The organism is Pseudomonas sp. NBRC 111139, assembly GCF_001753955.1.
GTDB classification, from domain to species: Bacteria; Pseudomonadota; Gammaproteobacteria; order Pseudomonadales; family Pseudomonadaceae; genus Aquipseudomonas; species Aquipseudomonas alloputida.
Genome location: NZ_BCBP01000016.1, coordinates 54642 through 111437 on the forward strand (window position 1 = coordinate 54642; position 56796 = coordinate 111437).

The 56796-nt window shown below is 63.2% G+C and carries 52 protein-coding genes, 1 pseudogene and 1 riboswitch (2 of these 54 running past the window's edge); of the genes and pseudogenes, 31 read left to right on the forward strand and 22 right to left on the reverse strand.

Annotation, left to right across the window (positions count from 1 at the left end; all coding sequences use genetic code 11):
* On the forward strand, positions 1-7 hold the 3' portion of the coding sequence (locus BJQ17_RS02100; RefSeq protein WP_004374469.1) for a glycosyltransferase family 2 protein. The gene continues 653 nt to the left of window position 1, outside the view; the window shows 7 of its 660 coding nt (coding positions 654-660); its start codon lies beyond the left edge, outside the window; it ends in the stop codon at positions 5-7.
* Positions 8-28: 21 nt separating this feature from the next.
* Here the strand turns inward: BJQ17_RS02100 and BJQ17_RS02105 are convergent, their stop codons facing one another.
* The 7 genes and pseudogenes from BJQ17_RS02105 to BJQ17_RS02135 form a co-directional block, all read right to left on the reverse strand.
* Entirely contained in the window at positions 29-850 is an 822-nt protein-coding gene (locus BJQ17_RS02105) for a Ku protein (RefSeq protein ID WP_054888308.1), read from the reverse strand.
* 85 nt (positions 851-935) lie between these two features.
* The gene (locus BJQ17_RS02110; RefSeq protein ID WP_070095439.1) at positions 936-1523 is read right to left on the reverse strand and encodes a nucleosidase; all 588 of its coding nucleotides are present in this window, start codon (positions 1521-1523) and stop codon (positions 936-938) included.
* A gap of 250 nt (positions 1524-1773) precedes the next feature.
* Positions 1774-1971: a hypothetical protein gene (locus BJQ17_RS02115; RefSeq protein WP_014756700.1), complete on the reverse strand. Its 198-nt coding sequence runs from the start codon at positions 1969-1971 to the stop codon at positions 1774-1776.
* 58 nt (positions 1972-2029) lie between these two features.
* Positions 2030-2155, reverse strand: a pseudogene (locus tag BJQ17_RS02120) (general stress protein); the annotation flags it as partial.
* Between the two features lie 204 nt (positions 2156-2359).
* A complete protein-coding gene (locus BJQ17_RS02125) occupies positions 2360-3643 on the reverse strand; it encodes an NTP/NDP exchange transporter (protein ID WP_070095487.1) in 1284 nt (427 codons plus the stop codon).
* 4 nt (positions 3644-3647) lie between these two features.
* A complete protein-coding gene (locus tag BJQ17_RS02130; protein ID WP_033726648.1) occupies positions 3648-4559 on the reverse strand; it encodes an aldo/keto reductase in 912 nt (303 codons plus the stop codon).
* An 89-nt stretch (positions 4560-4648) separates the two neighbouring features.
* Positions 4649-5512, reverse strand: coding sequence for a Dyp-type peroxidase (locus tag BJQ17_RS02135; protein WP_060537320.1), 864 nt, complete (start codon positions 5510-5512; stop codon positions 4649-4651).
* Positions 5513-5696: 184 nt separating this feature from the next.
* Between BJQ17_RS02135 and BJQ17_RS02140 the strand changes: the two genes are divergently transcribed.
* The gene (locus BJQ17_RS02140; RefSeq protein WP_014862019.1) at positions 5697-6590 is read left to right on the forward strand and encodes a bile acid:sodium symporter family protein; all 894 of its coding nucleotides are present in this window, start codon (positions 5697-5699) and stop codon (positions 6588-6590) included.
* A 40-nt stretch (positions 6591-6630) separates the two neighbouring features.
* Here the strand turns inward: BJQ17_RS02140 and BJQ17_RS02145 are convergent, their stop codons facing one another.
* A complete protein-coding gene (locus tag BJQ17_RS02145; protein ID WP_014862020.1) occupies positions 6631-7098 on the reverse strand; it encodes a sterol desaturase family protein in 468 nt (155 codons plus the stop codon).
* Positions 7099-7496: 398 nt separating this feature from the next.
* On the opposite strand from BJQ17_RS02145, the gene BJQ17_RS02150 reads away from it, so the two are divergent.
* Both BJQ17_RS02150 and BJQ17_RS02155 read left to right on the forward strand, forming a co-directional pair.
* Positions 7497-8210, forward strand: coding sequence for an MgtC/SapB family protein (locus BJQ17_RS02150; RefSeq protein ID WP_054888314.1), 714 nt, complete (start codon positions 7497-7499; stop codon positions 8208-8210).
* Between the two features lie 17 nt (positions 8211-8227).
* Positions 8228-8731 carry a GNAT family N-acetyltransferase gene (locus BJQ17_RS02155; RefSeq protein WP_070095440.1) on the forward strand — a complete coding sequence of 168 codons (504 nt, stop codon included), beginning with the start codon at positions 8228-8230 and terminating at the stop codon, positions 8729-8731.
* Positions 8732-8783: 52 nt separating this feature from the next.
* Here BJQ17_RS02155 and BJQ17_RS02160 read toward each other — a convergent pair whose 3' ends face one another.
* A complete protein-coding gene (locus BJQ17_RS02160) occupies positions 8784-10343 on the reverse strand; it encodes a sensor domain-containing diguanylate cyclase (protein WP_070095441.1) in 1560 nt (519 codons plus the stop codon).
* 152 nt (positions 10344-10495) lie between these two features.
* Between BJQ17_RS02160 and BJQ17_RS02165 the strand changes: the two genes are divergently transcribed.
* Both BJQ17_RS02165 and BJQ17_RS02170 read left to right on the forward strand, forming a co-directional pair.
* Positions 10496-10996 (forward strand): DUF4142 domain-containing protein, encoded by a 501-nt coding sequence (locus tag BJQ17_RS02165; protein ID WP_014862024.1) that lies wholly within the window; start codon positions 10496-10498, stop codon positions 10994-10996.
* An 8-nt stretch (positions 10997-11004) separates the two neighbouring features.
* Positions 11005-11256, forward strand: coding sequence for a hypothetical protein (locus BJQ17_RS02170; protein ID WP_004374436.1), 252 nt, complete (start codon positions 11005-11007; stop codon positions 11254-11256).
* A 122-nt stretch (positions 11257-11378) separates the two neighbouring features.
* On the opposite strand, the gene BJQ17_RS02175 is transcribed toward BJQ17_RS02170, so the two are convergent.
* The 3 genes from BJQ17_RS02175 to BJQ17_RS02185 form a co-directional block, all read right to left on the reverse strand.
* A complete protein-coding gene (locus BJQ17_RS02175) occupies positions 11379-12365 on the reverse strand; it encodes a DNA-binding protein (protein ID WP_070095442.1) in 987 nt (328 codons plus the stop codon).
* Between the two features lie 345 nt (positions 12366-12710).
* A complete protein-coding gene (locus BJQ17_RS02180) occupies positions 12711-13667 on the reverse strand; it encodes an aliphatic sulfonate ABC transporter substrate-binding protein (protein ID WP_070095443.1) in 957 nt (318 codons plus the stop codon).
* A 16-nt stretch (positions 13668-13683) separates the two neighbouring features.
* Positions 13684-14649 (reverse strand): ABC transporter substrate-binding protein, encoded by a 966-nt coding sequence (locus BJQ17_RS02185; RefSeq protein WP_070095444.1) that lies wholly within the window; start codon positions 14647-14649, stop codon positions 13684-13686.
* Positions 14650-14849: 200 nt separating this feature from the next.
* Here BJQ17_RS02185 and BJQ17_RS02190 point away from each other — a divergent pair, with 200 nt between their 5' ends.
* From BJQ17_RS02190 to BJQ17_RS02230, 9 genes are all read left to right on the forward strand, one after another.
* Complete coding sequence (locus BJQ17_RS02190; protein ID WP_004374429.1) at positions 14850-15740, forward strand: LysR family transcriptional regulator; 891 nt, start codon at positions 14850-14852, stop codon at positions 15738-15740.
* Between the two features lie 194 nt (positions 15741-15934).
* Positions 15935-17068, forward strand: a complete 1134-nt coding sequence (locus BJQ17_RS02195) for an acyl-CoA dehydrogenase family protein (protein ID WP_004576246.1) — start codon at positions 15935-15937, stop codon at positions 17066-17068.
* Entirely contained in the window at positions 17065-18009 is a 945-nt protein-coding gene (locus BJQ17_RS02200; RefSeq protein WP_070095445.1) for a D-isomer specific 2-hydroxyacid dehydrogenase family protein, read from the forward strand. The genes BJQ17_RS02195 and BJQ17_RS02200 overlap by 4 nt, the downstream gene beginning before the upstream one ends.
* Positions 18010-18025: 16 nt before the next feature.
* Positions 18026-18820, forward strand: a complete 795-nt coding sequence (locus BJQ17_RS02205) for a class II aldolase/adducin family protein (RefSeq protein WP_004576248.1) — start codon at positions 18026-18028, stop codon at positions 18818-18820.
* A gap of 73 nt (positions 18821-18893) precedes the next feature.
* Positions 18894-20513 (forward strand): ABC transporter substrate-binding protein, encoded by a 1620-nt coding sequence (locus BJQ17_RS02210; protein ID WP_070095446.1) that lies wholly within the window; start codon positions 18894-18896, stop codon positions 20511-20513.
* Positions 20510-21460, forward strand: coding sequence for an ABC transporter permease (locus BJQ17_RS02215; protein WP_004374422.1), 951 nt, complete (start codon positions 20510-20512; stop codon positions 21458-21460). The genes BJQ17_RS02210 and BJQ17_RS02215 overlap by 4 nt, the downstream gene beginning before the upstream one ends.
* Before the next feature lies 1 nt (position 21461).
* Positions 21462-22370: an ABC transporter permease gene (locus BJQ17_RS02220; protein ID WP_070095447.1), complete on the forward strand. Its 909-nt coding sequence runs from the start codon at positions 21462-21464 to the stop codon at positions 22368-22370.
* Positions 22367-23986, forward strand: a complete 1620-nt coding sequence (locus BJQ17_RS02225) for an ABC transporter ATP-binding protein (protein ID WP_070095448.1) — start codon at positions 22367-22369, stop codon at positions 23984-23986. The genes BJQ17_RS02220 and BJQ17_RS02225 overlap by 4 nt, the downstream gene beginning before the upstream one ends.
* 140 nt (positions 23987-24126) lie before the next feature.
* Positions 24127-25227 carry an LLM class flavin-dependent oxidoreductase gene (locus BJQ17_RS02230; RefSeq protein WP_004374416.1) on the forward strand — a complete coding sequence of 367 codons (1101 nt, stop codon included), beginning with the start codon at positions 24127-24129 and terminating at the stop codon, positions 25225-25227.
* Between the two features lie 97 nt (positions 25228-25324).
* Here the strand turns inward: BJQ17_RS02230 and BJQ17_RS02235 are convergent, their stop codons facing one another.
* Both BJQ17_RS02235 and BJQ17_RS02240 read right to left on the reverse strand, forming a co-directional pair.
* Positions 25325-26644, reverse strand: a complete 1320-nt coding sequence (locus BJQ17_RS02235) for an LLM class flavin-dependent oxidoreductase (protein WP_070095449.1) — start codon at positions 26642-26644, stop codon at positions 25325-25327.
* A 58-nt stretch (positions 26645-26702) separates the two neighbouring features.
* Positions 26703-27641, reverse strand: coding sequence for an ABC transporter substrate-binding protein (locus BJQ17_RS02240; RefSeq protein WP_004374412.1), 939 nt, complete (start codon positions 27639-27641; stop codon positions 26703-26705).
* 296 nt (positions 27642-27937) lie between these two features.
* Here BJQ17_RS02240 and BJQ17_RS02245 point away from each other — a divergent pair, with 296 nt between their 5' ends.
* Positions 27938-28546 carry a cysteine dioxygenase gene (locus tag BJQ17_RS02245; RefSeq protein ID WP_047602840.1) on the forward strand — a complete coding sequence of 203 codons (609 nt, stop codon included), beginning with the start codon at positions 27938-27940 and terminating at the stop codon, positions 28544-28546.
* Entirely contained in the window at positions 28543-30126 is a 1584-nt protein-coding gene (locus tag BJQ17_RS02250) for a rhodanese-related sulfurtransferase (RefSeq protein ID WP_070095450.1), read from the forward strand. Before BJQ17_RS02245 ends, BJQ17_RS02250 begins: the two co-directional genes overlap by 4 nt.
* Before the next feature lie 192 nt (positions 30127-30318).
* Here the strand turns inward: BJQ17_RS02250 and BJQ17_RS02255 are convergent, their stop codons facing one another.
* Positions 30319-31125 carry a membrane protein gene (locus tag BJQ17_RS02255; RefSeq protein WP_019751605.1) on the reverse strand — a complete coding sequence of 269 codons (807 nt, stop codon included), beginning with the start codon at positions 31123-31125 and terminating at the stop codon, positions 30319-30321.
* Positions 31126-31781: 656 nt separating this feature from the next.
* On the opposite strand from BJQ17_RS02255, the gene BJQ17_RS02260 reads away from it, so the two are divergent.
* From BJQ17_RS02260 to BJQ17_RS02300, 9 genes are all read left to right on the forward strand, one after another.
* Positions 31782-32807 carry an ABC transporter substrate-binding protein gene (locus BJQ17_RS02260; RefSeq protein WP_070095451.1) on the forward strand — a complete coding sequence of 342 codons (1026 nt, stop codon included), beginning with the start codon at positions 31782-31784 and terminating at the stop codon, positions 32805-32807.
* A gap of 38 nt (positions 32808-32845) precedes the next feature.
* A complete protein-coding gene (locus tag BJQ17_RS02265; RefSeq protein ID WP_070095452.1) occupies positions 32846-33871 on the forward strand; it encodes an aromatic ring-hydroxylating dioxygenase subunit alpha in 1026 nt (341 codons plus the stop codon).
* 65 nt (positions 33872-33936) lie between these two features.
* On the forward strand, positions 33937-34785 hold the full coding sequence (locus BJQ17_RS02270) for an ABC transporter ATP-binding protein (protein ID WP_083285002.1): 849 nt from the start codon (positions 33937-33939) through the stop codon (positions 34783-34785).
* 85 nt (positions 34786-34870) lie between these two features.
* Positions 34871-35599: an ABC transporter permease gene (locus tag BJQ17_RS02275; RefSeq protein ID WP_029380638.1), complete on the forward strand. Its 729-nt coding sequence runs from the start codon at positions 34871-34873 to the stop codon at positions 35597-35599.
* A 38-nt stretch (positions 35600-35637) separates the two neighbouring features.
* Complete coding sequence (locus tag BJQ17_RS02280; protein ID WP_070095453.1) at positions 35638-37068, forward strand: amidohydrolase family protein; 1431 nt, start codon at positions 35638-35640, stop codon at positions 37066-37068.
* Positions 37065-38009 (forward strand): PDR/VanB family oxidoreductase, encoded by a 945-nt coding sequence (locus tag BJQ17_RS02285; protein WP_070095454.1) that lies wholly within the window; start codon positions 37065-37067, stop codon positions 38007-38009. The genes BJQ17_RS02280 and BJQ17_RS02285 overlap by 4 nt, the downstream gene beginning before the upstream one ends.
* A gap of 181 nt (positions 38010-38190) precedes the next feature.
* A complete protein-coding gene (locus BJQ17_RS02290; protein WP_004374393.1) occupies positions 38191-38796 on the forward strand; it encodes a transcriptional regulator in 606 nt (201 codons plus the stop codon).
* Between the two features lie 93 nt (positions 38797-38889).
* Entirely contained in the window at positions 38890-39879 is a 990-nt protein-coding gene (locus BJQ17_RS02295; RefSeq protein WP_070095455.1) for a threonine/serine dehydratase, read from the forward strand.
* The gene (locus BJQ17_RS02300; RefSeq protein WP_070095456.1) at positions 39876-40823 is read left to right on the forward strand and encodes an ornithine cyclodeaminase family protein; all 948 of its coding nucleotides are present in this window, start codon (positions 39876-39878) and stop codon (positions 40821-40823) included. Before BJQ17_RS02295 ends, BJQ17_RS02300 begins: the two co-directional genes overlap by 4 nt.
* Before the next feature lie 13 nt (positions 40824-40836).
* Here BJQ17_RS02300 and codA read toward each other — a convergent pair whose 3' ends face one another.
* The 5 genes from codA to BJQ17_RS02325 form a co-directional block, all read right to left on the reverse strand.
* Positions 40837-42078 (reverse strand): cytosine deaminase, encoded by a 1242-nt coding sequence (codA, locus tag BJQ17_RS02305; protein WP_070095457.1) that lies wholly within the window; start codon positions 42076-42078, stop codon positions 40837-40839.
* A gap of 4 nt (positions 42079-42082) precedes the next feature.
* Entirely contained in the window at positions 42083-43300 is a 1218-nt protein-coding gene (locus BJQ17_RS02310) for a PucR family transcriptional regulator (RefSeq protein WP_004576260.1), read from the reverse strand.
* Entirely contained in the window at positions 43297-44562 is a 1266-nt protein-coding gene (gene codB / locus BJQ17_RS02315; RefSeq protein ID WP_004576261.1) for a cytosine permease, read from the reverse strand. The genes BJQ17_RS02310 and codB overlap by 4 nt, the downstream gene beginning before the upstream one ends.
* Before the next feature lie 228 nt (positions 44563-44790).
* Positions 44791-45456, reverse strand: a complete 666-nt coding sequence (gene tenA / locus BJQ17_RS02320) for a thiaminase II (protein ID WP_033726651.1) — start codon at positions 45454-45456, stop codon at positions 44791-44793.
* A complete protein-coding gene (locus tag BJQ17_RS02325) occupies positions 45453-46100 on the reverse strand; it encodes a TenA family protein (RefSeq protein ID WP_070095458.1) in 648 nt (215 codons plus the stop codon). The genes tenA and BJQ17_RS02325 overlap by 4 nt, the downstream gene beginning before the upstream one ends.
* 78 nt (positions 46101-46178) lie before the next feature.
* A riboswitch (TPP riboswitch) is annotated at positions 46179-46293 on the reverse strand.
* Positions 46294-46534: 241 nt separating this feature from the next.
* Here BJQ17_RS02325 and BJQ17_RS02330 point away from each other — a divergent pair.
* The 4 genes from BJQ17_RS02330 (at position 46535) to BJQ17_RS02345 (ending at position 54419) form a co-directional block, all read left to right on the forward strand.
* Positions 46535-49930 carry an Ig-like domain-containing protein gene (locus tag BJQ17_RS02330; RefSeq protein ID WP_070095459.1) on the forward strand — a complete coding sequence of 1132 codons (3396 nt, stop codon included), beginning with the start codon at positions 46535-46537 and terminating at the stop codon, positions 49928-49930.
* A gap of 55 nt (positions 49931-49985) precedes the next feature.
* A complete protein-coding gene (locus BJQ17_RS02335; protein WP_070095460.1) occupies positions 49986-50969 on the forward strand; it encodes an SCO family protein in 984 nt (327 codons plus the stop codon).
* Between the two features lie 81 nt (positions 50970-51050).
* Positions 51051-53378: a bifunctional diguanylate cyclase/phosphodiesterase gene (locus BJQ17_RS02340; protein ID WP_070095461.1), complete on the forward strand. Its 2328-nt coding sequence runs from the start codon at positions 51051-51053 to the stop codon at positions 53376-53378.
* Between the two features lie 60 nt (positions 53379-53438).
* The gene (locus tag BJQ17_RS02345) at positions 53439-54419 is read left to right on the forward strand and encodes a site-specific integrase (protein WP_079732525.1); all 981 of its coding nucleotides are present in this window, start codon (positions 53439-53441) and stop codon (positions 54417-54419) included.
* On the opposite strand, the gene BJQ17_RS02350 is transcribed toward BJQ17_RS02345, so the two are convergent.
* A complete protein-coding gene (locus tag BJQ17_RS02350) occupies positions 54409-55449 on the reverse strand; it encodes an SMP-30/gluconolactonase/LRE family protein (RefSeq protein ID WP_070095462.1) in 1041 nt (346 codons plus the stop codon). The genes BJQ17_RS02345 and BJQ17_RS02350 overlap by 11 nt on opposite strands.
* Positions 55450-55576: 127 nt before the next feature.
* On the opposite strand from BJQ17_RS02350, the gene BJQ17_RS02355 reads away from it, so the two are divergent.
* Positions 55577-56476, forward strand: a complete 900-nt coding sequence (locus tag BJQ17_RS02355) for a LysR substrate-binding domain-containing protein (RefSeq protein WP_070095463.1) — start codon at positions 55577-55579, stop codon at positions 56474-56476.
* A gap of 19 nt (positions 56477-56495) precedes the next feature.
* On the opposite strand, the gene BJQ17_RS02360 is transcribed toward BJQ17_RS02355, so the two are convergent.
* Positions 56496-56796, reverse strand: partial view of a glycerate kinase gene (locus BJQ17_RS02360; RefSeq protein WP_070095464.1) — the final stretch only. It continues 839 nt past the right edge of the window; only the last 301 of its 1140 coding nucleotides appear in the window; its start codon lies beyond the right edge, outside the window; it ends in the stop codon at positions 56496-56498.

Here is a 56796-nt window from a genome sequence, read left to right on the forward strand (position 1 = left end):
GTCTTGAACTTAACGGCCTTGGCCATGTTCATGAGGCCTTTCGCGTCTTCTTCACCGGTTTCTTGCCACCCAGGCTGCGCTTGAGCAGTTCGGTCAGGTCGAGGATGTCCGCACCTTTCTCGGCCCCCCCTGCGTCGCCCTTCTCCACCGCCTCGATCTTGCCCTTGCTGGCCTTTTCTTCCACCAGGTCCATGATGGTCTGGCGGAAGGCGTCATGATAATCCCCGGGCTTCCAGGGCCCGCTCATGTCCTCTACCAGGCGCTTGGCCATCTCCAGCTCACGCTTCTCCACCTTGCTGTCGGTCACGCTGGCATCCAGCTCCAGCGTTTCCAGCCCGCGCACCTCTTCGGGCCAGCGCAAGGTGATCATCACCAGCGCCTGGTTCAGCGGCCGCAGCAGCGCCAAGTGCTGCCGGGTATGCAATACCACGGTGGCCAGGGCCACCTTGCCGGTCTTTTCCAGCGTCTCGCGCAGCAAGGCGTACACCTTGCCGCCACGGCGGTCCGGGGTCAGGTAGTACGGCGTATCGAAATGCTGCAGCGGAATATCGCCCGCTTCCACAAAGGAAAAGATGTCGATTGTCTGGGTCGCTTCCGGCCGGGCCTTGCGGATCTCCTCCTCACTGATCACCACATAGCGGCCCTTCTCGAACTCTACGCCCTTGACGATATTGTCCTTGTCGATTTCCTTGCCGGTCACCTTGTTCACCCGCTTGTAGCCGACCGGCTCCATGCTGCGTTTGTCCAGCCAGTCGAAGTCCACACGCTCGGTGCGCACGGCGGTGTTAAGTGCCACAGGGATGTGCACAAGGCCAAAACTGATGGCGCCTTTCCAGATTGCCCGAGCCATGAGGGTGCTCCCAGGGTTGCCTGCTGATACCAGAAGTGACTGCGCCGAGCGACAAAGGTTTAGCTGGCCTGCCCTGCGGCGACCGTCACGCCTGGCTGAACAGCACCCGCTTGAACGCTTCGGCCGCCAGGTGCACTTGCACCGCCCAATCCCCCGCGGCTTCGCTGCCGGCATCATCGGAAATGTATTTCAGGCACACGAACGGAATACCTTCGTCACGCGCGATCAATGCCAGCACATAGGCTTCCATGTCGACCACGTCGTAAGGCGCGTCGCCATGGTTGATCTCGAAGCTGTCACCGCTGCCACAGGTTTCCAAAGCCAGGCCGGGTATTGCCGCCCCGTGTTCGAGTACCACCGGGGTGTCGGACAAGGGTGTTTCATAACGGGCAAAGCCCAGCGCGGTCACATCCATGTCGCGTTGTACGAAGCGGTTACAGCACACGACTTCGCCCTTGCCATGACGCTGGCTGCCAGCCGAGCCCAGGTTGACGATAAGTTTGGGCCTGCGCGTTGCGATCGCCTTGGTCAGGGCGATTGCGGCATTGACCTTGCCAATGCCGGTGAACACGGTGTTCACCTCGGTAAAGACATCGCCAGCCTCGGCCTCAAGCGCAAAGACGAACAGCGTGTCATTCAGGGAAATGTCGGGGAATTGCTTGATCAGCATCATGGAGCAGGTGTTTCCGAGTGGCTGCAAAGGGCGCGGCCATTGTCGGTCAACACAGCCTAAATGCAAGTCCTGCCTACACCGTCACCTTTGGTAAGCGGGTGCTGCCCTCGATCGTCGTTCACCAACGGCTATTTGCCGGCGGCGGCCCACTGCGGATCCGGCCCTGAGCCTGCAATGCGGCACCGAATGCGGGCTACGCAGCGCTTGCAGCATTGCGGTTCATCACCGTCATGCCGTGCTCCTTGTCTACTTACTGGCTCGGCTTCTGCCCCGGCATCGGCTCGGGGTCGGGCGCAGGCTGCGGTGCAGGCTTGGAATCCGGTTGCTGCATCTGCAGCGAAGGCTTGCTGGGGTCGGAATCTTTACCAGGGTGGTCATTGTCGCGGTCGAAACAGCCGCCGACCAAGCTCAGCGCCGCCATCAGGATGATCAGTGGAGTCAGTCGCATGGAGTACCCCCTTGGATAATTGCAGTGCCAGGTCGCCCCGGCACTGCGCCTTGGTCAGTTACGAACGGCCGCCCTTGTGGCCCGACTCGCGGTCGTGGGGCATGTTGCCGCCCGAGGACTGGCCGCCCTTGCGACCGGCTTCGGAAGCTTTTTCACGGTCATTGGCGAAATTGCCCGGGTTCTTGTTACCGCCTTGGCTGCCTTGTTGATTGCCGGTGCGGCTGTTGTCTTTAGTGGCCATGGTGTTCAAACCTCATATGACTTCGGAATGCACGGCAAGATGCCGTACACAGATTCGGAGTTCGGCGATATCGGCAGATTCGCTTTATTACGAGAGGTTCGGACCGGTGGCGTTAAATAAACGGCATCGCCGTATTTGGTGCGCGTGTCAGTGGTGCGGCGGGCGATCCATGCGCGCCTGGCGCCGGCCCAGCCAGCCACCCGTCGCGGCCCAACCCACGGCAAGCAGCGCGCCGATCAGCATCGCCAATTGTGGGTGCTCGCCCATGACGTCCAACCCACGCTTGACCCAGCCGCTCAGCGCATCGCCACCACGGTAGACCACCGTGTCGATGAAGTTCTTGGCTTTGTACTTGTCCTCGGCGGGCAGCACGGTGAACAGCATCTCCCGCCCTGGCCGTACCAGTGCGTATTCACCTGCCCGGCGCACCACCATCACCACCACGAACAGGGCAAACACCGGGGCCAGTGCCAGCCACAAGAAGCCGACAGCCATGACCAGCGGCACTGCAACCAGCAACACACCGACACCCAGTCGACGGGCCAGGCGCCCGGTAAGAAAGACCTGGGTGAGGATGGCCAGGGCCTGCACAACCGTGTCGATCAGGCCGAACACCTGTGTCTGCCGGGTGCGGTCAGTGAAGGTTTCGCTGACAATACGCGCCTGCTCGAAGTACAGGAATGTGCTGACGCTGGCCAGCAATACCACGAACAAAGCGATGCCTAGCAGATAGGGCGAGCGCAGGACGGCGGTGGCGCCGGTAAACGGGTTGCCACCCAGTGGCCGCGCGTCCTGATGTTCGGTTTGCATCGCAATGGGTTGACGGGCTCGCCAGCGTTGCAGGAACAGTGTCGCGCCGATACTGCCCAGCAGAAATACCGCCGCCAGCACCAGTAACCCGGCATGGCCGAGCGGCGCCACCAGCAGGGTGCCAAGCAGGGGGCCACTGAGCCCACCCAGGCTGGCCCCGGCTGCCAGCAGGCCGAACAGCCGCTTGCCTTGGGCGGTAGAAAACAGATCGGCAAGCACGCTCCAGGCCAGCGAGATCGTCAGCAAATTGAACACCGACAGCCAGATATAGAACGCCCGGGCGGTCCAGAGATCGTCAGGGTTACCGGCCAACAGTGCCGCGAACAGCAACAGGTTGCTGGCGAAAAAACCATAAGTCCAAGGCAGGATATGCCTGCGCTGCACCCTGGATGCCAGCCAGCCAAACAGCGGCAGGCACGCCAACGTGGCAATGAAGGTGCCGGTGAACAGCCACTGCAGGTTTTCCACGCCACCGGCAACGCCCATGGTTTCGCGCACCGGGCGCAGCATGAAGTAACCGGTGAACAGGAGGTAGAACAGCAGCAAGCCGGCGATGACCGCCGGCCCCTCACCAGGCTGAATGTTCAGCCCTTGGTCCAGGCGCCGCCGCCAGGCTTGCATCATCTCAGGCAAACTGCGTGATCAGCGCCTGTTGCTGCGCCGGGGTGAGCATTGGCTCATGCCCGGCCTTGAGCTGATCGAGCTGGCGGTCAGGCCGACTGGTAGCGGGGATGACCGTGGTCACTGCCGGGTGGCTGATGGCGAACTTGAGAAACAGCTGTGCCCAGCTGCCGATGCCTGCTTCGGCGGCCCAGCCCGGCAAGGCCTGGCCCTTGACCCGAGCGAACAGCCGACCATCGTCGAAGGCCCGATTGATCAACACCGCAACGCCCTTGTCCTGGCACAGCGGTAGCAGTTCACGGGCAGCGTCAGGGGCGTTGACCGAGTAGTTGATCTGGATGAAGTCCAGCGGCTCGCTTCGCACGATACGCGCGACGTCGTCGTGGCCACTGTTCAGGTAATGGGTGATGCCGACATAACGCGTGCCGCCCTGCTGCTTCAGCTCGCGGGCATAAGGCAGCTGGGTCTGCCAGTCGCGCAGGTTGTGAATCTGCAGCAAGTCGACCTTGTCGGTGCGCAGGCTCCTGAGGCTGCCGGCCCACTGCGCTTGGGCTTCAGCCCGGCTATTGGCGGCGATCTTGGTGGCCAGGAAGCACTGGCGGTGCCAGCCGCCCTCTTCCAGCAACTGGCCGAGAATGCTGTCGGCGCCCCCGTAGTTGGGCGAGGTGTCGATCACCCGGCCGCCGCCTTCGAAAAATGCCTTCAGCACCGTTTTGAGCTGAAGGTACTGGGGCGAACCGCTTTCTACCTCGAAACTGCCCGAAGTACCGGCACCGATCACCGGCAATGCTTCACCGGTGGACGGGACTTTACGGGCCAGCAAACCCGCCGGCACGGCAGCGTGCAGCCAAGGGCTGGCGGCGGCCAGCAACCCCAATGTTGCACCTGCGCGTAGGACTTCACGACGTGCGTACATGGAAAATCCCCCGTCATGAATCGGAAACTTTCAAGCCTAGCCGCTCTGTCCCTTGCCTGCGGGTGTTTCTGTATCTGGATGTTTAGAGATCAGGCCCGCAGCAAGGAGCTCAGATCGACACCCGTCTCGCTCATTGGCGGGCACCAGTAGTAGCCCCCCGTCAGCGGGCGGCTAAAGCGGTACAGCCCGTCGATGATGCCGTCTTCCAGGCCACTCATGCGCCGCAGCTGCACTTCGAATGCCTCGAAACTCTTGCCCAGCGCGACAAAGGCCAGGCCGGCGCCGCGTTGGTCGGCCCAGGCTACCGAGCGACGGACCATGAACGCCTCGGGTTCAAAGCTTTCCTGGGCGGTGCGCTTGACGTGCGCGGACTCGGGGGCGTCGTCGAGTTCTTCGTTATCGCTCAGGCGACGGCCGATGATGTTGTCCTGGTCTGCCTGGGGCAGCGACTTGAAGTATTGCAGGTCGTGCTTCCACAGCTGGAACGCGGCAAAGCTGGCGCCATCTGCGGCAATGGCCGCTTGCACCGCCTCTTCGTCTACCGGGTTTTCGGTGCCGTCTTCATAACCGGTAAGGTCATGGCCGCCCCGGTGCAGGAAGCCATCAACGCTGTCGGCCAGGCCCAGCGCGGGAGCCAGCGCCTGCTCCAGGGCCTGGGCGCGCAGCAGCAGGTCGCCACGTTCGTCGCCACGCAGCCACAGCCACAGGGCGTGTTGGGTGCTGGGGTTCTCCACCGCAGCATCCAGCAGCGGGAACGGGCGCAGGCCTGGTATTTCCCGGCCCAGGGCCTTGGCCAGGGGGGCGCCTACGCCCAGCAGCAACTGTTTGCCATCGACCTGCGGCAGCAAGGCATCCAGCGCGGCAGGCAACGCCTCGGGCGACTGCAGGGTGAAGAACAGGTGACGGGCGTGGGCCGGCACCGGGGTGGCAAGCAGACCTTGCTGGAACGGCATATCAGGCTAATCCTAAGGTAAAAACGGAATGCTACTTCGCCTGCATGCCTGCTGCAATGCGGCATGCAGCCTCGCCAGCCGCTGCGCGTAGTAACAAACGGTTACCAAGAGCTGGCCCTTTGCAATTAGCTATCAATCAAGGCCGACCTACACTGCTTCAGATCCTTCGCCCGAGATCTCCCTCATGACCGCCTCGCCCCTGCTCACTGCGTTTCTGCCGCTTGCACTGGGCATCATCATGCTTGGCCTTGGATTGTCGCTGACCCTGGCCGACTTCGCTCGCGTGGTGAAGTACCCAAAGCCCGTGGTGGTGGGCCTGGTGTGCCAGATCCTGCTGTTGCCGCTGGTGTGCTTCCTGATCGCCAACGGCTTTGGCCTGGAATCTGCCCTGGCAGTGGGGTTGATGCTGCTGGCTGCTTCGCCGGGCGGTACCACGGCCAACCTGTTCAGCCATCTGGCCCACGGCGACGTGGCGTTGAACATCACCCTGACGGCGGTCAACTCACTGATCGCGATCCTGACCATGCCGTTGCTGGTGAACCTGTCGCTGAGTTGGTTCATGGCCTCGGACCAGGCTATTCCACTGCAGTTCGCCAAGGTCATGCAGGTGTTCGCCATCGTCTTGCTGCCGGTGGCGCTGGGCATGCTGATTCGCCATTTTGCCCCGGCGTTCGCTGCGCGCATGGAAAAACCGATGAAGCTGGTGGCTGCGCTGTTCCTGGCCTTCACCATCGTCCTGGCACTGGCCAAGGACTGGCAGACAGTGGTCGAGTACGCACCGGTGGTGGGCCTGGCGGCGCTCCTGTTCAACCTGCTGAGCCTGACGGTGGGCTATTGGGTGCCGCGGCTGTTGAACATTCCCAAGCGCCAGGCGATTGCCATTGGTATGGAAATTGGCATCCATAACGGGACCTTGGCGATTGCCCTGGCGTTGAGCCCTTCGCTGCTGAACAACGCGACCATGGCGGTGCCGGCTGCGTTGTACAGCTTGATCATGTTCTTTACTGCGGCCGGGTTTGGCTGGTGGGTGAGCCGCGGGCATGTGACGGCAGAGCCCAAAGGTGAAACCGTGAACTGAGGTCACTCAATCCCTGCAGGTACGGCCTGCCAGGCGTGCGTCATGATGGGCTGCGCCTGCTGCGCAGTTGCTGCTTCAACACCTTCAGCGGCGGCGCATAGAAGAACCCGAACGACACGCTCCCCGTGCGCCCCTTCACCGCATGGTGCAGGCGGTGTGCGCGGTGCAGGCGTTTCAGGTAGCGGTTGACCGGCCGCGGCTTGCGCGGCCAATGCCGGTGAAAGAAACCGTCGTGGGCCAGTACATACAGTGCGCCATACCCTGCCACACCACCGCCTACCCACTGCAAAGGCGCATAACCACTTTTGCCCAGCGCCACCAGCGCCGTGGCGATCAGCCCCAGGGCCACCAGGTACAGGTCGTTGGTTTCGAGCATGCCCAGGTGTGGCTCATGGTGCGATCGGTGCAGCCACCAGCCCCAGCCATGCATGATGTACTTGTGAGCCAGCGTACCAACGCCCTCCATGGCCACCAGGGTGCCGAACAATACGGCGAGATTGAACAGCATGGAACGGTCCGGGTGATGGCAAAGGGAGGCGCAAGGTTACCGGCTGCCCAGGTTTTTTTCCATGTGGGCGTGACCGGCTGCAGGCCGTTCACGGATGAAGCCATTGTCATGTGTTTGCCCTTGACCTGCTCTGCCCTGCGGCGTATGGTCCGCGACGCAATTTTGCCTTCCTCAACAGGAGACCTGCCTTGGACAGTAGCCCCAGTCGCTTGCGACAGGCCCGCGTGGCGCGCTAGCCCGGCAGTGTTCTGCACTGTCTGGCCGCTCTGGCAAGACGGTGGTTTCCTGTAACCCCCGCTTCTCCTTCCCTCCTCGTGGTCCTGCGCAATTTTCTGGTTATTTCAACCGCGCCAACTGATGGCGTTCATGCGGGCGTGTGCCTGCGGAAGAGGTTTGCTATGGATTGGAAAGTATTTCTGCTGCGCGTCAGCATTGCCCTGGTGCTGGGGGCGCTGATCGGTGCCGAGCGGCAATTGCGCCAACGCCTGACTGGGCTGCGCACCAATGCGCTGGTCAGTACCGGTGCCTGCCTGTTCGTATTGATGACCCAGGCGGTGCCAGGCATGGCGCCTGCCGATGCGTCGCGCGTCGCAGCCTATGTGGTGTCGGGCATCGGCTTTCTCGGCGGTGGTGTCATCATGCGCGATGGTTTCAATGTACGTGGCCTGAACACCGCGGCCACCTTGTGGTGCACGGCTGCGGTCGGCGTGCTGTGCAGCCTCGGGCTGATGATGGAGGCGGCGCTGGGTAGCCTGGTGGTGCTCTGCGCCAACATCTTGTTGCGTGATATCGCCCAGCGCCTCGACCGTCAGGATGTAGTGCCGGCCAGCGAGGTGGAACAGCATTTCGAAGTCCGCATCGTCTGCCGCGGCGAGGATGAGATCCAGGTGCGTAGCCTGATGTTGCATAGCCTGGGCGACCCACAACTGCGCCTGCAGTCGTTGCAGAGCCAGGACCTGGACAACCCTGCGCGCCTGGAAGTGCGCGCCGAGCTATTGGGCACCACGCAGGCGCCGGCGCAATTGGAGCGCCTGGTCAGCAGGGTCAGCCTGGAGAAAGGTGTAAGCTCGGTGCGCTGGCAATTACAGCCGCAGGTGCTGGCGACGGATTAGAACGACAGGAGTGACTCATGCTTATCCGCCCTACCCTTGACCGGGACATCACGTCGCTGCCGGACGTCGAGCGCTCGGCAGCCCAGGCTTTTGTCAGTTGGCCGGCACTGGCCTGGCTGGCGCAAGGCGAAGTCATGGATTGCGCGGCGCACAGGGCTTTCGTCGAGGCGGGTGGTAGTTGGGTGGCGCAGGACCCGGCTGGGCGCATTGTGGGTTTTGCCTGCGCGCGGCTGGCGGATCAGGCATTGCACCTTCATGAAATATCGGTTCGCCAGGAGGCCCAAGGGCAAGGTGTTGGGCGCCGGTTGCTGCAGCAAGTGGTCGATGCAGGGCGCTGCGCCGGTGTGCGCGAGCTGACGCTGACCACCTTTGTGGATGTGCCGTGGAATGCGCCGTTTTATGCCCGTTTAGGGTTTGAGATGCTTCAGGAAAGCCGGCTTTGCGAACGACTCCAGAGCATCCTCGCCAGCGAACATGCTCACGGTCTCAGCGGGCGTTGTGCAATGCGTCTGGGGCTTTAGCGTTTCATCGCGACGCATGGCGCCTGCGCAATCTCCATCCAGGTCAGCAACCCTACCCCGCCGCCACATTTCCCGCCACGCAATACCCATCCCGCCCCTGCTGTTTGGCCTGGTACAACGCCCCGTCCGCCGCCGCGACCAGCACCTCGGCAGTGACGCCCTCCCGCGCCAGGTCGACCACCGCGATCCCGGCACTGAACGACACCCTCCCCAATGGGCTAGCGGCATGTTCCAGTGCCTGTCGGCGCACCAGCTGCTGTAACTCCTGCACCAGCATTTCCGCCCCGCGGCCATCGGTATCGGGCAGCAACAGCGTAAACTCCTCCCCACCATAGCGCACCGCCAGATCGGCTGGCCGTTTCAAGGCCTGCTGCAGCACTTCGGCAAAGCGTCGCAAGCATTGGTCGCCAGCCGGGTGGCCGTAGCGGTCGTTGTAGGCCTTGAAGTAATCCAGGTCTAGCATCACCAGCGCCAGGGGGTAGCCTTGGCGCCGTGCACGGCGCAGCTCAGGTTCGAACACCCCATCCAGCCGCCGACGGTTACCCAGCCCGGTAAGGCTGTCGGTCAAGGCCAACGCTTTCAGCGTCTGGTGAGCCTGGAGCAGGGCCCGCTCGATGGCGATCCGCTCGCGCAGTTGGCGCAGCACCACCCCGCCAAACGCTGCCAGCCCTACCAACAACAGCAGCAATACCGCCACCGACTTGATCGCATCGTACCGCCAGGGCGCGACAATGGATTCACGCGACAGCCCCGCCTCCACAACCAACGGGTAGCTGGACAACGCGCGGTAGCCATACAGCCGAGGGGTACCATCGACGACCGCTACCGCCTCGGCTACCCCTTCTGTGGCATACGGCAAGTGGTTGCGGAAGATCTCACTGTTGGCAAGACTTCGGCCTATCACCTGTTCCACGAACGGGCGCCGTACCAGGAGGGTGCCGTCGCGCTTGGCCAGCACCAGCGCGCCGCGTTCGTCGATCTTGAAGTCGCCGTAGTAACGCACGAACCACTCCACTTTGATGGTGCCGAGCAATACGCCGGCGAAGCTGCCGTCGGCATACTCCAGGCGCCTGGAAATAGGAATGATCAGGTCGCCGGTGGAACGGCTGCGCACCACCGAACCGATACGTACACCAGGGTCGGTATGGCTGCGGTGATAGGCGAAGTAGTCCCGGTCGGCGTTATTGGCGTTGGGCGGGATTGCCGCCTGATCAGTGACGATCCAGCTGCCGTCCGGGCCGTAAACGAAAAGCCCGTGCAACTGCGGCATGATGCTTTTTTGCTGGGCCAGCAAGGCGTGCAGGCGGGGCCGGTCGATGTGATCGAAACCATCGCCTTCCAGCCGCTCGGCCAAGGCTGCGGTAATGGCGTCGACCTGGCGGATAGCGTCCTCGGCGTGCTGCGCCGTGGCTCGGGCCAGGTTGCTGACCATGTTCTCGGCATTGTTATAGGCAAAGCGGTAGTCGCGCCAGATGCGCCAACCTTCCACCAGTACAAATGCCAGCATCACCACCAGCATGAACGCCAGTACCAGGCGGAACAGCGCCACCGCGCGGCCCTCGCCACTTATGGCGTAAAGCCCATCGTCGTCCTGTTTCCTGGCTGCGCACATTGGAATCCCTGGCCGTACCGCGTTCGCCGTCTTCACTATAGTTCAGCGTCGCACGGTCGGAACCGGCGGCAAAAAAGATTAAACCTTTGCCCCGCCTTCCCCCTCAACCGTACGCGACATTGAGGTCGCGCCACGGTTTAAAGGAGTGAAGCATGAAGAGTCTCTTCATCAGACGCGTTGGTTTTTCCATGGTGTTGGGCCTGGCATCGGTGCAAGCAATGGCCGCGACTTCCGATGATTTCGTCGATGCGGCCACCGAAGCCGGCATTGCCGAAGTGGTGACTGGCAAGCTGGCTCAGGAGAAAAGCCAGAACGCCGAGATCAAGACATTCGCCCAGCAAATGGTCACCGACCACACCCAGGCCAACCAGAAACTCGGCGACATTGCCCGCAAACTGGACATTTCGGTTCCGGATGAAGCCGCGATGACCGACAAGATCAAGAAAATGATCCTGGAGTGGCGCGATGAGTCCTTCGACAAGTCGTACCTCAACAACCAGGTCGACGCTCACGAAAAAGCGGTGGAGCTGTTCAAGAAAGAGGCTGCATCGTCCGACAAGGCTGAACTGAAGGCCTTTGCCAGCGAAACGCTGCCCAAACTCGAACAGCACCTGGAGCAGGCCAAAGCCCTTCAGTCCAAGCACGGCAAGTGAGGCCGCACATGAGTAACGATGCATTGAAGACCGAAGTACTTACCCGCCTGTTGCATGCGCACCCCGAAGGGCTAGGCAAGGAAGTACTGGACAACTACCGCGGCGAAAAGGCGGTGGCCGGCATGCTCAAGACGTTGCAGGAAGCCGGTTTGATTCACGACGGTAGCGTGGCGGTAAGCAGTGATCACCAGATCAGCGTGCACTACCCGATCAAGCTGTCGGCGGCGGGCGTAGAGGCCGCCAGGCGCGCCGAAGGCTGACCGTTGCCTGTTGTGGCCGTCGCCGGCAAGCCCGTTCCCAAGGGATAGCACATGGCTTGCCGGCGATAAAGGCCAGCAATCAGGAAAGACAGGGAAGAAACCACCCGCCAGGAAACGTCTGATTAATCTGCGAGCGGGGCCAACTGCGCGCGACACTGCGCCAGCGCCTCGTCGCGTGCCTTCAATTGTTCCTCAAGCCACTGCAACTGCCGCGCCTGCTCGGCGCACACGTCGCGCCTGGTTTCAAGGTTCTGGGCTTGCACATCCAGCTGCCGGCGCATCTCTTCGCTGGCGCCTTGTGCCTGGGCCAGGATCGTGCGCAGGCCTTGGATCTGCGCATCGCGTTGTTCCAGCAACTCATCCTGCGCCCGGCATTCACTGGCCGCCTGACGATGCTCTCCCAGCAACCGCTCATTGTCACGGTGCAAGCGGGTAAGTTCGTCCTGCTTGACGATCATGCCCTGCTGCATCTGGCGTAATTCCACCTGCATCTGCTGCAACTGCGCTTCGTGGCGGCGCTGTTCCTGCTCACGCTGTTCACGGCTGGCATTGCGGTAGTGCTCCAGGGCGTCGCGGGCATGGCGGTGCTTGTCCTCCAACGATTTGACCTGCTCGTCCTTGTCAGCCAGGCGCACCTGCAACTCACCCAGCGACTGGTTGAGGCTGGCACTGCGCAGCTGTTCGGCTTGCAGCGTGCGCTGCGTGGACAACAGTTTTTCTGTCTCTGCAGCCAATGCCGCTGCATCGATCTTGTGTTGCTGGTGCGCTGCAGCCAGTGCCTGCTGGGCGATTTCCAGCTGCGCCTCAAGCGTCTCGCGCTGTTGCGTGAAGGTGCTCTCGGCCTGCTCGATCTTCAGGTCGGCCTCGTCCTGCAGCTGGGTTGCCAGTTGCCCAACCAGGCGGCTCAGCACATCACTCAGCGCGACCCCGCCTTCGGAAGCCACCGGCTGCTGGCCGTTCAGTTCCTTCAGGTAGCGGTGAATCGTGGTTTTGGAGCCGGTATTGCCCAATTCGATACGTATGGCATCGATGCTGGGGTTCTCACCCCGGGCGATCAGTGCCTGACGCGCCTGCTGCACTACCACCTTGTTGATGCCGCCACGGGCCATGCTTGCTCCTACGATTTTGTACTGTGTTATGTAACATGTAATTACGTACCAATTATGGCGATAGAAAACCCCGCCTGCAAACATTTCCTCAGGTGGAATAATCACGGCTTATCGTATGTGAGCATGCAAATTGCTCGAATGAGAGGAGTCAGCAAGTGGTGATGAGGTATTGCAGGGTAAGCACGACGATTCCAGTCACTGGAGCACGCGGAGAATGAGCTGTGAGTCCGGTTTGTCGAGGAGGCTCAAGGCATCGTTGGGTTGTGCTGGATCCACCGGAGAAGGCGGTGCCCGCGCGGTGCGGGCACTGCAGCTGATTTTCAGTGGTACTTCTGAAACACCACGCTAGTTGCTAGGCGGCTGATACACGTCCACCGCACTGGTATCCACCGCCTTGGGTAACAACCCCTCGCGATAGAACGCGTCGGCAATCCGTTGCTGCTCGGTCAGGTTGTCCAGCTTCACCGGCTGCACATCGTAACTGCGCCGGGCGTTGGCCTGCTGCACCGTGGCGCTGTCCAGATTCCCCCACAGCGGGCCAAGGATGCGGGCAGCGGCCTCGGGGTTGGCCTTGGTCCAGGCGCCGGCTTCACGCAATGCCAGGTACACCTGCTGCAATACCTCAGGATGTGCCTTGGCATAGTCGCTGCCGGCGAGGTAATAGCGCTGGTAACTGGCCAGTTCGCTACCGTCGGCCAGGATCCGTGCGTTCTGCTGACGCTGGGCGCTGGCCACGTAAGGGTCCCAGGTTACCCAGGCATCGACCTTGTGGTTCTCGAAGGCGGCGCGGCCGTCGGCGGGGATTAGGTACGCCGGGGTGATGTCCTTGAAGGTCAGCCCAGCCTTGGCCAGGGCCTGGATCAACAGATAGTGGCTGCCAGCGGCTTTGGTCACCGCCACACGCTTGCCTTTGAGGTCGGCCAGGGTCTTGAGCGGTGAATCCGCCGGCACCAGGATCGCCTGGGCGGTCGGCGAAGGTGCTTCCCGGGCGAAATAGGTCAACTGGGCGCCTGCCGCTTGAGTGAATACCGGCACGGTGTCGGCAACGTCCGCCGAGAGGTCGACATTGCCTAGGTTCAGGGCCTCCAGCAGCGGCAGACCGCTGGGGAACTCGTGCCAGGTCACACGAATGCCCTCGGCCTGCAGGCGCTGTTCGAGGCTGCCCCGGGCCTTCAGCAGGGTCAGCAGGGTCGAGGACTTCTGGTAGCCGATGCGCAAGGTCTGCTCGGCGCTGGCAAGGCTTGGCAGCAAGGCGCTGGCGAGCAGCGCCAGGCCCAATTGACGCAGGGGTTTAAAGGTCATGGGTACGTCTCCGGGATCAGGGTTGCGCTGCAAGCTTGGCGGCGGCGGGAAGGGTGAAACCGGTGGCAAAGGTCGGGGCCACATTGAGGCGCTCGGTCATCAGGCCGTGGGCGTGGTAGAAGTCGGCGGTGTCCTGCTGCTCGGCTACGGTTTGCGTGTCGATTACCTGCCAGCGCAACTGCCGACGCTCGAATTGCAAGCGGGCGGCCTCTACCGGAAAGCCAATGATCGCTGCCAAGGTTCTCGAGTAGGTATCCAGGTGTTGGTTGGCCCACACCTGGGCTGCGGCCAGGCGGTTGAGATAGTCCTGCAGCGCCGCACGACGCGCAGGCTCCTCCAGCGCCTTGTCGGTGGCGGCAAGAAAACTGTTGCCGCTGGACAGGCCGCGACCGTTGACCAACACACGGCCCTGCCCACTCAACTCGGCCAGCGCTGTGTAAGGCTCCCAGGTCGACCAGGCATCCACCGAGCCGTTGGCCAGGGCGATCTTGGCGTCCACCGGCCCAAGGAAACGGAACTCCACGTCCTTCTCAGTCAGCCCTGCCTGGGCCAGCGCCTTGAGCGCCAGGTGGTGCCCGATCGACCCTCGCCCGGTGGCGATGCGCTTGCCCTTGAGCTCGGCTGCACTGCGCAGCGGCGCCTCCGGCCGCACCAGCAACGCCGTGCCATAAGGGTCGGACTTGTCCACTGCGATGGCCTTGACCGGTGCTCCGGAGGCCAGCACGAACAGCAGTGGCGCATCACCAATGATGCCGGCGTCGATCGCCCCAGCGTTGAGCGCCTCGGCCAGCGGCGCGGCGGCGGGGAACTCAGCCCAGCGTATATCGTAGGGCAGGTCGCGCAGAGCGTCGGCGGCCTCCAGCTGGGCGCGCATGTTACCCTTCTGGTCGCCGATGCGCAGGGTCAGGCGCTCGCCGGCGCCAGCATGACCGGCCAGCAGCAGGGCAACGGCAACGGTCAGCAGCTTCGTTCGGATGGACATGATGCTCCTCGGTGTCTTGGCGGGCGGCCTCATGCGGCCCGGGTCAAGCGACTCTAGCGAGATCCTTCAAATAAATTAAATTGATTTTAGGAATAACCTAATATGCGTTTTGTCTTCTAAAATCATCCCGATGGCACTGCCCTCCAGTGCGATGATGCTGATGCCAGATTTTTTCCCGTTCGACCCAGAGAGCGCCGATTATGAAAATCGATGATATGGACGCCTTTGTCGCCGTCATTCGTTGCCAGTCCACCAACCTTGCCGCCGAGGCCCTGCAACTGACGCAGCCGGCCATCACCCGCCGGCTGCAGAATTTCGAGGAAGACCTCGGCGCCACCCTCCTCGACCGCAACACCAAGCCGCTCAAACCCACCCCCATGGGCTTGCGGGTCTACGAGCAGTGCAAGGCGATCCTGCGCGAAATAGACTCACTGCGTGAACTGGTAGCCAACGATGGCGCGCCATCGGGCACCTTGCGCCTGGGTGTGCCGCAGACGTTGGGCGACGTTGTGCTGCTCGACGCCCTGGCACAGATCCGCGAGACCTACCCTCAACTGCGCACCCAGGTCACCAGCGGCTGGGGCAGCAGCCTGATCGCGCGTATGGAAAATGGTGAGCTGGACGCTGCGGCGGCACTGTTCCCGCCAGGCAAGATTTTCCCCGAAGGGATCGCCAGCCAGTCGATCGCGCGCATGCCGCTGAAGGTGGTCACGGCCAAGGGCGGCGCCGGCAAGCGCAGTTACAAACTCAAGGACTGCTACACCCGCGGCTGGGTGCTGAACCCGGATGGCTGTGGCTTCCGCGCCGGGTTACAACGGGCATTGAGTGAGCAAGGGCTGAGCCTGTCGATCAACCTGGAAACCTTCGGCACCGAGTTGCAACTGGGGCTGGTCGCCAATGGCCAAGGCCTGGGACTGGTTCCCGAGCCGCTGCTGCAGACCAGCCGGCACCGCAATGCGCTGGATGTACTGAATATCAGCGATTTCAAGCCGCAGGTGGATCTGTGGCTGTTCCATCCGCGCTACCTGGGTAATTTGCAGGAGCCAGTGGAGCTTTTTGGTGAGGTGGCGGGACATCGATTGCTGGGTTGAGATCACTGGCCTGTGCAGCCTTGTGTGGCGAAAGGGTTGCAATACGGCCCTAACTATAAATGCAATATGCGCATAACCAGAAAGATACTAAATTAGAAAAACTAATAATTAGCATAGAACTAAAAAGACTTTTACAGCCTTCATCCATACGAATACGGTCTTAAGCAGTACACCGTCATTCAGGGATGAGCTTCATGAGTCAACCGTCCGACAGCGCGCTCGCCGAGCTGACGCAGGCCCTCGCAGCTAACGCCGAGCGCTACGACCGCAGCGCCCAGTTCCCCCACGACAACTTCCACTTGCTGCACCGCCACGGGCTGCTCGCCCTCACCGTACCCCGTGCCCTCGGCGGAGGCGGCGCGGACCTTGCCAGCGCCCGCCGGGTGATCGGCGCGGTCGGCAAGGGTGACCCGGCCACCGCGCTGATCCTGGTGATGCAATACCTGCAACATTTTCGCCTGCAGGACGAAGCACGCTGGCCCGAGCCTCTGCGCCAGCGCGTGGCTTACGATGCCGTGCGGCACGGCGCGCTGATCAACGCCCTGCGCGTCGAACCTGAACTGGGCACCCCGGCCCGTGGTGGCCTGCCCGCCACCGTGGCGCGCCGCACGGCCGAAGGCTGGCGCTTGAACGGGCGAAAGATCTACTCCACCGGCAGCCACGGCCTGACCTGGTACCTGGTGTGGGGCCGCAGCGACGACACCGACCCGTTGGTCGGCGGCTTCCTTGTGCACCGCGACACGCCTGGCATCACGATCATCGATGACTGGGACCACCTGGGCATGCGCGCCACCTGCAGCCACGAAGTGCGCTTCGACGATGTGCTGATTCCCCTCGACCACGCCGTCAGCGTCAGCCCCGCCAGTGCCCCGAAGGCCGAACTCGACGGCGAGAGCCTACTGTGGATGGCGGTGCTACTGCCGGCCGTATACGACGGCGTGGCCCGCGCCGCGCGCGACTGGCTGGCGGGCTTTCTCAAGCAGCGCACACCTTCCAACCTGGGGGCGCCGCTGGCCAGCCTGCCACGCTTCCAGCATGTCCTGGGCCGCATCGATACCCTGCTGTTCGCCAACCAGAGCCTGCTCGACGGTGCCGCCGCCGGGCACATCTCACCCCAGCATGCCGGGCAGCTCAAGCATCTGGTCAGCGCCAACGCCATCCAGGCCGTGGAACTGGCCGTCGAGGCCGCCGGCAATCCCGGGCTGTCGCGGCGCAACCCGCTGGAGCGCCACTACCGCGATGTACTCTGCAGCCGGATCCACACCCCACAGGACGATGTAGTGTTCGGCCAGGTCGGCCGTGCCGCGCTGACGGAGGTACAGGCATGAACCACTCGATCATCGCCAGCCAGCTCGACGACCAGGCCAACCAGCACCTGCGCGAACACTTGCCAGGCCATGAAGTCATTGATATCGCCCCCGACCAGTTGGCTGTCGAAGCCCCCGCCGATGTGTTCATCCTGCGCCCGATCAATGTGCGTGGGCGACGCGTAGGCACCCCGCCACCCGGGTGGCCCTGGGGCCTGAAGTGGGTGCAACTGGTGTCTTCGGGCATCGACTTCTACCCCGACTGGGTGTTCCAGGGTGCAACGGTAACCAGCGGCAAAGGCGCCAATGCCGAACAAGTGGCCGAGTTTGCCCTGGCTTTGGTGTTCGCCGCCGCCAAGCAACTGCCCGGTCTGTGGGTCAAGGACGCCGACTGGCGCCTGACCCCGCTGGCACCTTTGCGTGGCCGCACCCTGGGCATCCTCGGCTTCGGCAGTATTGGCCAGAGCCTGGCGCGCAAGGCCGTGGCCCTGGGGCTTCGGGTTCTGGCCCTGAGCCGCCCCGGCCAGGCCATCGCCGATATCCCTGGCGTAGAACGTGTGGCCGACCTGCGACAGCTGTTCGCCGGCAGCGACCATCTGGTGCTGGCCGCCCCGCTCACTGTGGCCACCCGTGGCCTGATCGACCGCCAGGTCCTGGCCTATGCCCGCCCCGGCCTGCACCTGATCAACATTGCCCGCGGCGGCTTGATCGACCAACAGGCCCTGCTCGACGCCCTGGACAGCGGCTTGATCGGCCGGGCCAGCCTGGATGTCACCGAACCCGAGCCACTGCCGGCAGGCCACCCTTTGTACCACCACCCACGGGTGTTCCTGTCACCACACACCTCGGCCATTTCCGAGGACGGCTACCCGGCCTTCCTCGACGCCTTCATCGCTAACTTCCACCGCTACCGCGAGCAGGCGCCCCTGGCCAACCTGGTCGACACGGCGCGCGGCTATTGATTACCGGAGAGCACCCATGAGTCCACTGTCTGCCGTCACCACCAGCACCTACAACGTACGCGACCGGGTCAGCGCCGAAGAGTGGGAGGTGCGGGTCAAGCTGGCCGCCGCTTACCGTCTGGCTGCGCTGCTGCGCTGGACCGACCACATCTACACGCACTTCTCGGTCCGCGTGCCGGGGCCGCACGAGCATTTTCTGATAAACGCCTTCGGCTTGCTGTTCGACGAAATTACCGCCTCCAACCTGGTCAAGGTCGACGTCGACGGCGCAATCATCGACGACCCGCTGGGGCTGGGCATCAACCAGGCCGGCTACGTCATTCACAGCGCCATCCACCGCGCACGGCCTGATCTCAAGGCTGTGCTGCACACCCATACTCGCGACGGCGCGGCGGTGTCCGCCCAGCGCGACGGGTTGCTACCGATCTCCCAGCATGCCTTGGCCTACTACAGCCGCGTGGTTTACCACGACTACGAAGGCGTCGCCCTGGACCTGGACGAGCAAGCACGGCTGGTGGCCAATCTGGGCGACAGCAACATTCTTATTTTGCGCAACCACGGGCTGCTGACCGGAGGTGTCAGCGTGGAACACGCGTTCCGTGAGCTGCATGGGCTGGAGCGGGCCTGCAACATCCAGGTCGCCGCCCAGGCCGGGGGCAACGACCAACTGTTACATGCCTCAGAGGCGGCGATTGCCAAGGTGCATGAGCAGTCCAAACGGTTTTCCGATGGTCAGGGGGAAGGCATCCAGCGGCATTGGGATGCGCTGATTCGGCAGTTGGATCGCGAGGGTCGCGATTACCAGGACTGACTCTAAGGCACCTTTTGCCTGTTCCTGAATTGGCCGGAACAGGAGAGCCCCCATTCATTGAAGGACGAATCCCATGCCCCCACTGCACCAGCTGTTCGCCATCGGCACCCTGGCCCTGGCCCTCACCGCCTGCTCGCCGGCCGACAACACCTCAACCAGCAAGACCCTCAACATCGCCTTCTGGGGTGACAACACCACGCTGGTCAGCGTCGACCCCTTTCAGGTCTACTGGCTCGAACACCGCGTGCTGCTGCGCAACGTCGCCGAGTCGCTCACTGACCAAGACCCGCAGACCGGCCGCATCATTCCGTGGCTGGCGAAAACCTGGGAGGTCGGTGCCGATGCCCTGAGCTACACCTTCCACCTGCGCGAGGACGTCACCTTCAGCAACGGCGAACGCTTCGATGCTCACGCCGTGAAAACCGCCTTCGACAGCAACAAAGCGTTCGCCAGCCAGTTGCCGGCCACCTTCGGTGCCACCTACCTCGCCGGCTACGACCACGCCGAGGTGATCGACGACTTCACCGTGCGCCTGGTCCTGGCAAAACCCAACGCGGGCTTCCTTCAGGCCACGTCCACCACCAACCTGGCCATTCTCGCCCCGGCCTCGTACCGGCTGAGCGCGCAGCAACGCTCGCTGGGCAAGATCATCGGTACCGGGCCATTCATCCTCGATCACTACACCCCGGAGGTCGGCGCACGCCTGGTCAAGCGCGCTGATTACGCCTGGCCATCGGCCAACGTGCGCAACCAGGGCCCGGCGTACCTGGATACCGTGGACATCAGCTACATCCCCGAAGAGAGCGTGCGCAACGGCCTGTTCCTGCAAGGCAAGGCCGACATCCTGTGGCCACGCAACCCGTTCTCGGAAGTCGACCTGAAGCTGTTTCAGTCCAAGGGCGCGACCATCCAGAGCCGTTCGCTGCCGGGCCCGGCGCTGAACCTCTACCCCAACACCCGCAACGACCGGCTGCTCGGTGACCGCCAAGTCCGCCTGGCGCTGCAGAAGGCCATCGACCGCACCAGCTACGCGCACACCGTCTACAACAGTGCGTTCCCGGTGGTGAGTGGCGTATACGACGTCACCACACCGTTCTTCAAAGCCCAAGCCGACAAGCTCGCTTACGACCCCAAAGGCGCCGAGCAACTGCTCGACGCCGCCGGCTGGCACAAAGGCGACGACGGCTACCGACACAAGAACGGCCAGCGCCTGACGCTGCGATACAACCTCACACCCGCCGAAAGCGCCGGTGACGTGCTGGTACAGGACCAACTGCGCAAAGTGGGTATCGACCTCAAGCTGAACGTACTGACCCGCGCCGAGTGGGTGACCGGCAACTCGGCAGGCACCTACGACCTCACCTCCACCTACATGACCCGCGCCGACCCGATCATCCTGCAGACCATCCTCGACCCGCGCGCCGCCAACAGCGCCACGCTCGCCACCAACACCTACGAGCCCACCACCCTGGCCAAAGCTCAGGCGCTGTTCGACAGCGGTATCACCGCCACTGCCGACACGCAACGGGCCCAGGCCTACGGCCAACTGCAGGACCTGCTGGTCGACGAAGCGTCGGCGTTCCCGCTGTACGAGCGCGTCTGGCAGGCCGCCACCGCGCCGCGGGTCAAGCACTTCCACTGGACTGCCGAAGGCTTCGCCCTGCTCAGTGACATCCAGGTTGGCCAGCCATGAGACGCTACCTGATCGGCCGCGTCGGCCAGGCCCTGTTGGTGCTGTGGGGGGCTTATACCATCACCTACTTCATCCTCTACCTGCTGCCCGGCGATACCTTGGCGATCATGCTGAGCGCTTCCGGCATGGAAGCCGACGGCCTGTCGCCTGAGGACCTGGCCAAAGCACGCACTTACTACGGGCTGGACAAAGGCTTGTTCGAGCAGTATTTCGACCTGCTGTGGCGGGCCCTGCACGGCGACCTTGGCCAATCGCTGTCGCTGGGCCGACCGGTCACGGCACTGTTGGCCGAACGCCTGCCGCAGACCCTGGCCCTGGCCGGTGCCGCCATCGCCCTGTCGCTGCTGGCGGGTGTCGGCCTTGCCTGCCTGACCGCCTACCTGCAATGGCGTCCACTGAAGATTGCACTGGCGCGCCTGCCCTCGCTGGGCTTCTCGGTGCCGGTGTTCTGGATGGGCCTGCTGCTGCTCCAGGTGTTCGCTTTCGCGTTGGGCTGGTTTCCGGCCACCGGCAGCCAAGGCCTGGCCAGCCTGGTGCTGCCGGCCATCACCCTGGCGATCCCCAGCGCCGCGGTGTACGCCCAGGTGCTGCAACGCGGCTTTCAGGGCGTGTGGCAGGAGCCGTACATCACCACCGCCTTCGCCAAGGGCCTTAGCCGGGCCCAGGTTCAGGCACGCCATGGCCTGCGCAACGCGGCGCTGCCGCTATTGACGCTGGTCGGCCTGCAAGTCGGCAATACGGTGTCCGGGGCTGTACTGGTGGAAACCATCTTCTCGCGCAACGGCGTCGGCCGTCTGGCCCAGGAGGCTGTGCTGCGCCAGGACATCCCCGTAGTGCTGGCGATCGTCGGGGCGTCGGCTGCGGCCTTCGTGCTGGTGAACCTGATCGTCGACCTGTTCTACCCCTACCTCGATCCGCGCATCAAACACACCGTAAGGGTGAACTGAGATGACCCTCGACATCCCCCTGTCACCCCTCGACACTGCGCTCACCGAGCCCCGCCCTGCCGCCACCTGGAAGCGTCGCACGCGTTGGCAGCGCGCATACCAGGTGTTGGCCCCGCTGCTGCGCCGACCCGGTTTCAGCCTGGCGCTGCTGATCGTACTGTTCGCCCTGCTTTGCGCGCTGGCCCCGCACTGGCTCAGCAGCTTCGACCCCTACGCTACCGCGCCCGCAGACAAGCTCAGTCCACCCAGCCTGGCGCACTGGTTCGGCACCGACGAACTGGGCCGCGACCTCTACACCCGGGTGGTGTATGGCGCGCGCCTGTCGGTGCTCGCCGCCCTGCTGGCGGTGGCCATCGCCTTGCTGGGCGGCTTGGGCCTGGGCGTGCTGGCCGGTTTTGCCGGCGGGCGCGTCGAGGCGGCGTTGATGCGCCTGATCGACGTACTGCTGGCCCTGCCCGGCCTGCTGTTGGCCCTGGCCATCGTCACCGCCATTGGCTTCGGCACCGTGCCGGTGGCCATCGCCGTGGGCGTCGGCATCCTGCCCGGTTTTGCCCGCACCACCCGAGCCGAAGTGCTGCGCATCAAGACCCTGCCCTTTGTGGAGGCCGCACGCCTGTGCGGTGCCAGCTGGGCACGCACCCTGCTGCGCCATGTACTGCCCAATGCCTGGAGCCCGGTAGCGGTGCTCGCCACCCTGGACTTCGGCGCGGCCATCCTGGCCACGGCCGGGCTGAGCTTCCTCGGCTTTGGCGCGGCGCCACCCGCCGCAGAGTGGGGCACGCTGATCGCCAACGGCCGTCACTTCCTCATCACCGCCCCTTGGGTATCCCTGCTGCCGGGGCTGTTCGTGGTGGCCGTGGTGTTCAGCCTCAACCACCTGGCGCGCAGCGCCGAGGAGCATGCCCGATGAGCCAGTCCCCCCTGATCGAGGTCCGCGACCTAAGCGTCAGCTACAGCTTCGCCGGGCAACGCAGCCAGGCCCTGCGCCAGCTGTCGTTCAGCCTGGTCCAGGGCGAGACCCTGGCGGTGGTGGGCGAGTCAGGCTCGGGCAAGTCGACCCTGGCCAACGCCCTGCTTGGTCTGTTGCCGGGCAATGCACGCATCGACCAAGGCCAGTTATGGGTCGATGGTGTCGATATGGCGCAAGCCAGCGAACGCGCCAGGCGCCAGTTGCGCGGGCGCACCATCGGCCTGGTGCCGCAAGACCCAATGGTCAGCCTTAACCCCACCCAACGGATCGGCCAGCAAATCGCCGAGGCGCTGCAGCTGGCGCGTGGACGACGCTATCCAGGCCAAGAGGCCGAGGTGCTGGCGCTGCTGGACCAGGTCGGCCTTGACGAGCCGGTGCTGCGGGCGCGGCAGTACCCCCATGAGCTGTCCGGCGGCATGCGCCAGCGGGTGCTGATTGCCATCGCCCTGGCCGGCGAGCCACGGCTGATCATCGCCGACGAGCCCACCAGTGCGCTGGACGTGACCGTGCAGCGGCGTATTCTCGATCACCTGCAACTGCTGGTCGCCGAGCGTGGCATCTCGCTGCTGATCATCACCCATGATCTGGGCATGGCCTGTGACCGCGCCGACCGCCTGTTGGTGTTGAAGCAGGGTGAGCAGGTCGAACACGGCTCGCCCCGGCACATCCTCTGGGGCGCCCAGCAACCCTACACCCGCGCGCTGCTCGATGCCGCGCCGGCCTTCGTGCCACGGCGCAGGCCAGCCGCACCGCGTGGCCAGACGCCTCTGTTGCGCCTGCGTCATGTCGGCAAACGGTTCGAGCTGCCCGGCAACAACGCGCACTACACCGCCCTGCACGACCTGAGCCTTGAACTGCATGCCGGGCAGACCCTGGCGATTGTCGGCGAATCCGGCTCGGGCAAGAGCACCGCCCTGCGCATCGCCCTGGGCCTGGAGAAGCCCAGTCAAGGGCAGGTGGTGTTCGCCGGCGAGGACGTCACCGATTACAGCTGGAGCCAGTTCCGCCCCTTGCGCCGGCGTATCCAGCTGGTGCAGCAAAACCCGTTCGCCGCGCTCGACCCGCGCTTCACCGTGTTCGACAGCATCGTCGAGCCGCTGGTCGCTTTCGGCCTGCTCCGGGGCGAGGCACTAGAGCGCAAGGCGCGCGAGCTGATCACACGGGTGCAATTGCCAGTGCAGTTCCTCGATCGCCTGCCCAGGGAATTGTCGGGTGGCCAGCGCCAACGCGTGGCGATTGCACGGGCGTTGGCACTTGAGCCAGAGGTGCTGCTGCTCGATGAGCCAGTCAGTGCACTGGACGTGTCTGTGCAGGCGCAGATCCTCGCCCTGCTGGACGAATTGCAGCGCGAGCTCGGCATGGCCTATGTGCTGGTCTCCCATGACCTGGCGGTGGTGGCGAGCATGGCAGACCAGGTGCTGGTGCTACGGCGCGGGCAGGTGGTCGAGCAAGGGCCGGCGCTGCAGGTGCTCAGCAAGTCGGCCAGCGCCTACACACGGGCGCTGATCGACGCGATACCAGGGCATTCACGCAGCGTGTTGCCCGTGGCGATTTAACGGTTGTGCCGCGCGGCACTGACGTGTTGCACGGATCGACCCTTGGTGCACATCTGAAAAGAGGTATTGATCATGAGTAAACGGCAGGTCCATCTCGGCGCCATGATCCACGGCGTCGGCCACAAAAGGAGTTCCATTGCATGAGCCTCGAATTCATTGGCCTGATAGGCCCCCATGAAAGCAGCGAATCACAGGCGCCGCGCGGACCGCAGGTTGACCTGGGCTTCATCAAGGCCTTCGCCCAGGCCCAGGAGTACGCCGGCTTCGACAAGGCCCTGCTGGCGGTGAATACCAGCGCGCCAGACTCGATGATTCTCGCCAGCTACGTGGCCGCGCTCACCGAGCGCATCGGCCTGCTGGTGGCACACCGCCCCGGCTTCCAGGCACCGACCTTCGCCGCCCGCCAATTCGCCACCCTCGACCAGCTCAGCCGCGGCCGTGCTTCGATCAACGTGATAACCGGCGGCGACAGCGGTGACCTGCAGCGCGACGGCGACTTTCTCGACAAAGAGGCCCGCTACGCACGCACCGACGAATACCTCGATGTGCTGCGTAACACCTGGACCCAGACGTCGCCCTTCGACCACCACGGCGATCACTACCGGGTAGAGGACAACCTGACCTTGGTCAAACCCGTGGGCAAGCTGCCGGTGTACTTCTCCGGCGCCTCGGACGCGGCGGTAGAAGTCGCGGCCAAGCATGCCGACGTCTACATGATGTGGGGCGAGCCGCTGGAGCAGGTGCGCGAACGCATCGCCCAGGTGCGCAAGGCCGCCGCTCGCTATGGGCGAGAGCAGCACATTCGCTTCAGCCTGTCGCTGCGGCCGATCCTGGGGGCCACCGAGGAGGAAGCCTGGGCCCGCGCTGAACGCATCCTGGCCGATGCACAGCAGCGTATTGGCATCCGCCAGGGCAACCGCCGCGAGAAGAATTTCGGCAAGAGCAACGTGGGGTCCGAACGCCTGGTGCAACTGGCCAGTCAGCGCAAGGTCCACGACACTCGGCTGTGGACAGAGATTGCCGCACTGGGTGGCGGGGCCGGTAATTCCACCTCGCTGGTCGGTACCGCCGAACAGGTCGCCGAAGCGGCGCTGGCGTACTACGACCTGGGCGTGAGCACGTTCCTGTTCCGTGGCTTCGATCAGTTGCGTGATGCCGTGGAGTATGGGCAGGCGCTGATTCCGCGGATTCGGGCGCTGGTAGCAGACCAGGAAGCCGGTCGCAGCACCCGCAGCGCCTGATCTGCACCGGCCTCTTCGCGGCGAAGGCCGATCCTTCAGGTGATTGAAGATCCCTGTAGGAACGGTTGTTAGCCGCGAAGAGGCCGGCCCAGGCGATCTAGCGGCCAGATCGCGGTATCGGCAACCCCAAACTTTTCCGAAGGGTCGTGCCCTCATACGCCGTGCGATACACCCCACGCGCCTGCAGCAACGGTACCACTTCTTCGGTAAACCGCCGGAACTGGCCAGGATGACCAATGTAGATATTGAACCCATCCAGCGCCCGCGCTTCGAACCACTCGGCCATCTTCGCCGCCACGGTTTCGGCCGAACCAACGAAGGCCCCTGGCCGCAACTGACGGCCAAACTCAACAGCCTGACGCAGGCTGAAGGCCTTGTCCCGCGCCTGGTCGGCAATCCGCTTGGCATTCGTGAAAAAGCTGCTCCGTGCAAACGCCAGGCTCTCTTGCGGGAACGGGGCATCCAGGTCGTACTGGCTGAAATCATGCCAGCCGAAGTTGCGCCCGAATTCCTTCAACGCCAGTTCGAAACTGTGGTCGGCCTGATGGTAATGGCGCTCGATCTCACGGGCGTGTGCGTCGTTGTCACCCACGTAGATCTCCGCGCCGGGCAATACCAACAACTGCTCCGGATCGCGGCCCAGGCGTGCGGCGCGGTGCTTGATGTCGCGGTAGAAGGCCTGGCCCTGCTCGATGCTGGCAGCGTGGGTGAACACCACATCAGCCGTGGCGGCCCCGAGCGCTCGGCCTTGTTCGGAATCGCCCGCCTGGAAGATCACCGGCTGCCCTTGGGGCGAGCGCTGGATGTTGAGCGGGCCGACGACCGAGAAATGCTTACCCTTGTGGTTGAGCGCATGCAGCTTGGTCGGGTCGAGGAACCGGCCACTGGCCCGATCACGGGGGAAAGCATCGTCTTCGTACGACTGCCAAAGCCCCTGCACGACGTGCACATGCTCCTCGGCACGGGCGTAACGGGTGTCGTAGTCATAATGCTCGTCGAGCCCGTAGTTACCGGCAGTGCCGGCATCGCCGCTGGTGACCACGTTCCACCCCGCACGGCCCTTGCTGATCAGGTCCAGCGAAGCCAGGCGGCGGGCGACGTTGAAGGGCGCGTTGTAAGAAGTGGTAAGGGTACCCACCAGGCCGATATGGCGGGTGCTGACCGCCAGAGCCGAGAGCAGGGTCAACGGTTCCAGCCGATTAAGATAGTGCGAAGGCGAGCCGGGGGTGATGAACTGGCTGTCGACGATGAACATCAGGTCGAACAACGCGGCTTCCGCCTGCCGGGCGATGGCGATGTACCAGTCGATGTTCACGCTGGCGTCGGCGGGCAGTTCGGGGTCGAGCCACAGGTTGTGCCGCCCCGGGCCGCCACTGCCCATGGTCAGGGCACCGAGTTTGATCTGTCGTTTGCTCATGGGGAATTCCTGTTGGAAGGTTCATATCTGAATGTCGCCGCGGTCCTTGCGCAGCGGCCTAGTTATTGGCGAATGCTGCGTTGAACGAGGTATCGAACAGGCTTTGCGCCGGGTATGCCTTGATCAGCCCGAGCCCGGAGAAGAAGTCCACGGTTTTCTGCGCATCGGCGATCACCTGCGGGTCCAGCGGCGCGAGGTCGGTGCGTGCACGGGCGAACCAGGCACGGGCGATGTCCCGATCAGCACGGGTGAGCTTGGCCCACGCGTCGGCGTAGGCCTCGGTATTGGCGGGGGCGCTCAAGGTCCAGTCACGGGCCTTTTTCAGGCGCTGGAGGAAATCGGCGATCTGCGCACGCTTGAGTTCCACCGCCTTGCTGTTGGCGACCACGAAGCTCTGCGCCGGGATTACCCCATCGGCGGTGGCCAGCACCCGAGCGCCTTGCCGCTCCTGCTGAGTGACGTAAGGCTCCCAAGTGGCGATCACATCCACCGAACCACCGTCCAAGGCGTGGGATGCATCCAGCGCACTGAGGTAACGCAGTTCCACGGCATCACGCGGCACGCCGGCCTTGTCCAGGGCACTGAACAGCAATTGCTGGCTCCACGAGCCTTTCCAGATGGCCGCGCGCTTGCCGCGCAGGTCCTGCAGGCTGTGGATCGGCGAATCCTTGCGCGCCAGGATGGCCACGCCTTCGAGGTTCTGCCGGCTGACCGCAATCACCTTGATCGGCGCCCCCAAAGCACCGAGGAACAGGGGCGGCGCGTCGCCCAGCAGGCCAATATCGAGACTGCCGACGTTGAGCGCTTCGGCCACCGGGGAGCCTGCGGTGAACTGCTTCCATTCCAGGGTGTAAGGCAGTTGTTCCAGCACGCCGGCGGCTTCCATCACTGCACGCGCGTTGTAACTCTGGTCACCGACCACCAGGGTCTGGGCGGCGGCGGCAAGGCTGAAAGTGGTGGCCAACACGGTGGCGGCCAGCTGTTTGAAGTAACGCACGTTCGTCTCCAGATACCCGCTTGGGGCATGTGAGGCGATCCGCGCGTGCGGTCTCGTCTGTGGTTGTTTATAGCCCCGAGGTATTAACGGGGTGCTTTTTATAATCTAATCAGTGTTACGCATCCTGTGAAATGCACGTTGGGCATATCCTCATGCCTTTCACTGCGGCAATTTCAAAACAAACGGTCAATTCTGTAAATGCATTATTTGCATATTAGCTTATGTTTATTTTGCATTTTGAGAATAGAAAAAAGGTTTGCTAGGGTTAACTGAAACCTGAGAGCAGAGCCTGAACCATGACCGAACCCCTGCACCCGCAGCGCTTGCGCCACTTCATTGACCACCTCGCCGCGCTGCTTGACCAACAGCCTGACGAAGTCACCCTGCTCGACGCAGGCCAAGGCCTGCTGGCCGAGCTGGTCGCCCATGACGACTGGCTGCCGGACGACCTCGCCCAGCCCGACCCACAGCGCTATCAGCAATACCTGCTGCACTGCGACTCGCGCCAACGTTTCTCGGTGGTGAGCTTCGTGTGGGGCCCGGGGCAGCAAACACCGATCCACGACCACCGGGTCTGGGGGCTGATCGGCATGCTGCGCGGTGCCGAGCACGCTCAGGGCTTCGTGCGTGACGCCAAGGGCGCTTTGTTGCCAGAGGGCGCCCCCCTACGCCTGGTACCCGGCCAGGTGGAAGCGGTGTCGCCGCGCATCGGCGACATTCATCAGGTGAGCAATGCGTTCGCCGACCAGGTATCGATCAGCATTCACGTCTATGGCGGCAACATCGGCGCCGTCAAGCGCGCGGTGTACGCCTTGGACGGCAGCGAAAAACCGTTTGTCTCCGGCTATTCCAATACCCGCCTGCCAAACATCTGGGACCTGTCCAAAGAGAACCCTGCCCCATGAGCACCGTCACCACCCGCCGTTACCACGACATCCGCCGTGCTTTACTGGCCCAGGAGGAGCTGGCCCTGATCGACGTCCGCGAAGAAGACCCTTTCGCCCAGGGCCATCCGCTGTTCGCGGCCAACATACCCCTGTCGAAGCTGGAGCTGGAAATCTTCGCCCGCGTTCCCCGGCGGGACACCGCCCTCACCGTCTACGATGACGGTGAGGGGCTCGCCGCCGTCGCCGCGCAGCGCTTACTGGCCCTGGGCTACATCAATGTTGCCGTGCTCGATGGCGGCCTCGCCGGCTGGCGCGCTGCGGGCGGCGAGTTGTTTCGCGATGTCAACGTGCCAAGCAAAGCTTTCGGCGAACGGGTGGAAAGCGTGCGCCACACGCCTTCGCTGGCTGCCGAACAGGTCAAGGCGCTGCTTGATGGACAGGCCAATGTGGTGGTCCTCGATGCCCGCCGCTTCGACGAATACCAGACCATGAGCATCCCCGGCGGCATCAGCGTGCCTGGCGCCGAACTGGTGCTGCGCGTGGCCGAACTGGCGCCTGACCCGGCGACCCAGGTGATCGTCAACTGTGCCGGGCGCACCCGTAGCATCATCGGCACCCAGTCGCTGATCAATGCCGGCATTCCCAATCCGGTGGCGGCCCTGCGCAATGGCACCATCGGCTGGACCCTGGCGGGGCAGCAACTGGCTCATGGTCAGGACCGCCGCTTTGCCGAGGTGGGTGCGGGTACCCGCGCCAACGCCGCCGGCCAGGCCCGGGCGGTAGCAGACCGCGCCGGCGTGCTGCGCCTGGACCGCGCCGGGCTGGGCCAGTGGCAGGCCGACACGCAGCGCACCCTCTACCTGTTCGATGTGCGTACGACCGAGGAATACAGCGCCGGCCATCTGCCGGGCAGCCGCTCGGTGCCCGGCGGGCAACTGGTTCAAGAGACCGACCACGTCGCCAGTGTGCGCGGGGCGCGCATCGCGCTGGTGGACGACGATGGCGTGCGCGCCAACATGAGCGCCTCGTGGCTGGCACAGATGGGCTGGCAGGTCGCTGTGGTCGACGGGCTGACTGCAGCGGACTTCAGCGACCGGGGTGAATGGCAACCGCCGCTGCCCGAATTGCCGGATGCCAGCGAAATAACCGTCGAGCAACTGGCCAGCTGGCTTCAGGAAGACGGCACCGTAGTGCTGGACTTCACCGCCAGTGCCAATTACGTCAAGCGCCATATCCCGGGCGCGTACTGGGCGATCCGTGCCCAGCTGGCCGACGCCCTGGAACGGCCGCCCGAGGCCCGCCGTTACGTGTTGACCTGTGGCAGCAGCCTGCTGGCACGTTTCGCCGCGCGCGACCTGCAGACGCTGACCCGCACGCCGGTTTACGTGCTCGCAGGAGGCACCGCACGCTGGATCGCCGCCGGTCTACCATTGGAAGGCGGTGAGGCCCGCCTTGCCGTACCGCGCAGCGATCGCTACCGGCGTCCCTATGAAGGCACAGACAACCCACATGAGGCGATGCAGGGCTACCTGGACTGGGAATTTGGCCTGATTGCGCAGCTTGAGCGCGATGGCACTCATGGTTTCAGGGTGCTTTGAATCGTATCCACGGTGGTATTTGAAACGACGCGCTGGATCGAAAGCGGGCTTGGACGGCCAGCTGCTTTCGACCCAGATGCTTTACAAGGGTAATAACCGTTGCTGGTCGGCCCTCGTCGATACTCAACACTTGATGTTTGATGATCTACGGGGCCTGGACCAGATATTCAGTGGTACGTCTGAAACATCACATTAGAAATGCACCTTGATCAATGCACTCAACGCGTTCTGATCGGTCGGAAAACCGTGGCTGTCTTCGATGCCATATTTGTCGGACCAATAGTCCCACTCGATTCCCGCATAGAAACGCGCCGGCGCTTGCCCCATCGCCTTACCGACGTCGTACTTGATCTGGGGGTTGAAGTGGAAACTCTTGGCTACATAGTTCGAGGTACCCTTCGTGCCCACATCATTGACGTACCACTCCAGATAACCGTCGAACAAAATGTCTGAGCGCCCGAGCGGTATCGTCATCGCCCAGGTCGGGTTGATCTGCCACTGTCCAGACGCTTTGCCGGTTATCCCATCGGGCTTGCGGTAGTAAGTGTTCAGTGAAAAACGATCAAAACCAGGCAGGTTCAGGTCAACAGCGGGCCCAAGCAGGTACTTTCGATTGCGCCCTTCTCCGCGCTCATAGGTGGCAGCGATCAACACATCCTTGACGATGCCATAGCTAAGACGGTGGCCACTGATTTTGCCCAGCGACAGTCGCGGTGAAAACTCGCCGTAATAGGTATAGCCATCGTTGCCGGACAAGCCGTTGGACCACTTGTTATCGACGAACAAGAACATGTCGCCCCAGGTCCAGCCACTGGCGTGCTCAAAGGTGATGGTTTGCTGGATATCGTTGCCGGTGCCATCGACTTTATAACCGTGCCCGTAGAGGTAGCTTAGGCTGTTGTTGCTCCACATCAGCGGATTCGCCTGGGCACTGCCAGTGGCCAGCGCGCAGAGTGGGACGACGCTGTGAAGCAGCCAGGAAAGAGCGTTCGGTTTCATTTGCATCCCTTGGGTCGTGATTGTTGGTTTTCGCCAGCAAGGGTATGCAGCAGCGGACGACCTCTCCTCTGGCCCCGGCTCATGCCGAGGCGCCACCCTTGCCGGGGGGAGCGGCGCGAGGCCGCCAGAGCAATGTCCCATGCCAACTTTTGGCACTGACCGCTTCTACTCGAGTTAGCGCAAAGCAGGGCGCGTGCCAACTAATCGGATACACGTAATTTGCTTATTGTGAGCAATCCTCAGGATCAATGAACACCATCCCATCAGAACATTGCGCACTTTATTAGTGCTCAATCGGTACGTTCTGCACCTTCTCAACTCACGCGTCAGTCCAGGCCCCCTCGGATGCGGGTCGCTACACCGCAAAGTCAGCGGCTTCATGAAATTGGCATGCTTCTGGCTTCTTGTATCAGCGAGTAGAAGCGGTCAGTGCCAGGCATGGCATGGGGCATTGCTCTTGCGTCCTTCGGGGCGTACATCCGAGCGGATGTTTGAACGAGGCTATGGCAGCCCCGGGCAAGAGAGCAATGTCAGTCGCCAGTTCACGCCCTTTTGCTTCGCGACGCCATTCTCTTCCCACGTTCTCTCCGCCCGGCTCCTTCGCTGTCGCGCTATCCGGCGCACGGTGGTTTTTGAATCGGGGTGAAGAACACATGATGAAAACGCGTTTGGCCTTGGCTCGCCCGCTACGCTCGCTGTTGGCAGCAGCGTTGCTCCCCACCACGCTGACGATCGCTCCGCTGGCGATCGCTGGCGACAAAGTCGTGTTGCTGACCTCTTGGTATGCTCAGGCCGAACAGGGCGGCTTCTACCAGGCACTGGCCGATGGGTTGTACGAAAAGGAAGGCCTGGATGTGTCCATCCGCATGGGGGGACCACAGGTCAATGGCATGCAACTGCTGGTCAGCAAGCAAGCTGATTTCATCGTCAACTATGACCTGCAGATTCTAAAAAGTGTCGAGCAAGGCCTGCCAGTGGTCGCAGTGGCTGCGCCCTTCCAGGGAGACCCGCAAGGGTTGATGACCCACGCGGACGTCAGCGGACTTGATGGGCTTGGCGGCAAGCCTGTGCTGGTGTCCACCTCGGGCCAGCAAACCTGGTGGCCCTGGCTGAAGGGTAAATATCAATTGGCTGACAACCAGGCGCGGCCTTACACCTTCAACCTGCAACCCTTTCTAGCCGACCCGCAAACCACACAACAGGCGTATGCCAGCTCGGAACTGTTCCAGGCGATAAAGGCAGGCGTGACCCCTAACTTTTTCCTCTTCGCAGATGCCGGTTATCCACCCTACGGATCCACCGTGGTCACCCGTCAAGACATCATCGCTCAGCACCCGGAGCGGGTAGCAGGTTTCGTGCGCGCCTCCATGGAGGGGTGGAAGCGCTATCTGGATGACCCCAGCGCCGGCAATGCACTGATCAAGCGCGACAACCCCAACATGACCGATGAACTGCTGGCCTGGGGCGTCTCGACCCTCAAGCAGTACCGCCTGGTCACGGGTGGAGAGGCTGCAACCCAGGGGATCGGCACCATGAATGACAGCCGCTGGCAAGCGACCCGCGACTTCATGGTCGAGGCGGGTCTGCTCGGTCCCGACGCACCTTGGCGCAACGCTTACACCACGCGCTTTGTGCAAGACCTGAAGGTACTCCCTGAGGCCGAGCAGGTCGGCAGCCGCTGAACACCCTAACAAGCTCAACGCTGTGAGGAATCCTGATTATGTTGGTTACCAAACAACCTGTATTGCGCCGTTTCTGGTATGCCCTGCTACCTATGACAGCCCTCGAAGACGGCCCCAAGCCATTCACCCTGCTGGGTGAAGCGCTGGTGTTGTGGAAGCGTCCCGATGGTACCCCGGTGGCAATGCAGGACCGCTGCTGCCACCGCACCGCCAAACTGTCCAAAGGCTTCGTCAGTGCTGAGGGCAATATCGCCTGCGGGTACCACGGCTGGGAATACGACTGCACTGGCACATGCGTGAAGATCCCGCAGAATCCCACCGGCGCTATTCCTCCGGGTGCCGCGGTGAAGGCTTATCACTGCCAGGAGAAGTACGGCTATGCCTGGGTCAGCCTGGACGACCCGCTACAACCGATCCCTGAGTTCCCGGAAGACGGCACCCCTGGTTACAGACGCATCTTCCAGTTTTACGAAGAGTGGAAGACCAGCCCGCTGCGGGTCATGGAGAACTCCTTCGACAACTCGCACTTTTCCTTCGTGCACAAGGCCAATTTCGGCTTGTTCGACCAGCCCCAACCGGCCAGTTACGAATTTCGCGAAACCGATTATGGCTTCGAAGCCGAGACCCGCGTGCCGATCCGCAACCCCGAGGCAAGCTTCCGTATCACCGGTACCACCGAGCCAATCACCCAGCGGCACCTGCTCAACCGCTATTACCTGCCCTTCTCTCGGCGCTTTGGCTGCATGTATCCGGACAGTGGCATCCATCACATCATCTACAACTGCGCCACGCCCATCGACGACAACCGACTGATGCTCGTGCAGTGGTTGTATCGCAACGACAGCGAAGAGCAATGCTCGACCCAGGAACTGATCGACTGGGACGCGGCGATCACAGCCGAAGACCGCGACATCCTGGAAGCCACCGATCCTGACGCCTGTGTCGACACCCGCCGCAGGGTGGAACTGCACATGCCATCGGACAAGCCTGGGTTGGTTATTCGCCGGCAACTACTGGGTCTGCTTGAAGCCCATGGCGAGAGCGAAGTGTTCCTCAGCCACTGACACTTGCCCAACGCCCCGGTGCGCCGGGGCATTCACCACCGCTCATGACCCACGGGGAGAGCGCTATGTTGATGCAGACCCTATCCAAGGCCGGCGTCCAGCCGCAGGCCCTGCCGAACACCCTCGGTGTGGACACCCCTTTGTTCGCCAATCAGGTGGAAAAAACCTACAGCAATGGCACCCATGCCTTGAGCCGCGTGAAACTGGCGATTGAACGCGGCGAGTTCGTCTCGCTCTTGGGCCCGTCGGGGTGTGGCAAAAGCACCCTGCTGAAAATGTTCGCCGGGCTCGAACAGCCCTCCGCCGGCCATGTGCGCTGGTGGGGCAAGGATGCCCCGGGTACGGACCACCACACAGGCACACCGGGGCGCAGTTTGGCCATGGTGTTCCAGGAAGCCACCCTGATGCCATGGGCCAAAGTGCACGACAACGTGCGCTTGCCCCTGGACTTGGCTGGCGCCCCCAAGGCCCAGAGCCAGCCCAAGGTGCAAGCCGCCCTGGAACTGGTGGGGCTGGGCAAGTTCGGCGACGTTTACCCGCGGGAGCTCTCCGGCGGTATGCAGATGCGCGCCTCTATTGCTCGGGCATTGGCCACCGAACCCAATCTGCTGCTGATGGACGAACCCTTCGGCGCCCTGGACGAGTTCACCCGCAACAAGCTCGATAGCGACCTGCGCCAGCTCTGGCTCCAGCGCGACCTGACGGTGGTATTCGTGACCCACAGCATCTTCGAGGCGGTGTACCTGTCTTCGCGGGTGGTCGTGATGGGCGCGCGTCCCGGTCGAGTGATCGCCGATGTAATCATCGACGGCCCACGGGAACGCGACGAGGCATACCGTACTTCGCCGGCTTTCATCGAGCAATGCGCGCACCTGTCCCGACTCCTGGCCCAGGCCAATGGCGACCCTTCCTGAGAGCATCATCATGAGCCGACCCTCTACTCCCTGGCTACGCCACCCTTCTGTACTACGCATCGCTTCACCACTACTGGTTGGCGCCTTGCTGCTCGGCGTCTGGCAACTGGCATGCATCGCCTGGAAAGTCCCGGTGTACCTGGTACCGTCACCGGCCGATATCGGCCGCACCCTGGTCGCTGATGGCCCGATGCTGCTGGGGGCACTGTGGATGACCCTGAAGATCACCTTCCTGTCATTCGCCCTCGCCGTGATCATCGGCACGCTGGCGGCGTTCGTGTTCGTGCAGAGCCGCGTCGTGGAGGCCAGTCTGTTTCCCTACGCGATTCTGCTGCAGGTCACGCCGGTCGTGGCCATCGCGCCGCTGATCATCATCTGGTGCAGCGACACGACCTTGGCGTTGGTGATCTGCGCCACGCTGGTAGCGATCTTCCCGATCATCGCCAACACCGTCCTGGGCCTGCGCAGCGTCAACCCTGGCCTGCTCAACCTGTTCCACCTGAACCGTGCCAGCCGCTGGCAAGTGCTGTTGCGCCTGCGCATTCCCAGCGCCTTACCGTGCTTTTTCGCTGGCCTGCGCATCGCCAGCGGCTTGGCATTGATCGGCGCGGTGGTGGCCGAGTTCGTCGCCGGTACGGGCGGCACGGGTGCGGGCCTGGCGTATCAGATCCTGCAAGCGGGATTCCAGCTCAACATCCCCCGCCTATTCGCCGCCCTGGTGTTGATCGCCCTGACCGGCGTGGCGCTGTTCAGCCTGATGGCGTTGCTGGCGCGCTTGAGCCTGCGCCACTGGCACGAAAGCGAACTGGGCTGACTTCCATGCAAAACGCCGTACTGCCTATGGAGACGAACATGAAACACAGCAACAGCTGGCTGATCCGTAACGCCAGCGCCATCCTCACTGGCCTGCGCGGCGGCGCCGCGCGCCATGTCGGGCCGGACATCCGTATCACCCAGGGGCGTATCGCCGCCCTGGGCTCGCTGCAACCGTTACCAGGTGAGCAAGTGCTCGATGCCACCGATTGCGTGGTGTATCCAGGCTGGGTGAACACCCATCACCATCTGTTCCAGTCCTTGCTCAAGGGCATTCCCGCTGGCATCGACCAGAGCCTCGGTGCCTGGTTGGGGGCCGTGCCCTATCGCTATCGCGGGCTGTTCGATGAGCACAGTTTTCGCTTGGCCGCACGGGTCGGGCTGGTGGAGCTGGCCCGTTCCGGCTGCAGCACGGTGGCCGACCATCATTACCTGTACTTGCCAGGCATGGCCTTCGACAGCGCACAGATCCTCTTCGAAGAAGCCGAGCGCCTGGGGCTGCGTTTCGTCCTTTGCCGGGGCGGCGCAACCCAGGTACGTCAGGCGGAAGGCCCCGCGACGGCCGGACCTGAGACCCTCACGCAGTACCTGGACGATGTTCAGCGCTTGGTGCAGGTCTACCATGATCCCGCCGATGATGCCTGGCGCCGTGTGGTAATGGCGCCGACCAGCCCGCCCTACTCAATGCCGCCCGAGCACCTGCGGGAGACCGCCCGCACCGCACGCCGCCTGGGCATCCGCCTGCACAGCCATCTGAGCGAAACCGTGGAGTACCAGAACGAAGTCCATGATCGCCACGGCCTCTCGCCCGTGGTGTTCTGCGCGGAGCAGGAATGGCTCGGGCCGGACGTGTGGTTCGCGCACCTGGTCAAGCTGAGCGCCGAAGAAATCCAGCTGCTGGGCGCCACCGGCACCGGCATCGCCCACTGCCCACAAAGCAATGGCCGGCTTGGCAGTGGTATCGCAGATATCGTTGCCATGGAGGCTGCAGGCATGTCGGTTTCGATCGGCGTGGATGGCGCTGCCTCCAACGAAGCCTGCGACATGATCAGCGAAACCCACGCCGCCTGGCTGATGCAAAGGGCCAAGGCCGGCGAACGCGCCATGGCCCGCCATGCTGGCGGCGATCTGGAGGGCGGTGCCCATGTCGCCAGCGTGGAGGACGTTGTGCGCTGGGGCACAGCAGGTGGCGCCCAGGTGCTGGGCCTGGACGCCATCGGCACGCTGCAGGTCGGCATGGCGGCGGACTTGGCGATCTACCGCCTCGATCAGCCCCGCTACTTCGGTCTGCATGATCTGGGCATCGCGCCAGTGGTTGGCGGTGGCCGTCCGACGCTGCGGGCATTGCTGGTGGGCGGCCGCCTGAGCGTGGAAAACGATGCGCTTCCTGGCTTGGACCTCGCCGAACTGGGCAGCCAGGCGCGGCAGGCTGTACTTCGCCTGCAACAGGCCGCGGGGGTACGCGCATGAGCTGGACGCCTCTGCAGGTGCGGGCCCTGCGCCTTGAAGCCGACGACGTGCTAGGTGTGGAACTGGCCCCGCCGAGTCCTGCTCCCCTGCCCTTCGACTGGGCACCCGGTGCTCATGTGGACCTGCGCCTGGGCAATGGCGTGGTACGCCAATACTCAGTGGTCAGCCTGCCCGAGGACGGTCATGTCTACCTGGGCATCAAGCGCGAAAAAGCCTCCCGCGGCGGCTCGCAATGGCTGCACGAGCACCTGCGGCTGGGTGCCCGGGTGGAAGTGGGCCTGCCGCGCAACCTCTTTAGCCTGCAACCTGGCACAGGACCGGTCGTCTTGGTGGCCGCAGGCATAGGAATCACGCCACTGCTCGCCATGTACCGGCAATGCCAAGCGCAAGGTCGGTCGGTGCGCTTGCTGTTTTTCACCCGCGATGCCAAACAGGTGCCCTTTGTCCAGTACCTCGATGCGGATACCGAGGTTCATGGAGGCTTGCGCGCCCCGATGATCGCCGGGTACCTGGAGGAACACCTGCCGGCCTGGGACGGCAGCGCAAGCCTCTATTGCTGTGGCCCTGCAGGTTTCATGGATTGTGTTGAGCACGTCGCGCTGGCAAGCGGCTGGCCAACCACGGCGCTTCATCGCGAACATTTCCAGGCCGCAGAGCCCACCTTGCACGTCGAGCGTCACTGCACGCTGGTGCTACAGCGCAGTCGTCTCCAGGTCGAGGTGCAACCGGGCGAAAGTTTGGTACAAGCAGCATCGCGGGCTGGCGTGGAGCTACCCGTGTCATGTGGGATGGGTATCTGCGGCGCCTGTGTCAGCCGGGTCATCGATGGGGCGCCTGATCACCGCGACGAGTACCTCAGCGATGCCCAGCGCAACAGCGGAGAATGGATAACGCCCTGCGTATCGGGCTGCCGCAGCGCCCGGTTGGTGCTGGACGTTTGACCATCGCCCGCAGCTGCCCAACGGCTGACGGCAGCTGCGCACGCAAAACCGCTGACGCAGTCAATGGCCGAGGCGAGCGGCTCGCAGCCAGGACTTGATCCTGACCCGGTAAAGCTCCGTCTTGTGCCCAGGATTCTCTAGGGCCACCATAGGCGATCTTCAATAGATCATTGGCTAATGCATGACACTGGAAAATTACCAGGCAATCGCTGAAAGCATTGCCCTGCTGCTGTACCCCCACGCGGAAGTCGTCATTCATGAGATACGCGGCCAGACAATCGTTCATATCGCCAATAATTTCTCACATCGCAAGCTCGGCGATGATTCAGCACTCGGTTCAGAACTGGGTGACCTTTTGAAGGGTACCAACCTTGGTCCCTACGAGAAGCTCAACTGGAACGGTCAGAAGGTCCGCTCGATCAGTGCTGTGCTGCACAATTCGCAAGGCGAAGCCGAGTATCTGATGTGCATCAATCTGAACGTGTCGGTGCTGGAACAGGCGCGTGTGGCATTGGATGCGTTCTTCCAGATGAGTCGGCTGGAGCCGCAACCGGATGCGTTGTTCCGCAACGATTGGCAGGAGCGCATCAACACCTTCCTGCAAGCGTGGCTGCAAGCGCATAACCTGTCGCTGCAGACCTTGAAGATGAAAGACAAACGCAACCTTGTCCTGGCCTTGCATGCCGAGGGTGCATTCGAGGGGCGCAGCGGCGCCGATTACGTTGCCAACGTCCTCAGCATGGGGCGGGCCACCGTGTACAAATACCTGAAGGAAGTCAGGGCCTAGGCGGTATTGCCTGGCTGTAGGCACACGCTCTTGCTGCTGGTGGAATATTATTCTATTGTGGACAAATTATCCATACGCCTGCAAGGACCCGTCATGCCAGCCACCCCGTCCGTTGATGCCCAGTTCCTTGATACATTGCACCAAAACATTCAGGACGCCCATGCGGCGCTCCGCCCGGCCGTCAGCATTACCCCGCTCTTGCACAGCGCTCGTTTGTCGGCACTGACCGGCTGTGAAGTGCTGCTCAAATGCGAACACCTGCAGCACACCGGTTCATTCAAGTTTCGCGGTGCCAGCAACAAGATGCGCCTGCTGCCGGCCGAGGCGCGCAAGCAGGGGGTGATAGCCGCCTCATCCGGTAACCACGGGCAGGCCCTGGCCCTGGCCGGCAAGATGGCGGGCGTGCCAGTGAAGGTCTACACCACCACGGGCGCATCGGCATACAAAACAGAGGCAATGCGTATGCTGGGCGCCGAAGTGGTCTGCCTGCCCACCGACCCGCTGAGTGCAGAGCTGGAAGCCGCCAGGCAAGCCAAGGCCCACGGCGTACCCTTCGTATCCCCCTACAACGACCTGCAAGTCATTGCCGGCCAGGGCACCATAGGCGTGGAGTTGTTCGAGCAGGCGCCAGACCTGGACGCGGTGTTCGTCGCCGTGGGCGGTGGCGGGATGATTTCCGGTATCGGCGCCGCCCTGCGCGTCCTCAAGCCGGGCACTGAGATCATCGGCTGCTGGCCGGCGAATGACCCAACGCTGCAGCAATCACTCAAGGCTGGTGAAATCATCGAATTGGATGCCTGCGAAACGCTGTCGGACGGCACGGCTGGCGGCGTCGAGCCAGGCTCGATCACCTTCCCGCTTTGCCAGGCGCTGCTCACCGATACCGTGCTGGTCAGCGAGGACGAAATCCGCTGCGCCATGCGCGACATCGCCAGCAGTGAGCGCTGGATCATCGAAGGCGCTGCAGCGGTTGCGGTCGCCGGCATGCAGAAGCTCGCCGAACGCTATCAGGGCAAGCGTGTCGCGGTGATCCTGTGTGGCCGTAACATCCTGCTGGAGAAGTTCCTCGAGGCTGTTCAATGAGGGTCTTCAGCAAGGCGCAGATCATCGCTCGCTTCAACCCCGAGCTCGCGGTCAGCCAACTGGAGGAAGGCTTCATCGCCTACTCCGAAGGCAAGGTGCAGGTGCCGCCCGTGCAGGGCTTCGCATTCAAGGGCGCGAACGGTGACTGTTGCGTGAAGTCGGCCTACATCGAAGGCAGCCCGACCTTCACCGTCAAGCTTTCGACAGGCTTCTACGACAACCCGTCCAAGGGCCTGCCGAGCAATGATGGCTTGATGCTTGTGTTGTCTGCACACACCGGTCAGCCGCTGGCACTGCTGCAGGACCAAGGCTGGCTGACTGCCATGCGCACCGCATTGGCCGGGCGTATCGCCGCCCGGCTGCTGGCGCCGGCCCGGGTCAAGGCCATTGGCATCCTCGGCACCGGCATGCAGGCGCAGATGCAGCTTGAGCAGCTTCGCGCGGTGACCGATTGCCGCCAGGTCATTGTCTGGGGCCGGCATGAACGCGGGCTTGCGGCCTATACCGCATTTGCCCGCGAACTGGGCTTCGGGGTGCACAGCACGCAGGATGCTGCCGAGGTTGCGGGCGCGGCAAACCTGATCGTCTGCACCACGCCTTCTCGCCAGGCGCTGTTGCACAGCGATTGGGTCCAGCCGGGCACGCATATCACCGCCGTCGGTGCCGATGCGCCCGGCAAGCAGGAACTGGACCCGGCACTGGTGGCAAGGGCAGACCGTATCATCGTCGACGCCATCGCCCAGTGCAGCCAGTACGGCGAAGTGGCCCATGCCCTCGGCAGTGGCCGGATCGACGCTAACCAGCTGATCGAGCTGGGTACGCTACTGGCTGGCCGTGCCAAGGGGCGTGAGCACGACAGCCAGATTACCTTGGCGGACCTGACCGGTGTGGCAGTGCAGGATGCACAAGTCGCAAGCTACGCCTTGGCAGCCCTGTGCACCTGAGGCGACAACAGCGTCAGCGCAAACGTTGCACCTGCGCTGGCGTGCGCTGCATCAGCACCTTGCCATTGCGTACCGACACCAACGCGTGCCCCTGGCTGCGCACCATCTCGTAATCATCCGGCGCCGACAGCAGCAACAGGTTCGCCAGCCGCCCTACCTCTATGCCATAGCGCTCGCCCAGGTTCAGGGTGCGGGCGCTGTTGTCGGTAATCAGGTCCAGGCAGCGCTGCAGGTCTTCATAGCCGAGCATGTGACAGATGTGCAGGCCGGCTTCGAGAATGCGCAGGATATTGCCATTGCCCAGTGGGTACCACGGGTCGACGATGGAGTCCTGGCCGAAGCACACGTTCATGCCGGCGCGGTCGATCTCGGCCACGCGGGTCACGCCACGACGCTTCGGGTAGTTGTCGAAGCGCCCTTGCAGGTGAATGCTCTCGGTCGGGCACGACACGAAGTTGATGCCCGACAGCTTGAGCAGGCGGAACAGCTTGTAGCAATACGCATTGTCATACGAGCCCATGGCCACGGTGTGGCTGGCCGTGACCCGGGCCCCCATGCCGCGTACCCGCGCTTCTTCGGCCAACACTTCGAGGAAGCGTGATTGCGGGTCGTCGGTCTCGTCGCAGTGCACGTCCACCAGGCAGCCGGTGCGCTCGGCCAGGTCCATCAGGAACTTCACCGACGATACCCCCTGGTCGCGGGTATTTTCGAAATGCGGAATGCCGCCGACGACGTCGGCGCCAATCGCCACGGCTTCAGTCATCAGCGCCCGGCCGTTGGCGTACGACTCGATGCCCTCCTGCGGGAAGGCGACAATCTGCAGGTCGATCAGCTCCCGCACTTCGTCACGCACCTCGACCATGGCCTTGAGCGCGGTGAGTTTCGGGTCGGTCACATCGACATGGGTGCGCACATGCTGGATACCGTGGTCCACCAGCATGCCGATGGTTTTTTTCGCACGGGTCTTGATGTCGTCGTGGGTGGTGATTTCCTTGCGCTCCGACCAGCGCTCGATGCCTTCGAACAACGTGCCGCTCATGTTCCACTTCGGCTCACCTGCGGTCAGCGTGGCATCTAGGTGAATGTGCGGCTCGACAAAGGGCGCGACCACCAGGTTTTGCCCGGCGTCCAGGTCATTGCCCGTAGCGGGCGCCACGACGTCGGTCTGGGGCACGATGGCGGCAATGCGCTCGCCGTTCAGTTCGACGCGGAACAGGCCAGGCTTGCCGCGCAGGCGTGCGTTGATGATGTTCATGCTGTTACTCCTTGCCGTGGGCTTCGCTCATGCGCCATACCAGCATGGCGACCGAAGCATTCATGCGAAAAAGCGGGTCGTCCAGCGACTGCCCGCTCAGTTGTTCGATGCGCTGGATGCGCTGATTGATCGTGTTGCGGTGCAGCCCCAGACGCTGTGCGGCCTTGAGCCCGTTGCCATTTTCCATGAGCAAGGCGTCGAGGGTATGCACCAAAGCATGGGCGTGTTTGCGCCCAGGGGCGATCAGCGGGCCGAGGGTGCGGCTGACGAAATCGTCAACCAGCGAGCGGTCGACAATACCTTGCAGTAGGCGCAACACGCCGAGCTCGCTGAAGTTGCAATAACCGTTGGCCGGGCGCAGATGCTGCGCCACATCCAGCGCCTGGCGTGCCTCGTTGAGGGCCTGGCGGTAGTGCGCGCAATCGTCAGCGAGGCTCGACAGGCCCATGTAGAGGCCCAGTTCACCTGTCGCGGCTTGCAGCTGCCGGTACAGCGCGCCCAAGGTCTCGGGTAAGTCGTGTGTATCGGCCAGCAGCACCACGAACAGGTCGCCCGGCAACTGCGCCGTCACACTGCCGGGCCGCTGGCGGCACCAGGCTTCGAGCTGGTCTTCCAGGGCCTGCCGGGTGGCTTGCCAGGTACGCTCGCCGTGGGCCAGCCCTTGGCGCTCGAACAAGGCGTCCACGCCCGTCAGGCGCAACGCCAGCAGGCGCCGCGGTTTATCCAGGGCCAGTTGCAGGTGTGCTGCCCGCTGCCGGGCAATCGCCAGGCTTGGGTAGTCGCCTGTGAGCAGTTGCCCAAGGATGTCGTTACGCGAGCGGCGCGCCTGGCTCATCTGTACCAGTGCAGTGCCGATCAGGTGGGTGACCACCACCATCTTCAGTGCGTAGGGCTGTTCGATCAGCGGCAAGCCCAGCTGCTCGGCGCGCGCGACAACGGGCGCCGGGATGCTCTGGATGAAACTGCCGCCGGTGAGAATCACCATGCCGGCAATGCCCACGGCGTCGCCATCCTCCACCAGGCTCAGCAGGTTGGCTTCGCCGCGCGGGTGATTGATGCCGGTGACGAATACCAGTTCACCGCCCATCACCCATTCGGCGATACCCTCGTTCTCCGCCACGTAAGGCCAGCGTACCCGCCGCTGCAGGTTGCGCGCGCCGGCCCGCACCTGCATTTCGTGCAGACCGGGCAAATGCAGGAGCTCGTCCAGCGCCAGGCTCACGGCTCGACGCCCGCCTGGCCGGGCGCGCGGCGGCGTGCGCCCAGCTCTAGAATGACGATGTAGCACACTGCCGAGGCGGCGATGCCCACCAGCGGCGCGACCCACGGTGAGGCATAGGCCAGTACTGCGCCCACGGCATAGGCAAACAGCCCGGTGAGGTTGTAGCGTGGCAGGTGTGCCGTACCCAGTGCCGGGTATTTGCCGCGGTGGCGGTACCAGAAATCAGCCATGATCACCCCACCCACCGGCGGAATGATCGACCCCAGCAGCACCAGGAACGGGATCAGCATTTCGTACATGCCACCCATCGCCAGCACAATGCCAACCCCGGCCGCCACCAGCGTTGCCGTGCGCCGGCGCTCGCTGCGCAACAAGTGGCAGGCGGCGGCCGACACGTTGTAGATGGTCGGACCCTGAATGGTCCACAGGTTCAGGCACAGCATCACCACGGCCGCGAACGACAGGCCCTGCAGCATCATCACGTCGACGATATCGGCCTGCTGATAAACCATCGCGCACCACGCCCCGGCCACCACCATCAGGCCGTTGCCAAGGAGGAATGCCACCACGCTGGCGATCACCGCTACCCGGCCACTGCGTGCCAGCCGTGTCCAGTTAGTGGCTTGGGTGGCGCCACTGGCGAAGGTGCCGAAGACCATGGTCACTGCCGCCGAAAAGGTCATGGTTTCATGCGGGACGACTGCAGCCAGGCCGGCAAAGCCACCGGCATCGCGGGTGGCGATGTACATGGACACCAACAGCAGCACGAACATCAATGGCACCGACACCCGCGACAACAGGTCCAGCCCCTTGAACCCGATGATGGCCGTAATGCTGAAACCCAGCCCGAACAGCACCATCAACGGCATGCCGAAACCATCCGCCAGCCCCAGCAGCTTGACCAGCACGATGGCCACCGTGGCCGTACCCCAGGCATACCAGCCCAGTTCGGCAAAACCCAGCAGAAAGTCCGAGAGCCGGCTCCCCGCTTCACCAAAACAGAAGCGCCCCATCAACACGGTATTCAGCCCGCTGCGTGAGGCGATGAAGGCCAGCACTGCGGCATACAAGGCAAGCAAACTGTTGCCGAGGGTCGCCACCCACAGCATGTCGACAAAACTGAATGCCATGCCCAGCTTGCCGCCGGCGAACATCGTGCCGGTAAAGAAGGTGAAGCTGAACAAGACCATCGCGATCGGCAGCAGGCCCTTGCGGGCGGACTGGGGGGCTTCGCTGAGTGGAAATTCGCTGGGTGAGCTCATTGCACGGGGCTCCGGGTGTGTAGTTGGGAGCGGAAAGAGCAATATGCGGGCCGCTTTTTCCTGCGCCGCCACCCGGAAGAAATCGGGCTGCTCGCCCAGAAATCCATATGCACTGTGCACATTAAAGCTGCGATCTGACGATCTGAAGTGTGCGGGACGACTTATTTTGAGGCGCTCATGCACCAAAGCGGGCCTGGGCTGGGTAGTAATCACCCAGCCCACGGCGGTTTACACGGTCCCGTCCAACCCCATTTGCCAGAAATCAGCCTCCAGGCTGGAGGCCTGGCCAAAAATCCCTGCCAGTTCGGCGAACCGCTGCTCGGTCATGCTGCGCGCCGCCAGTTCATCGAGGTGCTTGCGCGCTGCTGCGGCCACCCCTTGGTAGCCCTCCCCGGCATACTCGCCAATCCACTCGCGGTAGGGGTGATTGCTCAAGTCGCCAATGCGCTCGGCCAGGGTCCGGCCGATTTCGGCATAGCCGATCACGCAAGGTGCCAGTGCCACGTGCAGCTCCAGCAGGTCGCCGGCTGCGCCGCAGTCCAGCACATAACGGGTGTATGCCACCGTGGCCTGATGCTCTGGCGCGGCCTCGATGTCTGCCTGGGTCAAGCCCCAGCGCGCGCACAGGCGCACGTGCAGCTCGGTTTCATCCAGGATCGCCGACAGCCCGGCCTGCGCCGCGCGAATGTCGGCCGGGCGGCGGCTCTTGTAGGCAGCCAACGCCCAGGCGCGGGCGAACTGGATCAGGAACAGGTAATCCTGCACAAGGTAGGTCCGGAACGCTTCCTCGCTCAGCGTGCCCTCGCCCATCTGACGCACGAAGTCATGGTCTACGTAGCGGTTCCATTGTGGCGAGGCAGCGGCCTTGAGGCGCTCGAAGATATCCATGCTCATTTGCCCTCCGGGTACACTGCATCGAAGAAAGCCAGCTCCAGCGCCACGGTGCGCTGGTAGAAGTCACTTGCCAATGCGGCCTCCTGCGGGCCGACGCGGTCCAGTTCGGCCTGCAGGAAAGCGACGAATGCCTGGAATACCGGGTTGTCATGCAGGGTAATCCACTCGGCATGGACGAAGTTGTCCGGCATCGGTTTCGGCGCCTTGAGTGCCCAGTCCAGGTACAGGCCTTCGGCGACGTTCAGCACCGCCAGTGCCGCTGCGTAGGAACGGGTGGCTGCCGCTTCGCGCATGATCGCCTTGAAACCTGCGGTAGGCGCGGTATCGGCCGGTTCACTGCGTTGCGCCGGGCTGACACCCAAGGCCTCGAAGGCACGCAGGAAGTAGGTGTTTTCGTCACTGCAGATCATCCCGGCAAAGCGGCCGAAGCGCAGGCGGGCTTCAAACGTGTCAGCGGTGGCGATGGCCGCGCCTAGCAGGGTCACGAAGCTGTCGAGGAAACGGTGGTCCTGAACCAGGTAGTCGACCATGATCGGGTCCGGCAGGCTGCCGTCGCACAATCGGGTCACGAAACGGTGGCCAACGGCCGCCGACCAGGTCGGCTCGCTCTGGCGGCGCAGGGACTGGCTGAAACGTTCGGTCATGTTGCTGTCCTTGATGAGGGTGACAGCGAGACCTTGAAAGTTGGCATGGACTGGCCTCGCAGTGAGGCCGGCAAAAAGGCAGGTTACAAGCCCCATCCCTTCGCCGGCATGATCCGGATCAGGTTCGAAGGGTCACCGCGCTGCAGCGTTCAGCGGTTTCTCAGCCCATTGCCGGGCTCCCCTTGGTGGCGCTCAGGTATACCCGAGGGCGCCGCGCCTGTCACTACCCAAACTGTGGGCAATGGTGACCCGCTAATGGGTATCTGTCCCCATTCTTGACGCGCCATCTTTTAGTGCACGCCAGACACTGCAAGGTTTTGTATGTCAAAGCATTACTGAAATATCTGTTGGCATAGCTGTTGCTGATGGCCATTTAACGGGCAAAACGCCATTGATGGCTTAAGGCCCTAAGGCCGCAAAAGAGGCTTAAGCCAATGAAAACACCTGCTGCGAGTCACGCGTCCAGACGCGTGTTCCATCTGTCCTCTGTCACGGCACTGATGATCAGCCTCGGATTGATCACGGCCATGGCATCCCCCCTCGACGACAACAGCATGCCACCGCCGACCGACCCGTCGGCCTACACCGACCAGCCGGACGACCCGACCGCTACCTTGCTTGAGCTGAACACCATGCCGGAGGCCAACGAAGGCTCGCTGGAGCTGACCGATGGCATGTATGGCGACCGCAACACGGTACGCACCGACAACGTGCTGCCGCCTGCCCTGCAAACGTCGGACAAGTACCCTACCAACGGCAAACCCAGCCCGTTGTTCGGTGCGCAACCTTTCACCCAGCAACTGTTGCTGTTCGAAGAATTCGGGCCAGAGAAGCTCGACCCGACCACGCCGGCGCCCGATCTGACCTTCCCGGTACCGACCCTCGGCGCGGCCCCCGCGCAAGACCCCAACGTGGTAGCACGCAGCGGCCCCAGTGGCAGCGCTTTGGAAGCGTTTCTCAAGCAACCCGGCCTGTACCCGTTCCCGACCCAGTACGCCAACGTGCTGGACCGCAATCCATGGAAGGCGCAGATCGAGATGTTCCTCAACCGCCAGCCGGTCGGCTCGCCCGCTGAAGGCCGGCCACCAGGAAAAGGCTGGTCGCACCAGCGCTGGAACGAGTTTTACCCGCAGGCAGCGTTCAAGACCGCCCAGGCCGGTGCGCGCATCAACCTCGGCCTGCGCGACCGTAAGCAACTGCACAACTATGCCGTCGGTGAATTTGCCCCGGGCGGCCTGTACTACCAGACCTCCGACATTCCGACCACGCTGGGCACCACCAAGGGCATCGACACACGCTTCCATCCGAACATGCCACTGCAAAACCACAAATCGCTGTGGACCTTCGACGGCACTTTCCCGCCCAAGCTGCTGATGGTGCGCTACGGCCAGCCAATTCTGATGCGCCATTACAACGCACTGCCGATTGACCCCTCGGCCAACGGTGGCTTTGGCCTGCATACCATCTCGACCCACGAGCACAACGGCCACTCGCCGGCCGAAAGCGACGGCTTTGCCAACGCGTACTTCTTCCCCGGCCAGTACTACGACTACCGCTGGCCGGTGCAGCTGGCCGGCTACGACACCATCAACACCCGTGCCCAGGACCCGCGTGCCGCTTTCCCCTGCTCGCCGGGTGAAACCTTGTTCGTCAACGATGGTTCACCGGGCCTGAAAACCTGCGAGAACGGCAGTATCAAGATTCGTGGCGACTGGCGCGAAACCATGAGTACCCACTGGTTCCACGACCACATGATGGATTTCACGGCGCAGAACGTCTACAAGGGCAACGCCGTGATGATGAACTACTACAGCGCCCTGGACCGCGGCAACGAGGCCCTGCAGGACGGCGTCAACCTGCGCTTCCCAAGCGGTTCAGCCATGCCTTGGGGGAACCGTGACTATGACGTCAACCTGGTGATTGCCGACAAAGCCTGGGATGCCAATGGCCAGCTGTGGTTCAACCCGTTCAACACGGACGGCTTCCTCGCTGACCAGATTCTGGTCAACTGGCAGTACAAGCCCAGGCTCAAGGTGCGTGCGCGCAGTTACCGCTTCCGTCTCCTCAACGGCTCGGTGTCACGCTACTTCAAGTTCGCCGTGGTGCGGGAGATTGCCGGTACCAGTGGTGAGTTCAAAGGCCCGTCCGGCTCCAACCTGTCGTATGCGCGGGTGCCGTTCCACATGATCGCCAACGACGGCAACATCATGGAACATGCGGTGCCATTCGACGGCACGATGGACCTCAATGGTGACGGCAATCTGCAAGACAACAACGGCGTCTTGCCGTTGCAGGCCATTGCCGAGCGCTACGACATCATCATCAACTTCGCCAAGAACGGCATCAAGGCCGGCGACAAGCTGTACTTCGTCAACCTGATGGAGCACGACTCCGGCAAAGGTCCGAAGCAAGCTATCCCGTTGGCCGACGTGCTGTCGGAAAAATACAAGGCGGTAATCAAGCAGACCAGCAAAGGCCCGCAGTGGGACAACGGCGACCCGGCTGTCGGCAAGTTTCTGCAACTGTGGGTGCAACCGTACACCGGCCAGGACCTGAGCATGGACCCGGTAGCCTATGAGCCGGCCAAGCCAGGCAAGGCTGCAGGCCTGAAAATGCTGCCCCTGCCCATTGACCGCGACGCCGCAGCCGACCAGGCCAAACTCAAGGATGCCCGCCACCGCGAGTTCATCTTTGGCCGCTCAGACGGTACGGACACCACCCCGTGGACCATCAAGACCGACGGCGGCTTTGGCTACAGCATGGACCCACGCCGCATCAGTGCCGCGCCGCAATTGGCCAACCAGTCCACCGACGGTGGTTTCAGCGGCGACGGCACCCTGGAAGTGTGGAAGATCGTCAACGGCGGCAATGGCTGGAGCCACCCGGTACACGTGCACTTCGAGGAAGGCGTGATTCTTAGCCGCGACGGCAAGGCCCCGCCAGAATGGGAAAAATGGGCGCGCAAGGATGTGTACCGTATCGGGTCGGAACCTGATTCGTCCGAAGAGGTGGAAATGGCCATCCGCTTCCGCGAGTTCGCCGGCACCTACATGGAGCACTGCCACAACACCCAGCACGAGGACTCTTCGATGCTGCTGCGCTGGGACATTGAACATCCGGGGCAGTTCCAGGTGATGCCCACCCCGCTGCCAGGATGGGACGGCGTGCGCTACATGGCCTCGGTAGGCCTGCCAACGTTCCGCACCAAAACCGATAACGACAATGACGACCCGGCCAACAAACCACCTGTCGTGGCCAATGACAGTGCCGCAACGACTGCAGGCAAGGCGATCACCCTGAACGTGCTGGCCAACGACAGCGACCCGGACGGCAACGTACCGCTCACGGTCACCGGCCTCAGCCAGCCGGACTCCGGCCAGGGTACCGTGAGCACGGACGGCAGCACAGTGACGTACACCCCACCCGCTACGGTCGCCACGCCGTTCACGGCCAGCTTCAATTACACGGCGCGTGATACCAAGGGGGCCGAGTCGGTGACCCCGGCCACGGTCAGCATCGCCGTCACCCCAGTAGTGGCGGCCGACGAGCTCAAGGTCACCAGTGCCACAGTGCAACTGCGTAGCGGCAACCGGTTCACCTGGGATGTGCAGGGGACAACCACGGTGGCCACGGGCAACAGCATCAGCGTGACTGCAGCAACCACCGGTGGTCCGGTAAGCCTGGGGAACGCGACGCTGACTGCCACGACTACGGGGGCCCGTTGGCGGGTAGCGGTGACCACCACCGGCTTTGGCCCGGCCACGCCAGCGACGGTCACGGTGAAATCGACGCTGGGCCAGACGGTGACAGCGCCAGTCACATACAAGTGAGTGCAAAGCGGGGCCGCCATGCGGCCCCCATCAGCCAACCCACGAGGACCGCATCATGCCCGGCTCATGGCGATTCCTGCTGGTACTGGCGTTGTTCGCCGCCAGCATTCCGTTCTGGCCGTTGCAACCCCAACGAACGGTGGCCGAAGCAGCGGCCTCTCCCTGGGGGGCCAGCTATTTCCCCAACATCCCCCTGCTCACTCAGGATGGCGAAAAAGTGCATTTCTTCGACGACCTGATCAAGGACAAGGTGGTCGCCATCAACTTCATCTTTACCGGCTGCTCCGATTCCTGCCCAGTGGAAACCGCTCGCCTGCGCCAGGTACAGAAAATCCTCGGTGACCGGGTCGGCAAAGACATCTTCCTCTACTCCATCAGCATCGACCCCTATAACGACACCCCCGCCACCCTCAAACGCTATGCCGAAAAGTTCGGCATCGGCCCAGGCTGGACCTTGCTGACCGGCGAACCCGACGACATCGAGCAACTACGCCGCAGCCTGGGGCTGTGGATCGATGGCCTGGAAAACGGCCGCTCCAAAGACCACAACCTGAGCCTCATCATCGGCAACCAGGCCACCGGCCGCTGGATGAAAGCCTCGCCTTTCGAAAGCCCGTACATCCTCGCAGACCGCCTGGGCAACAGCCTGCACAACTGGAAGCAGGCCAGCGCCATGAGCAATGACTACGCTCAGGCTCCGCAAATCCGCTCACCCAGCAGCGGCGAGCAGATATTCCGTACCCGTTGCTCGTCCTGCCATACCGTGGGCAACACCGAGCCAGGCCAGCCAGGCATCGGCCCCGACCTGCTGGGCGTGACCCGTCAGCGTGACGCCAACTGGCTGGTCCGCTGGCTGAAGGTGCCCGACCAGATGCTGGCCGAAAAAGACCCCTTGGCCATGCTGCTGTTCGAACAATACAACCGCCTGGCCATGCCCAACATGCGCTTGGGCGATGCCGAAGTTAGCGCATTGATGAGCTACCTCGAAGAGGAAACGGCTCGCTTGCAAACACCCATGGCTAATAGGGAAATCCCCTAAAGGCTATTGGCCACCAGTCATCAGGCTGTCATCTTATTGTCGTATTTTCCGAGCATTACCCAGGGTCGGGAACTATCAGCAGTGATTCGCCGTTCGCTTTCCTCCTCCAGCCTTCTGCGACTGCTGATCCTGATGCTCTGTGCAGCGACCCTGGCCTTTCTCTGGGGGCTGCACGTCACGCAGAAAGCCACCGCCCGACAGGGTGCACTGTCGGCCAAGGCCGTCGAGCACCTGAACCTGGCCAGCATCGTGGGTGAAAACCTGCGACAGCTTGTCGACCGCGCCCAGACGGTGGGTCGTGTTACCCAGGACGACATGAAAGCGCTGCGCCAAGGCAACTTCAGCCTGGTACCCAGCCTGGCCGCAGACCCAGTGTTCAAGCGCTTGAGCCTGTACGACCGACAAGGCCGGCTGCTAGCGGCCAGCCACACCGATGAGGCCGCCGAGTTGCCGGCAGACTGGTTGCACCAACTGCAGCGGCACATTGACCGCTACGGTTTCAAACCTTTCCTGCCGAGCATTCAGCCTGCCAGCCAAAACGCTGCCCCGCCCACTGGGCGCCTGCCCTTCCTGCTGCCGTTGACCAATTCGACCGGCCGGGAAATCGACAACCTTTTGGTGGTGCAATTGGACGTCGGCTACCTGGCGGTGCTGTTCCAGCCTATCGACCTGGGCAACAGTGGCCTGGTGCGTCTGCTGCAGGATGACGGCCTGGAACGGCTGCGCATCGACAACAGCGGCGTGGTGACTGCGGGCGACCTATTGCAGCCACCGCTGCCGGCGCTAAACACCGAAGCGGGCATGCTGACCCAATACATAGCGGGTGATGCCTACCAAAGCTTGTACCGCCATGTACCCGAGCACGGCTTCAGCGTGGTGGTCAGCCAGCGCCAGGCAGAAATCCTCGCACCCTCGACGCTGGCCTATTCCCGGCAGTTCTGGTTGAACCTGAGCATGACCCTGATGATCCTGGCCAGCCTGCTATGGACCTTGCGCCTGCTACGCAAGCGCCAGGAGGCCTTCGACGCGCTGGAACATGCCCAGCAGGTCAATCAGCAACTGATCGTGCGCCTGGAGGACGAACACCGGCGCAGCAGCCACGCCGCCGCCACGGACCACCTCAGCGGCCTGCACAACCGCCGCCAGTTCGTCGAAGTGGCCAGCCAGGCGCTGACTCGGCAACGTGGCAAGCGCCGACTGATGGCGATTCTGTTCATCGACATGGACCGTTTCAAGTCGATCAACGACTCGCTCGGACACAAGATTGGTGACCTGCTGCTACAGGCTGTGGCCGGGCGTATCCAGCGCCTGCTGGAGCCCGGCGACGAGGCTTCGCGGTTTGGCGGCGACGAATTCGTGGTGCTGCTGGCCGGCGAGCGCAGCGAGGAGCAGATCAACGCCTGGGTCCACGAACTGGTGCAGAAACTGTCGGCCGCGTACGCCCTGGATGGCCAAGAGGTCAACACCAGCCCCAGCGTAGGGGTGAGCATCTGCCCGCGTGATGGCCAGGACATCGACAGCCTGATACGCAGTGCCGATGCTGCAATGTACTCGGCCAAGCAGGCTGGACGCGCGCAGTATCGCTTTTTCGACCCCTCGCTGAACCTGGCCGATATCCAGGCTTTCACCCTTGAGCAAGCGTTCGGCAGTGCCTTGGCCGAACGCCAGTTCGTGCTGCACTACCAGCCACAGATGCGCCTGGACACCCACCAGGTGCTGGCCTACGAGGCGCTGGTGCGCTGGGACCACCCTGATTTCGGCCTGCTGTACCCGGACCGCTTCATCGGCCTGGCCGAGCGCAGTGGTTTCATTGTCGAACTGGGTTGGGAGGTCATTCGGCTGGCCTGTGAAGCCTTGTCGAGCTGGAATGCCCAAGGCCGCAAGACACGGCTGGCAGTCAATGTCTCCGCCCTGCAGCTGCGTCAAGCCGATTTCGCTGACCGGCTGCTGAGCAAATTGCAGCATCATGGCATCGCGCCCCAGCAGCTGGAGCTGGAAATTACCGAAACCACCATCCTCGACCCCGAAGGCACGGCGGTGGCGCACCTGCATACGTTGCGCGGCGCAGGTTTGGGTATCAGTCTGGACGATTTTGGCCGTGGCTACGCCGGCTTTGCCCACCTGCATTCACTGCCCCTGAGCAAGTTGAAGATCGATCGTTCGCTGATCGCGGCGCTGTCCAACAGCCATGACGACAGCCCGATCGTGTCCTCCACCATCATCCTGGCCAAGCGCCTGGGCCTGGAAGTGGTGGCCGAGGGGGTGGAAACCCGCGAACAGGTGGTGTACCTGAAGCTTGCCGGCTGCGATATCGCCCAGGGCTACCACTTCAGCCGGCCACTGTCGCTGCCGCAGCTGTGGGTTTACCCGCCCTTCAACGGTATCGAGGACAAGGCATGCGTGTACTGAGCGCAACGGCAGGCTTGCCGATGGCGTTGGGCAAGGACAGGCAACGCATTTCGGTTTATCGTGTACCGATCACACACCGACACCCGCACCATGACCGATATCGAGCGCTACCTTCGCGCCGCCACCCGTGACAACACCCGGCGCAGCTACCAGGCCGCCATCGAGCATTTCGAAAGCCATTGGGGCGGCTTTCTCCCGGCCACCGCCGAGAGTATCGCCCGCTACCTGGCCGATCATGCCGACCAGCATGCAGTCAGCACCCTGCGCCAACGCCTGGCCGCGCTCAGCCAATGGCACGTCGCCCAAGGTTTCCCCGACCCGACCAAGGCGCCGTTGGTGCGTCAGGTGCTACGCGGCATCCGCACCCTGCACCCGACGCCGCCCAAGCAGGCCGCACCGCTGTTGCTGCAACACCTGCAAACCGCTGTGACGTGTTTTGAAGAAGAAGCCCGACAAGCCCGCGAGCACCATGATTTGGCAGCCCTGCGCCGGGCTCGCCGTGACAGCGCCTTGCTGTTGCTGGGTTTCTGGCGTGGTTTTCGCGGCGATGAGCTGGCACGCCTGCGCATCGAACACATCCAGGCACAAGCCGGTGTCGGCATTACGCTTTTCCTGCCACGCAGCAAGGGCGACCGCGAAGCCTTGGGCGTCCAGCACCGCACCCCTGCCCTCAAGGCCTTGTGCCCTGTCACTGCCTACCTGCAATGGCTTGAAGTCGCCGGTATTGCCCATGGGCCGGTGTTCCGCAAACTCGACCGCTGGGGCAACCTTGGCGACAACGCGCTCAACAGCAACAGCCTGGTGGGCCTGCTGCGGCGCATGCTGGAACGCGCCGGGGTGCCGGCGGCGCTGTATACCGGCCACTCGCTACGGCGTGGCTTCGCCACCTGGGCCACGGCCAATGGTTGGGAACTGAAGTCGCTGATGAGCTATGTGGGCTGGAAAGACGCCAAGTCGGCGCTGCGCTACATCGACTCGGCGCAGCGTTTTGGCGATCTGGCCGTGCTACCGGCCAGTCAGGTGCAACCGCTTATTCCTTGAAGCTGTGCCTGGCGACGCCGCCCGTTTCCGGGCGGATGGCATACAGGTCGCCAGCGTCCGGATAATGGTGCAGGTCTTCTGGCGTCATGTCGTAACGCGCGGTGCTGATGTACAAGGTGTTCATCCCGGGCCCGCCAAAGCAGCAGCTGGTGGGGCACGGTACTGGCATCAACACCTGGTCGGTCAGGTACCCGTGGCGGTCGTAACGCAGCAGGCAGCTGCCATGGTACTGGCACACCCACAGCCCGCCTTCGCGGTCCAGCGCCAGGCCATCCGGCCGCCCCAGTTCGGCGGGGGTTTCGGCAAACAGCGTGACAGCGCCCAGCCGGCCTTCGATGAGGTACTCGGCGCGGTAGATCGCACGCGCCGCCGAATCGACGAAGTACACCGTATGGCCGTCCTGAGACCAGGCAAGGCCGGTGGGCAAAGCCATGTCATCGTGAATCACCTGGTCGCTCAATTGCCAGTCAAAGCGAAAAAGCGCCCCGGTATTGCCGCTGAGGGCCTCGTCCATCAGGCCGGTGACGAAGCGTCCCTGAGGGTCGCAGGCGCCGTCGTTGAAGCGGTAAGTCGAGCGCGGATGGACCGATGCCGAATGCTGGCTCACCTTGCGTGTTGGCACATCGAAGATGGCCACGCTGGCATCCTCGGTGAAAATCAGGTTACCCCGGTCGGTCAGCGCCAGGGCGCCAATACGCGCGGCAGACTCGTAAAGGCAATCCACTTCGCCATCGGGTGTCAGGCCGTTGATGCGCCCGCCAGAGATATCGACAAAGTACAGCACGCCACTGCGTTCATCCCAGACCAGGCTTTCACCAAGGTCCGCGCGCGTGTTGGCCACTTTGACCGGCACGTAATTGCATTCCTTGATGCGGCGCCAGCGCTCGGCCACCTGCACACGGCCGAGGTCCCGAGGGTAGCTGACACTGCTGTATTCGTTGAAGCGCATGGCGATGTGCTGGCTATTGCTGGCGCGCAAGGTGCAATCAGTGTGATGGCACAACGCACCGGCCAGGTGAGTAACGGGCATTTCTGGCTACCTTCAATTCTCCTTTCTTACGATATCAACAAAAAAATCAATGACTTAATATTAAAATCATGCAACTTTGATATCCCACGGATATCACCGCCGAGTCGCCACGCTGCAGGAATGCTGGATGATCGAAACACGCTTGCTCAGGCAGTTCATCGCCGTGGCCGAAGAACTGCACTTTCACAAGGCCGCCCAGCGCCTGCACATGGCACAACCACCGCTGAGCCAGGCGATCAACCGGCTCGAGGAAAAGCTCGGTTTCGGCCTGCTTCTGCGCAACAAGCGCGGGGTGCGCCTGACCGCAGCGGGTGCAGCGTTTCTCGACACCGCCTACCGCACGCTTGCTGAACTGGAACAAGGGATCGAGTACGCGCGCAGCGTTTCGGCGGGGGTCAGCGGCAAATTGACCATCACGGCCATTTCCATCGCCTATTACGACTCGCTGCTCAACCGCTTGCGCCGCTTTCGGGAGACTTATCCGAACGTGCAGCTGACCATCCGCGAGATGCCATCCGCCTCCCAGGCCAAGGCCTTGCTGGCCGGTGAGGCGGATATCGGCTTCATGCGCAGGCTACCACTGCCGGCCGGCACCCTGGAAGCACGCTTGCTGCTTGACGAGCAGATCGTCATGGCGCTGCCTGCCAGCCACCCCAAGGCGCAGCACGAGGCCGTCGACTTGCGCGAGTTTGCCGATGAGGACTTCGTGTTCACCCCACAAGCGCTGGGCGGCGGCTACCACGCACAGTTGGTTGCGTTGTGCGAATCGGCCGGGTTCTACCCCAAGGTCGTGCAGGAGGCGGCGCAGATCCACACCCTGCTGGGTCTGGTGGCCTGCGGCTTTGGCGTGGCCCTGGTGCCGGCGTCCTTCGTCCGCTCAACCCCGCGCGAACGCGTGCAGTTTTGCCCCATCCGCCCTATCGATGACCAGCCACCCCCCGGGCTTGGGCTGTACATGAAATGGAACGCCCAGAATGCTTCGCCAGCGCTGGCCAACTTCATTGCCATGTTCGAGACACAGCAATAAGGCCATTTCTACAGGGTGTTCAGCCTCGCTTCGCGCAGCGCCACAGCCGACCGATATCACAGGCCCTGGCCTGCAACAGCTCGGCAGCATTTGCACACGCCTGCTCCAGGTTCATCGGTCCACTGGCCAGTGCAAATGCAGCGTCGACCCCATGGGCATACAACTGCTGATACCCCTCCCCCAAGGTCCCGGCCAGTACCACCACCGGCACGCCATGGCGCTTGGCAACCCGCGCCACCCCCATCGGCGTCTTGCCGCGCAGTGTCTGGGCATCGAAACGCCCCTCGCCCGTCACCACCAGATCTGCCCCTTGTGCCAGG

Bases quoted from the DNA above. Each gene is read 5' to 3' on its own strand.
- BJQ17_RS02105 (WP_054888308.1), bottom strand. From the start codon at position 850: ATGGCTCGGGCAATCTGGAAAGGCGCCATCAGTTTTGGCCTTGTGCAC.
- BJQ17_RS02110 (WP_070095439.1), bottom strand. From the start codon at position 1,523: ATGATGCTGATCAAGCAATTCCCCGACATTTCCCTGAATGACACGCTG.
- BJQ17_RS02115 (WP_014756700.1), bottom strand. From the start codon at position 1,971: ATGCGACTGACTCCACTGATCATCCTGATGGCGGCGCTGAGCTTGGTC.
- BJQ17_RS02125 (WP_070095487.1), bottom strand. From the start codon at position 3,643: ATGCAAGCCTGGCGGCGGCGCCTGGACCAAGGGCTGAACATTCAGCCT.
- BJQ17_RS02130 (WP_033726648.1), bottom strand. From the start codon at position 4,559: ATGTACGCACGTCGTGAAGTCCTACGCGCAGGTGCAACATTGGGGTTG.
- BJQ17_RS02135 (WP_060537320.1), bottom strand. From the start codon at position 5,512: ATGCCGTTCCAGCAAGGTCTGCTTGCCACCCCGGTGCCGGCCCACGCC.
- BJQ17_RS02140 (WP_014862019.1), top strand. From the start codon at position 5,697: ATGACCGCCTCGCCCCTGCTCACTGCGTTTCTGCCGCTTGCACTGGGC.
- BJQ17_RS02145 (WP_014862020.1), bottom strand. From the start codon at position 7,098: ATGCTGTTCAATCTCGCCGTATTGTTCGGCACCCTGGTGGCCATGGAG.
- BJQ17_RS02150 (WP_054888314.1), top strand. From the start codon at position 7,497: ATGGATTGGAAAGTATTTCTGCTGCGCGTCAGCATTGCCCTGGTGCTG.
- BJQ17_RS02155 (WP_070095440.1), top strand. From the start codon at position 8,228: ATGCTTATCCGCCCTACCCTTGACCGGGACATCACGTCGCTGCCGGAC.
- BJQ17_RS02160 (WP_070095441.1), bottom strand. From the start codon at position 10,343: ATGTGCGCAGCCAGGAAACAGGACGACGATGGGCTTTACGCCATAAGT.
- BJQ17_RS02165 (WP_014862024.1), top strand. From the start codon at position 10,496: ATGAAGAGTCTCTTCATCAGACGCGTTGGTTTTTCCATGGTGTTGGGC.
- BJQ17_RS02170 (WP_004374436.1), top strand. From the start codon at position 11,005: ATGAGTAACGATGCATTGAAGACCGAAGTACTTACCCGCCTGTTGCAT.
- BJQ17_RS02175 (WP_070095442.1), bottom strand. From the start codon at position 12,365: ATGGCCCGTGGCGGCATCAACAAGGTGGTAGTGCAGCAGGCGCGTCAG.
- BJQ17_RS02180 (WP_070095443.1), bottom strand. From the start codon at position 13,667: ATGACCTTTAAACCCCTGCGTCAATTGGGCCTGGCGCTGCTCGCCAGC.
- BJQ17_RS02185 (WP_070095444.1), bottom strand. From the start codon at position 14,649: ATGTCCATCCGAACGAAGCTGCTGACCGTTGCCGTTGCCCTGCTGCTG.
- BJQ17_RS02190 (WP_004374429.1), top strand. From the start codon at position 14,850: ATGAAAATCGATGATATGGACGCCTTTGTCGCCGTCATTCGTTGCCAG.
- BJQ17_RS02195 (WP_004576246.1), top strand. From the start codon at position 15,935: ATGAGTCAACCGTCCGACAGCGCGCTCGCCGAGCTGACGCAGGCCCTC.
- BJQ17_RS02200 (WP_070095445.1), top strand. From the start codon at position 17,065: ATGAACCACTCGATCATCGCCAGCCAGCTCGACGACCAGGCCAACCAG.
- BJQ17_RS02205 (WP_004576248.1), top strand. From the start codon at position 18,026: ATGAGTCCACTGTCTGCCGTCACCACCAGCACCTACAACGTACGCGAC.
- BJQ17_RS02210 (WP_070095446.1), top strand. From the start codon at position 18,894: ATGCCCCCACTGCACCAGCTGTTCGCCATCGGCACCCTGGCCCTGGCC.
- BJQ17_RS02215 (WP_004374422.1), top strand. From the start codon at position 20,510: ATGAGACGCTACCTGATCGGCCGCGTCGGCCAGGCCCTGTTGGTGCTG.
- BJQ17_RS02220 (WP_070095447.1), top strand. From the start codon at position 21,462: ATGACCCTCGACATCCCCCTGTCACCCCTCGACACTGCGCTCACCGAG.
- BJQ17_RS02225 (WP_070095448.1), top strand. From the start codon at position 22,367: ATGAGCCAGTCCCCCCTGATCGAGGTCCGCGACCTAAGCGTCAGCTAC.
- BJQ17_RS02230 (WP_004374416.1), top strand. From the start codon at position 24,127: ATGAGCCTCGAATTCATTGGCCTGATAGGCCCCCATGAAAGCAGCGAA.
- BJQ17_RS02235 (WP_070095449.1), bottom strand. From the start codon at position 26,644: ATGAGCAAACGACAGATCAAACTCGGTGCCCTGACCATGGGCAGTGGC.
- BJQ17_RS02245 (WP_047602840.1), top strand. From the start codon at position 27,938: ATGACCGAACCCCTGCACCCGCAGCGCTTGCGCCACTTCATTGACCAC.
- BJQ17_RS02250 (WP_070095450.1), top strand. From the start codon at position 28,543: ATGAGCACCGTCACCACCCGCCGTTACCACGACATCCGCCGTGCTTTA.
- BJQ17_RS02255 (WP_019751605.1), bottom strand. From the start codon at position 31,125: ATGAAACCGAACGCTCTTTCCTGGCTGCTTCACAGCGTCGTCCCACTC.
- BJQ17_RS02260 (WP_070095451.1), top strand. From the start codon at position 31,782: ATGAAAACGCGTTTGGCCTTGGCTCGCCCGCTACGCTCGCTGTTGGCA.
- BJQ17_RS02265 (WP_070095452.1), top strand. From the start codon at position 32,846: ATGTTGGTTACCAAACAACCTGTATTGCGCCGTTTCTGGTATGCCCTG.
- BJQ17_RS02270 (WP_083285002.1), top strand. From the start codon at position 33,937: ATGTTGATGCAGACCCTATCCAAGGCCGGCGTCCAGCCGCAGGCCCTG.
- BJQ17_RS02280 (WP_070095453.1), top strand. From the start codon at position 35,638: ATGAAACACAGCAACAGCTGGCTGATCCGTAACGCCAGCGCCATCCTC.
- BJQ17_RS02285 (WP_070095454.1), top strand. From the start codon at position 37,065: ATGAGCTGGACGCCTCTGCAGGTGCGGGCCCTGCGCCTTGAAGCCGAC.
- BJQ17_RS02290 (WP_004374393.1), top strand. From the start codon at position 38,191: ATGACACTGGAAAATTACCAGGCAATCGCTGAAAGCATTGCCCTGCTG.
- BJQ17_RS02295 (WP_070095455.1), top strand. From the start codon at position 38,890: ATGCCAGCCACCCCGTCCGTTGATGCCCAGTTCCTTGATACATTGCAC.
- BJQ17_RS02300 (WP_070095456.1), top strand. From the start codon at position 39,876: ATGAGGGTCTTCAGCAAGGCGCAGATCATCGCTCGCTTCAACCCCGAG.
- codA (WP_070095457.1), bottom strand. From the start codon at position 42,078: ATGAACATCATCAACGCACGCCTGCGCGGCAAGCCTGGCCTGTTCCGC.
- codB (WP_004576261.1), bottom strand. From the start codon at position 44,562: ATGAGCTCACCCAGCGAATTTCCACTCAGCGAAGCCCCCCAGTCCGCC.
- tenA (WP_033726651.1), bottom strand. From the start codon at position 45,456: ATGAGCATGGATATCTTCGAGCGCCTCAAGGCCGCTGCCTCGCCACAA.
- BJQ17_RS02325 (WP_070095458.1), bottom strand. From the start codon at position 46,100: ATGACCGAACGTTTCAGCCAGTCCCTGCGCCGCCAGAGCGAGCCGACC.
- BJQ17_RS02330 (WP_070095459.1), top strand. From the start codon at position 46,535: ATGAAAACACCTGCTGCGAGTCACGCGTCCAGACGCGTGTTCCATCTG.
- BJQ17_RS02335 (WP_070095460.1), top strand. From the start codon at position 49,986: ATGCCCGGCTCATGGCGATTCCTGCTGGTACTGGCGTTGTTCGCCGCC.
- BJQ17_RS02350 (WP_070095462.1), bottom strand. From the start codon at position 55,449: ATGCCCGTTACTCACCTGGCCGGTGCGTTGTGCCATCACACTGATTGC.
- BJQ17_RS02355 (WP_070095463.1), top strand. From the start codon at position 55,577: ATGATCGAAACACGCTTGCTCAGGCAGTTCATCGCCGTGGCCGAAGAA.